General features: G+C 41.7%; 59 protein-coding genes and 2 tRNA genes (2 of these 61 running past the window's edge). 27 read left to right on the forward strand and 34 right to left on the reverse strand.

What is annotated here, in order from left to right:
• Nucleotides 1-143: the 5' portion of a TIGR00296 family protein gene (locus tag EYM_RS07015; RefSeq protein WP_075050411.1), read on the reverse strand. 499 nt of this gene lie to the left of the window's left edge; only the first 143 of its 642 coding nucleotides appear in the window; its start codon is at nt 141-143; its stop codon lies off the left edge, out of view.
• A 112-nt stretch (nt 144-255) separates the two neighbouring features.
• On the opposite strand from EYM_RS07015, the gene EYM_RS07020 reads away from it, so the two are divergent.
• On the forward strand, nt 256-879 hold the full coding sequence (locus EYM_RS07020; protein WP_075050412.1) for a hypothetical protein: 624 nt from the start codon (nt 256-258) through the stop codon (nt 877-879).
• Between the two features lie 51 nt (nt 880-930).
• On the opposite strand, the gene hemC is transcribed toward EYM_RS07020, so the two are convergent.
• The 4 genes from hemC to xerA are packed head-to-tail and all read right to left on the reverse strand — an operon-like array spanning nt 931 to nt 4,460.
• On the reverse strand, nt 931-1,827 hold the full coding sequence (hemC, locus tag EYM_RS07025) for a hydroxymethylbilane synthase (RefSeq protein ID WP_075050413.1): 897 nt from the start codon (nt 1,825-1,827) through the stop codon (nt 931-933).
• Nucleotides 1,824-3,095, reverse strand: a complete 1,272-nt coding sequence (gene hemL, locus EYM_RS07030) for a glutamate-1-semialdehyde 2,1-aminomutase (RefSeq protein ID WP_075050414.1) — start codon at nt 3,093-3,095, stop codon at nt 1,824-1,826. The genes hemC and hemL overlap by 4 nt, the downstream gene beginning before the upstream one ends.
• 58 nt (nt 3,096-3,153) lie before the next feature.
• Nucleotides 3,154-3,288, reverse strand: coding sequence for a hypothetical protein (locus EYM_RS07955; protein WP_257720659.1), 135 nt, complete (start codon nt 3,286-3,288; stop codon nt 3,154-3,156).
• Nucleotides 3,285-4,460 carry a site-specific tyrosine recombinase/integron integrase gene (xerA, locus tag EYM_RS07035; RefSeq protein ID WP_083495115.1) on the reverse strand — a complete coding sequence of 392 codons (1,176 nt, stop codon included), beginning with the start codon at nt 4,458-4,460 and terminating at the stop codon, nt 3,285-3,287. The genes EYM_RS07955 and xerA overlap by 4 nt, the downstream gene beginning before the upstream one ends.
• A gap of 63 nt (nt 4,461-4,523) precedes the next feature.
• Between xerA and EYM_RS07040 the strand changes: the two genes are divergently transcribed.
• From EYM_RS07040 to EYM_RS07055, 4 genes are all read left to right on the forward strand, one after another.
• Complete coding sequence (locus tag EYM_RS07040) at nt 4,524-4,853, forward strand: DUF5658 family protein (RefSeq protein ID WP_075050416.1); 330 nt, start codon at nt 4,524-4,526, stop codon at nt 4,851-4,853.
• A complete protein-coding gene (locus EYM_RS07045) occupies nt 4,843-5,499 on the forward strand; it encodes an ATP-binding cassette domain-containing protein (protein WP_075050417.1) in 657 nt (218 codons plus the stop codon). The genes EYM_RS07040 and EYM_RS07045 overlap by 11 nt, the downstream gene beginning before the upstream one ends.
• A gap of 106 nt (nt 5,500-5,605) precedes the next feature.
• Nucleotides 5,606-6,466 carry a CBS domain-containing protein gene (locus EYM_RS07050; protein WP_075050418.1) on the forward strand — a complete coding sequence of 287 codons (861 nt, stop codon included), beginning with the start codon at nt 5,606-5,608 and terminating at the stop codon, nt 6,464-6,466.
• Nucleotides 6,467-6,553: 87 nt separating this feature from the next.
• On the forward strand, nt 6,554-7,084 hold the full coding sequence (locus EYM_RS07055; RefSeq protein WP_075050419.1) for a hypothetical protein: 531 nt from the start codon (nt 6,554-6,556) through the stop codon (nt 7,082-7,084).
• Here the strand turns inward: EYM_RS07055 and EYM_RS07060 are convergent.
• From EYM_RS07060 to EYM_RS07070, 3 genes are all read right to left on the reverse strand, one after another.
• Nucleotides 7,081-9,747 (reverse strand): AAA family ATPase, encoded by a 2,667-nt coding sequence (locus EYM_RS07060; protein WP_075050420.1) that lies wholly within the window; start codon nt 9,745-9,747, stop codon nt 7,081-7,083. The genes EYM_RS07055 and EYM_RS07060 overlap by 4 nt on opposite strands.
• Nucleotides 9,748-9,795: 48 nt before the next feature.
• Nucleotides 9,796-9,883, reverse strand: a tRNA-Ser gene (locus EYM_RS07065).
• Nucleotides 9,884-9,921: 38 nt separating this feature from the next.
• Entirely contained in the window at nt 9,922-10,251 is a 330-nt protein-coding gene (locus EYM_RS07070) for a hypothetical protein (protein ID WP_075050421.1), read from the reverse strand.
• Between the two features lie 121 nt (nt 10,252-10,372).
• Between EYM_RS07070 and EYM_RS07075 the strand changes: the two genes are divergently transcribed.
• On the forward strand, nt 10,373-11,536 hold the full coding sequence (locus EYM_RS07075) for a trans-sulfuration enzyme family protein (RefSeq protein ID WP_083495116.1): 1,164 nt from the start codon (nt 10,373-10,375) through the stop codon (nt 11,534-11,536).
• Nucleotides 11,537-11,545: 9 nt separating this feature from the next.
• On the opposite strand, the gene EYM_RS07080 is transcribed toward EYM_RS07075, so the two are convergent.
• The 4 genes from EYM_RS07080 to EYM_RS07095 form a co-directional block, all read right to left on the reverse strand.
• The gene (locus tag EYM_RS07080; RefSeq protein ID WP_075050422.1) at nt 11,546-13,273 is read right to left on the reverse strand and encodes a molybdopterin oxidoreductase family protein; all 1,728 of its coding nucleotides are present in this window, start codon (nt 13,271-13,273) and stop codon (nt 11,546-11,548) included.
• A gap of 193 nt (nt 13,274-13,466) precedes the next feature.
• On the reverse strand, nt 13,467-13,769 hold the full coding sequence (locus EYM_RS07085) for an ACT domain-containing protein (RefSeq protein ID WP_075050423.1): 303 nt from the start codon (nt 13,767-13,769) through the stop codon (nt 13,467-13,469).
• 10 nt (nt 13,770-13,779) lie between these two features.
• On the reverse strand, nt 13,780-15,513 hold the full coding sequence (ilvB, locus tag EYM_RS07090; RefSeq protein ID WP_075050424.1) for a biosynthetic-type acetolactate synthase large subunit: 1,734 nt from the start codon (nt 15,511-15,513) through the stop codon (nt 13,780-13,782).
• Nucleotides 15,514-15,693: 180 nt separating this feature from the next.
• Nucleotides 15,694-16,275 carry an alpha/beta hydrolase family protein gene (locus tag EYM_RS07095; protein WP_083495117.1) on the reverse strand — a complete coding sequence of 194 codons (582 nt, stop codon included), beginning with the start codon at nt 16,273-16,275 and terminating at the stop codon, nt 15,694-15,696.
• A 111-nt stretch (nt 16,276-16,386) separates the two neighbouring features.
• On the opposite strand from EYM_RS07095, the gene EYM_RS07100 reads away from it, so the two are divergent.
• Genes EYM_RS07100 through EYM_RS07110 form a run of 3 tightly spaced genes read left to right on the forward strand, consistent with a single transcriptional unit; the run spans nt 16,387 to nt 19,978 of the window.
• Complete coding sequence (locus EYM_RS07100) at nt 16,387-17,061, forward strand: 30S ribosomal protein S6e (RefSeq protein ID WP_075050426.1); 675 nt, start codon at nt 16,387-16,389, stop codon at nt 17,059-17,061.
• Nucleotides 17,062-17,115: 54 nt separating this feature from the next.
• On the forward strand, nt 17,116-19,071 hold the full coding sequence (locus tag EYM_RS07105) for a GNAT family N-acetyltransferase (RefSeq protein WP_168050250.1): 1,956 nt from the start codon (nt 17,116-17,118) through the stop codon (nt 19,069-19,071).
• Nucleotides 19,034-19,978 (forward strand): class I SAM-dependent methyltransferase, encoded by a 945-nt coding sequence (locus EYM_RS07110; RefSeq protein WP_168050252.1) that lies wholly within the window; start codon nt 19,034-19,036, stop codon nt 19,976-19,978. The genes EYM_RS07105 and EYM_RS07110 overlap by 38 nt, the downstream gene beginning before the upstream one ends.
• Here the strand turns inward: EYM_RS07110 and EYM_RS07115 are convergent.
• A complete protein-coding gene (locus tag EYM_RS07115) occupies nt 19,975-21,057 on the reverse strand; it encodes an RNA ligase (protein ID WP_083495119.1) in 1,083 nt (360 codons plus the stop codon). The genes EYM_RS07110 and EYM_RS07115 overlap by 4 nt on opposite strands.
• A 114-nt stretch (nt 21,058-21,171) precedes the next feature.
• On the opposite strand from EYM_RS07115, the gene EYM_RS07120 reads away from it, so the two are divergent.
• A tRNA-Thr gene (locus EYM_RS07120) sits at nt 21,172-21,274 on the forward strand.
• Between the two features lie 182 nt (nt 21,275-21,456).
• Entirely contained in the window at nt 21,457-22,494 is a 1,038-nt protein-coding gene (locus tag EYM_RS07125; protein WP_075050430.1) for a phospholipase D-like domain-containing protein, read from the forward strand.
• 193 nt (nt 22,495-22,687) lie between these two features.
• Here the strand turns inward: EYM_RS07125 and EYM_RS07130 are convergent, their stop codons facing one another.
• Entirely contained in the window at nt 22,688-23,257 is a 570-nt protein-coding gene (locus EYM_RS07130; protein ID WP_075050431.1) for an archaemetzincin family Zn-dependent metalloprotease, read from the reverse strand.
• A gap of 48 nt (nt 23,258-23,305) precedes the next feature.
• Between EYM_RS07130 and speB the strand changes: the two genes are divergently transcribed.
• Complete coding sequence (gene speB / locus EYM_RS07135) at nt 23,306-24,151, forward strand: agmatinase (RefSeq protein ID WP_168050254.1); 846 nt, start codon at nt 23,306-23,308, stop codon at nt 24,149-24,151.
• A gap of 20 nt (nt 24,152-24,171) precedes the next feature.
• Here the strand turns inward: speB and EYM_RS07140 are convergent, their stop codons facing one another.
• Nucleotides 24,172-25,122 (reverse strand): transcription initiation factor IIB, encoded by a 951-nt coding sequence (locus tag EYM_RS07140; RefSeq protein ID WP_075050433.1) that lies wholly within the window; start codon nt 25,120-25,122, stop codon nt 24,172-24,174.
• A gap of 137 nt (nt 25,123-25,259) precedes the next feature.
• Here EYM_RS07140 and EYM_RS07145 point away from each other — a divergent pair, with 137 nt between their 5' ends.
• Nucleotides 25,260-26,129 (forward strand): UbiA-like polyprenyltransferase, encoded by an 870-nt coding sequence (locus tag EYM_RS07145; protein ID WP_075050434.1) that lies wholly within the window; start codon nt 25,260-25,262, stop codon nt 26,127-26,129.
• Between the two features lie 35 nt (nt 26,130-26,164).
• On the opposite strand, the gene EYM_RS07150 is transcribed toward EYM_RS07145, so the two are convergent.
• Nucleotides 26,165-26,785 carry an NYN domain-containing protein gene (locus EYM_RS07150; protein WP_075050435.1) on the reverse strand — a complete coding sequence of 207 codons (621 nt, stop codon included), beginning with the start codon at nt 26,783-26,785 and terminating at the stop codon, nt 26,165-26,167.
• Nucleotides 26,786-26,862: 77 nt separating this feature from the next.
• On the opposite strand from EYM_RS07150, the gene hisG reads away from it, so the two are divergent.
• Nucleotides 26,863-27,714 carry an ATP phosphoribosyltransferase gene (hisG, locus tag EYM_RS07155; RefSeq protein WP_075050436.1) on the forward strand — a complete coding sequence of 284 codons (852 nt, stop codon included), beginning with the start codon at nt 26,863-26,865 and terminating at the stop codon, nt 27,712-27,714.
• Between the two features lie 2 nt (nt 27,715-27,716).
• Here the strand turns inward: hisG and EYM_RS07160 are convergent, their stop codons facing one another.
• Nucleotides 27,717-28,565, reverse strand: coding sequence for a hypothetical protein (locus EYM_RS07160; protein ID WP_075050437.1), 849 nt, complete (start codon nt 28,563-28,565; stop codon nt 27,717-27,719).
• A 19-nt stretch (nt 28,566-28,584) separates the two neighbouring features.
• Between EYM_RS07160 and cmk the strand changes: the two genes are divergently transcribed.
• A complete protein-coding gene (gene cmk / locus EYM_RS07165) occupies nt 28,585-29,097 on the forward strand; it encodes a (d)CMP kinase (protein WP_075050438.1) in 513 nt (170 codons plus the stop codon).
• Here cmk and EYM_RS07170 read toward each other — a convergent pair.
• The gene (locus tag EYM_RS07170; protein ID WP_157058803.1) at nt 29,084-29,959 is read right to left on the reverse strand and encodes an Mrp/NBP35 family ATP-binding protein; all 876 of its coding nucleotides are present in this window, start codon (nt 29,957-29,959) and stop codon (nt 29,084-29,086) included. The two genes, cmk and EYM_RS07170, sit on opposite strands and share 14 nt — an antisense overlap.
• Nucleotides 29,960-30,085: 126 nt before the next feature.
• On the opposite strand from EYM_RS07170, the gene mvk reads away from it, so the two are divergent.
• Complete coding sequence (mvk, locus tag EYM_RS07175) at nt 30,086-31,048, forward strand: mevalonate kinase (RefSeq protein ID WP_083495121.1); 963 nt, start codon at nt 30,086-30,088, stop codon at nt 31,046-31,048.
• Nucleotides 31,049-31,125: 77 nt separating this feature from the next.
• Nucleotides 31,126-31,272, forward strand: a complete 147-nt coding sequence (locus EYM_RS07180) for a 30S ribosomal protein S30e (RefSeq protein ID WP_075050440.1) — start codon at nt 31,126-31,128, stop codon at nt 31,270-31,272.
• On the opposite strand, the gene thrC is transcribed toward EYM_RS07180, so the two are convergent.
• Entirely contained in the window at nt 31,247-32,518 is a 1,272-nt protein-coding gene (thrC, locus tag EYM_RS07185) for a threonine synthase (protein WP_075050660.1), read from the reverse strand. The genes EYM_RS07180 and thrC overlap by 26 nt on opposite strands.
• Nucleotides 32,519-32,643: 125 nt before the next feature.
• Between thrC and EYM_RS07190 the strand changes: the two genes are divergently transcribed.
• From EYM_RS07190 to EYM_RS07200, 3 genes are all read left to right on the forward strand, one after another.
• Nucleotides 32,644-34,431: an ATP-dependent DNA ligase gene (locus EYM_RS07190; protein ID WP_075050441.1), complete on the forward strand. Its 1,788-nt coding sequence runs from the start codon at nt 32,644-32,646 to the stop codon at nt 34,429-34,431.
• 83 nt (nt 34,432-34,514) lie between these two features.
• Nucleotides 34,515-35,294, forward strand: coding sequence for a DUF2268 domain-containing putative Zn-dependent protease (locus EYM_RS07195; RefSeq protein WP_075050442.1), 780 nt, complete (start codon nt 34,515-34,517; stop codon nt 35,292-35,294).
• A 22-nt stretch (nt 35,295-35,316) separates the two neighbouring features.
• Nucleotides 35,317-36,927 (forward strand): hypothetical protein, encoded by a 1,611-nt coding sequence (locus EYM_RS07200; RefSeq protein WP_075050443.1) that lies wholly within the window; start codon nt 35,317-35,319, stop codon nt 36,925-36,927.
• 188 nt (nt 36,928-37,115) lie between these two features.
• Here EYM_RS07200 and EYM_RS07205 read toward each other — a convergent pair whose 3' ends face one another.
• A complete protein-coding gene (locus EYM_RS07205) occupies nt 37,116-38,078 on the reverse strand; it encodes a phosphoribosylformylglycinamidine cyclo-ligase (protein WP_075050444.1) in 963 nt (320 codons plus the stop codon).
• Between the two features lie 79 nt (nt 38,079-38,157).
• Here EYM_RS07205 and EYM_RS07210 point away from each other — a divergent pair, with 79 nt between their 5' ends.
• Entirely contained in the window at nt 38,158-38,694 is a 537-nt protein-coding gene (locus tag EYM_RS07210) for a hypothetical protein (RefSeq protein ID WP_075050445.1), read from the forward strand.
• Here the strand turns inward: EYM_RS07210 and EYM_RS07215 are convergent.
• Both EYM_RS07215 and EYM_RS07220 read right to left on the reverse strand, forming a co-directional pair.
• Nucleotides 38,678-39,910 (reverse strand): TiaS agmantine-binding domain-containing protein, encoded by a 1,233-nt coding sequence (locus EYM_RS07215; protein WP_075050446.1) that lies wholly within the window; start codon nt 39,908-39,910, stop codon nt 38,678-38,680. The genes EYM_RS07210 and EYM_RS07215 overlap by 17 nt on opposite strands.
• An 8-nt stretch (nt 39,911-39,918) precedes the next feature.
• Nucleotides 39,919-40,167 carry an Lrp/AsnC ligand binding domain-containing protein gene (locus EYM_RS07220; protein WP_075050447.1) on the reverse strand — a complete coding sequence of 83 codons (249 nt, stop codon included), beginning with the start codon at nt 40,165-40,167 and terminating at the stop codon, nt 39,919-39,921.
• Between the two features lie 75 nt (nt 40,168-40,242).
• Here EYM_RS07220 and EYM_RS07225 point away from each other — a divergent pair, with 75 nt between their 5' ends.
• From EYM_RS07225 to speD, 3 genes are all read left to right on the forward strand, one after another.
• Nucleotides 40,243-41,184, forward strand: coding sequence for a prephenate dehydratase (locus EYM_RS07225; RefSeq protein ID WP_168050256.1), 942 nt, complete (start codon nt 40,243-40,245; stop codon nt 41,182-41,184).
• A 204-nt stretch (nt 41,185-41,388) separates the two neighbouring features.
• Entirely contained in the window at nt 41,389-41,976 is a 588-nt protein-coding gene (locus tag EYM_RS07230; RefSeq protein ID WP_075050448.1) for an ASCH domain-containing protein, read from the forward strand.
• Nucleotides 41,977-42,049: 73 nt separating this feature from the next.
• Entirely contained in the window at nt 42,050-42,481 is a 432-nt protein-coding gene (speD, locus tag EYM_RS07235; protein WP_075050449.1) for an adenosylmethionine decarboxylase, read from the forward strand.
• On the opposite strand, the gene EYM_RS08010 is transcribed toward speD, so the two are convergent.
• Entirely contained in the window at nt 42,418-43,104 is a 687-nt protein-coding gene (locus EYM_RS08010) for an MqnA/MqnD/SBP family protein (RefSeq protein ID WP_075050450.1), read from the reverse strand. The genes speD and EYM_RS08010 overlap by 64 nt on opposite strands.
• Before the next feature lie 82 nt (nt 43,105-43,186).
• Between EYM_RS08010 and EYM_RS07245 the strand changes: the two genes are divergently transcribed.
• Nucleotides 43,187-44,332: a hypothetical protein gene (locus EYM_RS07245; protein ID WP_075050451.1), complete on the forward strand. Its 1,146-nt coding sequence runs from the start codon at nt 43,187-43,189 to the stop codon at nt 44,330-44,332.
• 93 nt (nt 44,333-44,425) lie between these two features.
• Complete coding sequence (locus EYM_RS07250) at nt 44,426-45,193, forward strand: creatininase family protein (RefSeq protein WP_075050452.1); 768 nt, start codon at nt 44,426-44,428, stop codon at nt 45,191-45,193.
• Here EYM_RS07250 and EYM_RS07255 read toward each other — a convergent pair whose 3' ends face one another.
• The 10 genes from EYM_RS07255 to EYM_RS07305 form a co-directional block, all read right to left on the reverse strand.
• Entirely contained in the window at nt 45,194-48,010 is a 2,817-nt protein-coding gene (locus EYM_RS07255) for a DNA-directed DNA polymerase I (protein WP_075050453.1), read from the reverse strand.
• Between the two features lie 44 nt (nt 48,011-48,054).
• Complete coding sequence (fen, locus tag EYM_RS07260) at nt 48,055-49,110, reverse strand: flap endonuclease-1 (RefSeq protein WP_075050454.1); 1,056 nt, start codon at nt 49,108-49,110, stop codon at nt 48,055-48,057.
• A 320-nt stretch (nt 49,111-49,430) separates the two neighbouring features.
• On the reverse strand, nt 49,431-51,635 hold the full coding sequence (locus EYM_RS07270; RefSeq protein WP_075050456.1) for a CDC48 family AAA ATPase: 2,205 nt from the start codon (nt 51,633-51,635) through the stop codon (nt 49,431-49,433).
• A gap of 60 nt (nt 51,636-51,695) precedes the next feature.
• On the reverse strand, nt 51,696-52,079 hold the full coding sequence (locus tag EYM_RS07275) for an aconitase X swivel domain-containing protein (RefSeq protein ID WP_075050457.1): 384 nt from the start codon (nt 52,077-52,079) through the stop codon (nt 51,696-51,698).
• A gap of 13 nt (nt 52,080-52,092) precedes the next feature.
• A complete protein-coding gene (locus tag EYM_RS07280; protein WP_075050458.1) occupies nt 52,093-53,250 on the reverse strand; it encodes an aconitase X catalytic domain-containing protein in 1,158 nt (385 codons plus the stop codon).
• Nucleotides 53,250-53,921 (reverse strand): triose-phosphate isomerase, encoded by a 672-nt coding sequence (gene tpiA, locus EYM_RS07285; RefSeq protein ID WP_075050459.1) that lies wholly within the window; start codon nt 53,919-53,921, stop codon nt 53,250-53,252. The genes EYM_RS07280 and tpiA overlap by 1 nt, the downstream gene beginning before the upstream one ends.
• A gap of 27 nt (nt 53,922-53,948) precedes the next feature.
• Complete coding sequence (locus EYM_RS07290; RefSeq protein ID WP_075050460.1) at nt 53,949-54,644, reverse strand: ribosome assembly factor SBDS; 696 nt, start codon at nt 54,642-54,644, stop codon at nt 53,949-53,951.
• Between the two features lie 36 nt (nt 54,645-54,680).
• Complete coding sequence (moaA, locus tag EYM_RS07295) at nt 54,681-55,814, reverse strand: GTP 3',8-cyclase MoaA (RefSeq protein ID WP_083495124.1); 1,134 nt, start codon at nt 55,812-55,814, stop codon at nt 54,681-54,683.
• 27 nt (nt 55,815-55,841) lie between these two features.
• Nucleotides 55,842-56,318 carry a hypothetical protein gene (locus tag EYM_RS07300; protein ID WP_075050462.1) on the reverse strand — a complete coding sequence of 159 codons (477 nt, stop codon included), beginning with the start codon at nt 56,316-56,318 and terminating at the stop codon, nt 55,842-55,844.
• A gap of 3 nt (nt 56,319-56,321) precedes the next feature.
• Nucleotides 56,322-56,744, reverse strand: a complete 423-nt coding sequence (locus EYM_RS07305) for a hypothetical protein (RefSeq protein WP_157058804.1) — start codon at nt 56,742-56,744, stop codon at nt 56,322-56,324.
• 48 nt (nt 56,745-56,792) lie between these two features.
• Between EYM_RS07305 and EYM_RS07310 the strand changes: the two genes are divergently transcribed.
• The gene (locus EYM_RS07310; protein ID WP_083495125.1) at nt 56,793-57,647 is read left to right on the forward strand and encodes a V4R domain-containing protein; all 855 of its coding nucleotides are present in this window, start codon (nt 56,793-56,795) and stop codon (nt 57,645-57,647) included.
• Here EYM_RS07310 and EYM_RS07315 read toward each other — a convergent pair.
• Nucleotides 57,637-57,671 carry the 3' end of a metal-dependent transcriptional regulator gene (locus EYM_RS07315; RefSeq protein WP_075050465.1) on the reverse strand. It continues 364 nt past the right edge of the window, so only the last 35 of its 399 coding nucleotides appear in the window; its start codon lies off the right edge, out of view; it ends in the stop codon at nt 57,637-57,639. The two genes, EYM_RS07310 and EYM_RS07315, sit on opposite strands and share 11 nt — an antisense overlap.

Here is a 57,671-nt window from a genome sequence, read left to right on the forward strand (position 1 = left end):
GCGCCTTCTTCCAGTAATCTAGGAGGTACGTCTTCGGGCATTATTCTCCTTCCGGTCCTTAGGTACTCCTCAATAGCTCTCCTAGCTAACTTGACCAGATATTTACCATCTTCTAAAGTAAGTGAATCTAGAGATATTACCATACTACTGCTCCGAAGCGTAGAAGTCGTTTCGAGCTTAGTAAGCTTACGACTTGTAGAACGCTTACAATACTTTACTTCAACTTAACAAAGGCCTTTCCGAGGGTAGACTTGAATGAAAATCGCTCCGGGATCACTAGTATTAGATGGAAGTTTGTTCGAGGAACTTAAACATAGATTCTACCGCGTAGTCGCTAATAGGAGTGCCTTCATATTGGATGAACCGTTTATTGCAAAGGTCGTTTGTTACGGTGAAAAGTTATTCGTAAGCTTTCGCCAAGGGAGCTTAATAGTGAATACTGAAGACGACGAGGTAGTAGATGAATTATTGGATCTTGGAGCTTGTATAGTAATGGAATACGCCTGGGCTAATCTACGAGAATTAAATTGGGTTCTAAGGGAAGTGCCTAACTGGTTGGTAGAAGACGCGAAAAAGGCAGGATTTTCCATAAATAATAGAACAGGCTTAGGAACATTGAAAAGCTTCAACGAGACTGACTGTGAAGGCGAGTTACGCCTAGTTAAACCGTGGCACCCAACGGTAATAGGAATGGAAAACGGTGACGTTTGTTTTACTAAGTGTAAAACTAATCAGCCGGAACATGGTGACGTAATCGCTAGTTGCAATGGCTTTCCTGCTTTAGAAATAATAGGAGAAAACGAAGCGTTCGTGACCCCGCTGAGCGAACCATGGAAAGCGTTACCCATAGTTGCATATGTAGGTTCAAGACCCACGTAATGGGGATGAGAAATGCACGTCAGGCTGAGCTCGCGTGATGATGATTGGCCTTTATGACCCACTTAATTCGATAATACCTCTCTTTAGGAACTCTCCGGCTCGGAGACCTATTTCAGGTCCGCTTCCGATTAATTCTACATCCAAACGGGTCTTTATCTTCAAATCGAAGGCAACCGCCTTTAGCATTATCCCATTATCATTAACAAAAGATATTGCTCCCAGGGGAATATGACATCCACCACCAAAGGAAAGTAGAACGTTTCTTTCAGTTCTAGCCATTAGCTCGGAGCGATTGTCGCTCACCTTCCTTAACATCTCGTATAGTTCTGAGTCCTTGCGTGTAACGGCCACTACTATCCCTTGAGCAGGAGATGGAGTGAACGTTTTCCAATCCAAACGCTGGTATTCGACGTCAATTCCTAACCTGCGTAAACCTGCCTCAGCGAGAATTATGGCGTCGTATTCCCCTTCTCTTAACTTTCTTAGCCGGGTATCTACGTTACCTCTAAGGTCGCGTACTTCTAGATCGGGGCGTAAGTTCTTTATTAGGGCTTTCCTCCTTGCAGAGGAAGTTCCTACGACCGCTCCACTTGGAAGTTCTTCCAGTCTCTCACCATTTCTACTAATTAAGACGTCATAGGGAGGGTCGCGAGGTAAGTATAAAGCTATTACTAATTCGTCACTCAATTTAGTACTTAAGTCCTTTAGCGAATGAACCGCCACGTCAGCCTTTCCATCTATTACGGCCTTATTCACTTCCTTTTCGAAGAGCCCAACGTGACCTTTCTTAGCTAGTTCTTCAAAAGGCAACTGAAACTTGTCTCCCGTAGTTTTTACTTTAATCACTTCGAACTCGATTCCATCGTAATGTTTCGTTAAATATTCTTGGAACGTTTCGACTTGTTTTAAGCTAAGCTTACTTCCTCGAGCGGCAATGCGTACTCTCAAGCTTGAAGCACCTTAGCTACTTCCGATATCACATCGATCGTTCTCTCAACTATATCACTAGCATGCGCTGCCGAAGTGAACCAAGCTTCGAACATGCTTGGTGCAATGAAGACGCCCCTCTTAAGGAGTTCCGTATGCAATCTTTCAATTAACGCTCTATCAGCTTTTTGAGCGTCACTATAGTTTTCAACTTTCTCAACCTTAGGGAACCACTGGAACATGCTAGCTATATGATTAACAACGCCTCCAAACTTACTTACGAGTTCTTGTTCTATAGCCTTTACCACAGCGTGCGCCGCTGAGTTAGCGGTTTCGTAAACGTAATCGCGCTCTAGTTCGGAAATCGTTGCTAATCCCGCAATCATTGTTACGGGATGGGCATTGAAAGTACCAGCATTAAACACCGGGCCAGAAGGCGCCAAGTATTCCATTATCTCTTTCTTACCTCCAACAGCACCAACGGGGAATCCTCCACCTATTATCTTTCCGAGGGTCGTAATGTCAGGTATGACGTTATATCTAGCTTGGGCCCCTCCAAGACCTAGCCTATAGCCGGTAATTACTTCATCGAAAATAAGTAAAGCGCCGACGTCATCTGCTATTCTCCTCAACTCCTTTAGGAAATTATCTTTTGGGAGAATTACACCTGCATTACCCATTACTGGCTCCACTATAATAGCTGCTAGATCGTCTTGATTCTCTTTAGCTACCTTTTCTGTTGTTTCTACGTCGTTAAACGGAACGACTAGAGTGAGTCTACTTAGCTCCTCGGGTATACCGGCTGAGCCGGGAACACCGTAATGCGAAACCGCACTTCCGGCCTTTACTAGGAGACTGTCGTTAGAGCCGTGATAGCATCCATCGAACTTGATTATTTTCTTCCTCTTGGTGTACCCGCGTGCGAGACGTATCGCAGTAACTGTTGCTTCAGTTCCCGAATTGACGAACCTTACCATGTCTATTGAAGGGAAATGAGAAATTATTTTTTCGGCAAGCTTTATCTCAGCTTCGTAAGGAGTGCCGTATAACCATCCAAGCTCCAATTGTTCCTCTACTGCTTCCTTAACGCGTGGGTGTTGGTGACCTAGGATTAAAGGCCCGTACGCTAGTACGTAGTCAATCAATTCGTCTCCATCTACAGTAGTGAGGATAGCTCCTTCAGCCTTCTTAACATAGAAGGGATACGGCTTTACAGCTGCCCTTATGGGGCTATTAACGCCACCTGGAAATAGTTCCTTTGCTTTTTCGAATAACTCCTTAGAATTCATACCTAAACGTCCCTATGAATCGTGCGGAGGTACGATATATCTACTTTGAGTGAAGTCTCTACTTGTTTCTCCAGAAATGCGATTGATATATTAACACCGGGATTGGTGTAGGTAAGGGGATCAATACTATGCTATCAGTGGACATGCCTATAGCAGCCGCAGTATTGGCATTCTTGCTGACGCTCTGGCTCATCTATTTCTCTCCCGTCTCATGGATTGTGAAATCGACGATGGATATACTCTCCGATCCCATTGTCTCGCTTGTGTCCTCGGTGGTTGCAATAGCTGCTGCGATGTATGTTCTTCAAATGATATAAATTGGGGTGAATCGTCATGATTAGCTTGGATCCCGTAACTATATTCGTGTTCCTCGTGGTATACGTCGTAACCTATGCTATCACTAAGAGGCTCTTGCAAGACTTCGTTATACCATTGCTGATGGCCCTTGGCGTCGCCTACTACGCCTACTACGCCGTAGCCGCCATACTGGGTACGTGAGAAAGCTCTGTGATACTGCTCACTAACGTCATCGAGAAGTAGGTGTAAGTAAATTTGAGTTGTTTTTATATCGCTGTGACCAAGTAACTTTTGAAGGGCTGGTAGACTCATTCCCCTCCTTAACGCCTCGGTTGCAAAGGTGTGTCGAAGAACGTGAGGATGTACTCTTTCAGGAGAGAGCCCGGCCTTTCGTGCCAACTTCTTTAGTCTCTTATAAAGCCCTTGATAACTAAGCGGTATTAGTTTCCTTGTTTTAGAAATAAGCGGCCACGCTTGACGCAATGCCTCTTCAGTAAGAGGTCCGAATAAGACTATTCTTTCTTTTCCATACTTACCTCTCACCCTTATAGCTCTTCTCCTGAAATCGATGTCTCTAATTTCGATATTAAGAGCTTCCGAAGCTCTTAGACCTGTCTCTAGGAGTAGGGATACTATCAATCTATCTATAGGATCTACTGCCACCGATATGAGTGCATTAACTTCCTCAGGGGTTAAGGCATCAACTACATCACGTCTCGGCTTAGGAACTACGGGTAATCCATCTAGACCTATCCACTTAAGGAAGTTCCGCACAAAAAGGCTGTAGTAATGGAGTGTGGTTTGGAGCGCTTTTTTGTCGTTCTTATATTTTTTCGAAAATCCTGTCCTCATTCGGTACTTTATCCAGTTTAAGTAATCGGTATAGCCTATCTCCTTAAGCGGTTTGTCTCCAAGATATCTAGCGAAATCCATTATCGCGACCCGGTAGCTCTTTATGGTCTTCGGATTAGCTCCGGAAGCCTCCATAAAATCGAGAAATACTTGCATGGCTTCACTAATTCTCCATTCCAAATTTGGTTTCATTGGTGGATACTTCAATCTCCCCATCGCAATTATTAGACCTCTAAATGTTTTCGATGAGGCGGTTCCATACTACTGGGGTATTCCAAAATGATATCAGTTGTTAACTTAAACAGAGCCCTACTGTTATCATTAATATATTTCTTACTAGCCATTTCAGACTATTATACAACTAGGGCCGTTCTAGAATCTCAAAAAGGTCACGAAGCTAATCCTATTATGAATATAGTAATAGAAAACTATGGATTCAATACAGTCTTATTATTGCAGATTTTTTCATGGTTACTGTTTACAGTAGTCTTTATAATATACTATGAACAGATCCCTATGGAAGTATTCTTTATATTGCTCTTGATGAAGGCACTTGTGGTAGCAAATAACTCAATCAACACATGGGTGATCGCTGGAAATGGAAATTAAGGTAGAGGGAATAAGGTACGGCAACAAAGTAATACTTCGACCCCAAGTGTTAAAAATCGAAAGTGGAATGAATTGCCTAATAGGGCCATCGGGTAGCGGCAAAACGACGCTATTAAAATCTATACTCCGAAACATAAGAACCGATGTATCCTACTTACCTCAAGAATTGGCCGTGCCTCCCTACGTGACACCGAAAAAAATGGCCCTTTATATAGCCATGAGAAACAGATGTTCCTCTAGAACGACTTACTTGGCTAGGTTCGAGGCATACGTTTCAATTCTCAATTTGAAAAGTTTATTGGAGAAGCCTTTCGGAACCTTAAGTGCAGGTGAGAAGGAAAGGGTAATGATTGCCGTAACCTTGGCAAGGGGCTGCCATCTATATTTAGCAGATGAGCCGGAAAAGTTTCTTGATCCAAAAAACTTGGACTTGGTCATGGCACTAATAAAGAGGGAAGCCGATACATCAATTGTTGCCGTTCACAATCCTCTTGCCTTTAGCTTCTGTGACAAATTCTACGGTATATTTAATGGGGTTATAAGAGAGACTACGCCACTCGAAACCTTGGGGATAGCTTTTAAAGAAGTTAGGGGATGCAAAGTCATTTGCCCACCTAACTTTGAAACCAAGAAGAACCAATCGTAAAACTATCTTCTTTGAAGAGCACGGTTCTGAGAGCGCCTTTCAGAAGATCCTTGCGACATGCTTTCTATTTAACCACACTCAATACTGGATTTACGGGAGAACTGATATGCCACAGAAGGTTAGAATAAAGCTTGAAAAACTAACTGTCCCGAAGATAGAACTAAAAGTTCCAATAGAGGAAACCATTGGATCTAAGATAAAGGCTTTAGATATAGCGAGGGCGCCCTCAGTAAGTGTCTATAATGTCCACGAACTATTGGTGAACTTAAAACCTTTAGTGAGAAGGACAGAGGAAGAAGTAATTCCCGTGTTCAAATCGAAGTTCTCGAGAAAGGTTATTGGATTCCTAAATCAATTCGATTTAATAGTTCCTACTAGTCACAGGAGCCCTTTCACTGTGCTCGATTTCCTCAGAGAATATCCTATCTTTAACCCTGAGGACGATCTTAACAAAATTCTAGAAGAACTCGAAGACAAGCGAGCAAGAGGTGCTCCGGTAGTAGACGAGAATGGTAACCTCGTAGGCGTTATAGATTATTTTGACATAGTAAGAACGCTCAGACGAAACGGTGCTAGTAGCGAATTGAAAGTTAAAGATATTGCCAGGGAAGGTTATACTATAAATCAAAACGAGAAGGTGAACAAGGCGTGGCATAAACTGATAAATAAGTTCATACCCGGTCTAGTTGTTCTGAACGATGAAGGTAAACCAGTTGGAATAATAACTTATAAGGAATTCGTTAAAACAAACAGGTGGTTCTTCCACAGAGAAGATGAAGCCAGACCTTCTACTAAAGTAAAGACCATAATGCTACGGGGAGTTCCCGTATTAGAACCTGAAGATCCAATCACTATTGCTGCAGACAAAATGGTAAGCATGAGGGTACCAGTACTTCCAGTATCCGATGGCAGAGCTGTTTTCATAGAAGATGTTGCTAAAGCACTATCGGTTAGTACTAAGAAGTGAAGAAAGTTTCAGTCTCACTCTCACGGTACATTTTGTACTATTCCGTTTAAATTTCAAAAATGAAATTATTTTCATGGTGAAATTAGGATGTATATCTGGAGGTATGAAGCAGGCTACGTCGTGGATCCCGAAACGGGTGAAGTTATAGATCTAATTTACGATTACGGACCTTATGAAGGAAATAACGAACCTTCACTTATAATAGGAACAAGTAGTTACGAAGATAAAATAGCAGAGAAAGCATCCAGAATACAAAGAACGTTAAACGCGAGGGGTTTGAGAGACGCTCACGGAACGTACGTAAACTATTTACTCGGACTAACTAACAAATCTGTAAAGAGCCTTAAGAGAATAGAAACAAAAGAGAGATTACCTCTTACCGACAAAGAGTATGAAAAAGAGGTAAGAAGGTGGCTAGTGAAAATAGAAAAGAATCTAAGAACAATGGTCTTGACATCTAAGACAAAGAAGGCTATCGCTTGTATACTAGCAGCGAGAAGTCTCGATAGAGAACTATCAGTTTCAGAAGTAGCTAGGTTCTATGAGATCGATGAGAAGTACCTAAGAAAGGTTCTTAGTAGGGTGACTAAGCGATTGCTGCCTTATATGTTGCGTTAAACTTTTGCTACTTCAACTTCAGATAAAGCGCCCTTCTTAGAGACTTCTATTACTTTGTTTGCAACGTCCACTATCTCTCGGTCGTGAGTTACAACTATTAATTGTTCTATAGACTTCCTACTCGCATCCATTATTATCTCCTTAAGCGCTTTTTTCCTTTCACTATCAAGATATATTGTAGGTTCGTCCAAGATCATGAATTGGATTGGCGTCTCTGTGAACAGCCTTAACAGTGCTAATTTTAGGGCTAATGCCACGCTAACTTTCTCACCACCCGATAGCATACCGACATCTATTTCTCCTAATGGAGAATATGCTATTACGTTCCAGTTTTCATCAATATAAACATTCGATATAGATGTCTCGAAGCTTCTCAATATATTACTTGCTTCAATGTTCCAATTCTCTCTTAAATAATTCATTAATTTAGATGGTATTTTATCTGAAAGGTCTTTCCTAAGGGTTCTGAGGAATTGTACGAAACTTTCAACCTTAATAATTTCAAGGTCAATAACTTTCATTTCATTTCTTAAACTCTCAATTTCATCTAATCTCTTTTTATACTCTTGGAGTAGTCTGTTTGTTGCAGATACTTCTTTCTCTAATTGCGTGATCTCATCCGTTAGTTTTTCGTACAGTTCTTTTAACTTGTTGTATTCATCTTCATTGAAACCCAATTGGTTTATTTCTTCCCGAAGACTTTCTTCTTCTCTCAACAACGGCTTGAGTCTCTCCTCTATCTCTTCAATCCTGCTTCTTATATTAGAAGCCTTCTGAACTTTGTCTTCAAGTTCAACAAGTTTACGTTTCACTTCAGCATACTTACTATAAGAGTCAATGATTTCTTGGGGGTCTGATGGTAAAATCGATTCTATCTTCCTTATTTCCTCGAGTATTTTATTTCTCTTTACAACACGTCCTAGCAGATTCTCTTTTTGCCTTTGAATCTCCCTAATCTCTCTATCTAGGGCTTTAATCTTTTCGTTGAGTTCGTCTCTTCGTCGAACCAATTTCGATCGGACTCTCCGCGCCTCTTCGATTGTTGTAACGTTATTCTCAGCGATGCTGGAAATTATGAAGTACAACTGGAAGATGTTTTGATTAAGCTCATCTAGATTTTCTACAGAAAAGGAGTTCAATATGGCTTGAATTGAATCGTATTTACTCTTCAGTCTCTCACGTAGACTCCAAAGCTCTTCTAACCTCACCTTCAACTTCTTATATTCGCTGTAGTACGTTGAGAGTCTAGATTGAAGAACATTTAGTTCATTTGAATATTCTTTGATCTTTCTATCTCGTTCTTCTGGACTAAGTGGTCTACCGCAGACCGGACATATACTCGATCCTTTTAATTTGTCTATCTTTTCCTTCAGCTCACTAATTAGTGCTTGCATATACGCTATTTCCTCTTCTCGTTGCTTCAGTTTCCTTTCAATTTCTTCAATTTCCATAGAAGTCTTCTCCACTTGCCCTTTTAGTTCATCAATAGATGGATACGATTCTAAAAGCATTAGAATACGTTTCCGTGCATTCTCAAGTATTTCTAGCTCCTTTATAGTCGGATCCAAGTTGCCTAGGTCTTGCGTAATGTTTTCTAGATCCTCGCGTAACTTCCTTAGGAGTTCCTCCTTCCCCGAAATTTCTCTTTCTAACTCCCGCAGCTTTTCTTCGCTTCCCTCAAGTTCCTTTAGCTCTAACTTTAGCTTAATAAGGTTCTGTGCCGATTCAAAATATCGGACAAGCGATTCGAGTCTCTCGTATTCATCCCTAAGCTGATCCCGGAGATTTTTCATTTGAAGTAAGTCTTTTCCATGAAGTAGTTCGCGTAGTTCCTTATCTAGCTCTTCTTTCCTTCTCCTTAATTCGTCTATCTTATTTAGTATGTCTCGGTGTTTAGCATTCATCAGATTGTACTTTTCCCTAAGCCTCTCAAGCTCTTCAAGAGAAGTTTTTACTTCAATCAATCGCGTCTTATTAAGATTGAGTTTATTACTAAGTTCACTAAACTTCTCGCTTAAGCTAGAATATTCTTTTCGAAGCCTCTCCAGTTCGTTTATCTTCTCCAAGATAGTCTTCTTCCTAACCTTTAACTCAGATAGATGATCGAGGTATTTATTAGTAATTACGTCGCCCAGCTTCTCCTTTACCACTTTCAGTTCACGTAACCTCAAAAGTTTTTCAACGAACTCCCTTCTATTGGATGATGTCATATCAACCAGTTCCGTGAGCTTTCCTTGAGGCACGAAGAGGAGCTCCTTTAATACGTTCTGCGATCCTTCTTCGAGACCGAATAATTTAACTACTTCTTCCGTTACTTTCGAGTTACCTTTCGCGAGGATACGGCACCCTTCTCTATTACAGATCTTTAAATAGGCGTAACCTTGCGAAGTAGCGCTTAGACTTCTCTCTATCTGTATTTCCTCTCTTCCTTTTGAGAACTTAACTGTGACCTTAGCTTCTCTAGCGCCTCTTTGGATTAAATCAACCTTTCTTCGAACACTTCGACTGACGGGTACACCGAAAATAGCGAAAGAGATTGCATCGATAATGCTACTTTTCCCTGCTCCATTAGGTCCCACAATAGCTATTACACCACTTTCTAAATTTAGGGATGTCCTTCTATGAGATAAGAATCTTTCTATTTCGATTTCCTTAAGTATCAAACCCTATCTCCCCAATGGATCGCAGAGATATTGGAGGACTTAGTCACGTGGCGCCGGGGGCGGGATTCGAACCCGCGCGGGGAGATCCCCCAGTGGGTCTCGAGCCCACCCCCTTAGGCCGCTCGGGCACCCCGGCACCGTCAAGAGGAGTATGGTAAATTAAATATTAAAAGCTTAAAGTTCATTCTCATCATAGAACATAAGCACGCAAATGTACGCTTCGTAATCTATTTGGGTACAAGTAGCTACGTATCCACCATTACCCTTCGAGAGGCCAACCAGTTTTCTAGCTTCCCGTTCGCCACATACTTCAACGTTTAATGGCTTAACGTCACGAAGGACCTTGGATATATTCTTAACATAGTATTTAACAACGGAACAAACGTTTTCGAAATCATCAGTAATTAGATCTTCGTGAAATACTTTAACGTAAAGTGTGCCAGGTTCTGTCTCTACGTAATCATCCGTTATATAGAATATAGTCTTATCGAGTTCTATTGGCATCTCACGAAACGGTGGGGGTTACAGGATATAAACGAAGCGCTTAGACCGGGAGCCTTTTGGGAGTAGGTAGTTGGGGTCGAATATTTTCGCTTTTCGGGTGGAATGAGCTCGGGTATTCAAGATGGTATTCGTAGAACCAGAGGAGGGATGGAACGAAGAAACTGAAGTTATCCATGGAGGGGAATATAGGGACGAGGAAACAGGCTCTATAGTGACACCTATATTCGTCTCAGTAATTTACAAGTATCCCGAAGGGAACCCTTACGGCTACAAATACGCCAGAAATTCAAGTCCGACTATCGAAGTTCTCGAGAGGAAAATGGCCTACGTTGAAAAAGGGAGCGATGCCGTTGCGTTCTCAAGTGGTATGGCAGCAATAAGCACAACGTTGCTAACCCTCTTAAAACCGGGAGATAAAATAGTGACATCTAAGGACATATATGGCACTTCATACGAGTTCATTACTAGATTCCTGGGCTCGTTAAACGTTCGCGTTAACGAAAACGGGATCGCCGATTCCGTTCTTGAACAGATCGATGAAGATACAAAGGTGGTTTTCATAGAAACGATAAGTAATCCGTTGCTCTTAGTACCACCAGTTGACGAAGTAATTAAGAGATCTAGAGAAGTTGGGGCCAAGGTTATTGTTGATAACACCTTTGCAACGCCAGTTAATTTCATGCCACTGAAATACGGTGCCGATATTGTAGTCCATAGTGCAAGTAAATACTTAGGGGGTCATAATGACGTCTTGGGAGGTGTAGCTGTAACTAAAGATAGGAAAATTGGAATGAGTATCAGGAACAGTAGAAGGTTGCTGGGGGGCGTCCCCGATCCACATCAAGTATACTTCGTAATCAGAGGACTGAAGACGTTATTCGTAAGAGTAAAACACCACAACGAAGCGGCCTTGGAAGTAGCGAAGTTCTTGAAAGATCATCCAAAGGTTGAAAGAGTTTATTATCCTTGCCTACCGGATCACCCGAGCTATAAAAACGCTAAGAGGTTGCTAAGGGGATGTGGCGGAGTAGTTAGCTTCGAAGTAAAGGGAAATGGAATGGATGCTATAAAGGTCATGAAGGCAGTTAAGGTAATTCAAAGAACTGCGTCGCTAGGGGGAGTTGAAAGCATTATAACGCATCCAGCAACCATGACCCACCATACTCTACCAGACGAAGTGAGGAGAGAGCTAGGCATAAATGATAATCTCCTGAGATTGAGCATAGGCTTAGAGAACGTAGATGATATCATAAACGATCTGGATCAAGCCTTGTCTAAAATATGAGTATGTAATCTATGAAACACAGAAAGCCTTAACCTTAGCTGATTTATATATCGGTGTACCAGAACGTACATCCCTGGGTTCGAACGGTATCAAAGAATTCACTTTCAAACCTACGTGGTTGAAAAAAGCCACGATAACGTTCCTCGGAACCCTCTTGGTATGTAAAACATCTCCCGAAACACATACGCCAGTATAAGGAGAGCAGACTTTTATTTTCGAACAACCGCTGAATTCCTCTGGATTAACGTAAAACGCTTTCTTCATTGAGTTCCTCTCCAGTATTTCATCGGCCCCCTTGGTAGTCCACAAGGCGGGATCACGCGTTGTATAAAACCAATAACCCTCATCCCTATGAATATGGAATATTTCAACTCTAGGCGGCGTGACTTCCTTCCAAGTTCTCGGTTTTTCTATGTATTGATCATATCCATTATATAATTTATAGACGTCAATATTTCTATAATACGGAACTATCTCAAATGCAGTATAGGTGACCTCACGCAAGTCATGAAAGTGCACGTCGAAGTATTCCAAGACCTCTCTATATATTCTAAACGCTACGTTCTCACCTATTTCGAAAGCAGTAACTCTTCCATCCCCACTTGTAACAGTTCCTTGGGAGTTTACGAGAGGGGTAGTTGGTATGATGAGATCGGCAAATATACTGCTTTCCGTAAACTTTGGGGTTAGTTGTATTACTTTCGATCGAAGAAGCTTTAACGCGACTTCCTCAGAGTTTGGTAGAGATGCAATGACGTTCTGACATTGAATTAAATAAACTGGATAATCCACCTTGAAGGCAGTTACTAGGTCAGAACCTGCCCTCGAAGGTATTTCAGACTTGATTATACCTTCTATAGTCTTAAAATATCTTCTCAAATGTGGTACCAAACCCATATCGCCAGCGCCTTGCACGTTTACCTTTCCACGCAAGGTAGCGATTTTTCCTCCTCTCTTTAGAAAGGCTTGGAGTAATCGAATCAGAATAGAATAACCGTAGCCTGAATGAGTTACCCCCATACCATGAACTAAGACTGGTGCGCGAGCGTCTTCCCAAAAATGGATGGTTTTCTCAATTGTGTCCGCATCTAACCATTCTTGAACCCAAAGTGGAACTTCTCTTCTATACGTGTAGTTGTATAATAACTCGGAGAGCGCTAGGTAACCGGGACCCGGCGGGATTATTATTCCCTCATCAGCTTGCACCATAGTAAAACTCGTCCAACTATCTATAACGATGATTTTCCTCGCTTCCCTCTTTATCTTTGACCAGAAGACCGGATACGTTACTGCTACGTCACTTCCAATGATGAAAACTTCACTATCGTTAAGCTCGTCATCTAGGCTAAAGTTAGTAGTTGGAAGTCCAAATATATCCCAATAAGCATCTATTGAAGGGGCATGACAGACCCTTCCGCAATGATCTACGTCGTTCGTCCCCAAGGCCCGTGCTAGTAAGTTCAATAAGAAGGCGCTTTCGTTAGTGTCTTCAGCAGATCCAATATAGTAAGTTCTATTTTTAGAAATCCATTCCACTATTATCTCAATTGCTTCTTCGAGTTTAATTGGATTATATAAACCGTCTTCGTAAAGCAATACTTCTGGTACAGGGTTGCGTGAGAAGTAGTTAATGACACCGTAAGCTCGGGCGCAAGCTTCCTTCAAGGGCTTCTTACTAGATGCATCTAGTTTACATCCGACTCCGCAAAAAGGACATGGTACGCTCGCTTTCTTCATGTACTCCCTCTTTTCGGTCTTCCTCTTGCTAATTATTTCAACTGCTAGAAGAGCTACGTTAGGTGATGATGGCGATTTAAGCTACTTGAAACTGATTTTAGCGAGTTAAGGTTCAAGTGAATACAATACTTGATGTCTTTTAGGATTGGTTTCCTCCGGATTCGCGACAATATATAAAATAATCGAAGATGATCTAACCTCGTATTCTCTCTTTGTGAGCTATTAACTCAACCATCTCAGTGGGTAGAGGTTGGACGTTGACCTCTAATACTTCTACTACTTTCTCTAGTTTCTTCGCTAACCACTCAATATCCTTTTTCTTACCAGAGACTCTTAGACTGACTTCCTTTGTCTTACCCACGTCTACCACTGCCATGTCGTGGAAGCGTATTGGGGCTTTCCTTACCACATGTATGGCTCTTGCAAGGCCGTCCAGACCTCCATCAATGGCAGCGTATAACGAGAACTTTATGACGTATGCCTCGTGCTCTGACATTGTTATCACCTCACACTACTATACCTTGGGCTTGTTCGGGGGTTAAGATTATGTTTTCAGGAGCAATTACCTTACCAGGAGCTATCATCGGAAGCACCATTATATCTGGATCTACTATATAGTCTATAACCAAGGCTTCGCCTTGAGCTACGCGCCTTATCGCTTTCCTCATTTCATCATAGCTTTCCGGCCTCACCCCATCTATTCCGAAGCTATTTGCTAGTTTGACGAAGTCAGGCAAGTAGGCTAAGTTTTCACCAACACGTCTCTTACCGAAGAATAGATCTTGCCATTGCCTTATTAGTTGTAACGATCCATTATCGAATATGAGAACACCTACGTTGAGGTTATATTGTCTAACCGTAGCGAGGTTCTGTGAAGTCATTAAGAAGCTGCCATCACCGTCGATATCTAGAACAGGCTTATCTGGGGCTGCTGCTTTCGCACCAATAGCTGCTGGGAAGCCATATCCCATGGTACCTAATCCACCGCTGGTTAGGTAAGTACCGGGAACGTAGACGGGGTAGTGGAGCGCTGCCCACATTTGATGTCCTCCAACGCCTGTCGTGACGATTGCATCTTTGGGTAGTTCCTCTCTTACTATCTTAAGCACTTTCCAAGGCATCATTCCCTTTCCTCTTTCTTTTAATAGTATTTCCCATGCGTAGTCACCAAATTCCTTTGCCTTCTTGATTATAGGCACTTCCTCATCACGCCTGAAGTTCAGTATTTCTGTAATGTACCTTATTAGCTTCGTTAGTATCTCTTTGGCATCACCAACTATACCCACGTCGGGATCGATGTTCTTGCCTATCTCACTTTTGTCTATATCGATATGGATTATTTTCTTACCTTTCTTAAACTCGGTAAAATTACCAACGGTTCTGTCGGAGAACCTTGTGCCTATAGCAATTACTACATCGGCGTTGTAAAGAGCGTAGTTTGCTTCTGGACGACCATGCATTCCCGCGTTACCAAGGAATAGGGGGTGTTCGGCCGGAATCGCTGTTTTACCCATCAACGTGGTAACTATGGGTGCCATTAATATTTCGGCCAGCTTCAATACTTCTTGCGTTGCTCCGGACCACCAAACGCCTCCACCAACTAATATTACGGGATTCTCTGAATTGACAATGATTTTCGCTGCCTTCCCGATTAGGTCTACTGGCGCCGGTGGTGGTGATAGTTCGTATCCTGGGATCCATTCCTTTAATACTTCCTCTTCGCTCGGCCAATAGAAATCGATGTCTACCTTCCAGAAGTCTCGCGGAACGTCAACTAGCACGGGACCTGGTCTATTGGTTACAGATATTATCTTAGCCGCTCTTATTGCCCAAGTTACTTGGGAGGGATCTCTAACCAGTAGACTATGTTTAGTTATAGGCATGGTCACTCCAACAACGTCAGTTTCTTGGAAAGCGTCTCTACCCATAACGCTCATTGGAACCTGACCGGTAATCGCGATCATGGGAGCGCTATCCATATACGCTGTAGCTAGGCCCGTGACCAGATTGGTTGCACCTGGACCTGAAGTTGCAAAGGCTACGCCGGGGATCTTCCTCTTGACCCTGCCGTAAGCATCGGCAGCGTGAGCAGCTCCTTGCTCGTGACGCATAAGTATCACGTTTACGTCGTGATCCGGTATTTTCTCGTAAAGACCAAGGTTAGCGCTTCCTGGTATTCCGAAGACCGTTTTAAGTCCTTCTCTTTCTAGAGCCTCTAGGAGCGCATCAGCTACATGCATCTTCTCCACCTCCTTGGATACTAAAGGTAGTTGTTTCAGACCTCTTTCCGAAGTTGCGTTTTGACATCTGTAACATTCCTCTTCTAGTGATTATCTCAATTCCAAGGGCATCAACCCTCCTCGTCGATGGGGTTAGGCTACCATGTGGTTTAAATGTGTTAACAATTTCGACAACACATGCTAACTCTCTTTTAAGAATTCGACGAATTCTCGAATAGACTTTTTGAGGATAGTTATTTCCTCCTCTTTACGAGGGGTATGGGACATTCCGTTTATTTCGACTAGCTTGCACTTCGGAATCTTTTTGCAGAACTGGATGCTTTGTTCTATTGGAACAACCTTATCGTCTGTTCCATGAATTATTAATACCGGTTTTTCATACCGGAAATTCATAGGACTCAATCTAACCATTTCCTCTATTTTAACCAAACTCGCTATTTCATCGTATATTTTCTTTAAGGAAGGCGTTCTTCTCATGTACTCCAGTTGAAATGAGAGATCTGTAGGAGGTGCAACGGCTATTGCCGGTTTAGATCTTTGAGCCGCTAGTATAAGGGATAACGCACCTCCCATACTATGACCTGAAAACGCATCTGCATCTAGGCCGAGCGTTTTGACGTATTCATAGGCTTTGACCAGAGGTTGGGGGAGTTTCGGTGCCGTTACGTCGATCTCGAGTTCTTCGAAGGCTTCAATTAACCACTTAATCCTCGAAGGCGATGAACCGTAGCCATGAAACGTCAATACCTTTTCAATGCGCATCCGCAGAACGCCTCAGTCTCGCAAGAATTTCGAAAGATATTAATAGTTACTATACGCGCTAAAAGATACGTTTTAATAAAATCCCGTTAGTAGCCGCTTCGGTGGAACTTCGTGGCATTAGAATTTAAAATAGTTGTAAATGATCCGAAAGCTGAGCCCCACCCCAGGGGACATAAGGTTCACGTAAAGGGCGTAGACGAAATTCCCTTCTCGAAAGAGGAAGAAATTGATCAAGGTACGCGCCTCCCGGTAGCTAAGGCAAATCCCAAGCTACTGGAGGCGCTTAATGCCGAATACTCGATAGTAACGGTTAGGCTCCTAAAGAAGGAAGGTGACGAAAAGAAGAAAATTACAGCTCACTTCGTAGTCGAAGCCGACGAAAACGTACCCGAGAACGAGATTTGGGCCAACACCGAGTTCCTATCCACAAGGTTCGGCGAAAACGAGTTCGATGGTGAGGCATTCAGAACGAAAGCGTTCCAAATTACGTTAAAGGGCGAACAAGCTAGGCAATTCGTTGGAAAGAAATACAAAGACTTAGTACCAGCATCCGTCCTTGGAATAAAGACTCTGAAGGGGAAGTTCTTGGAAATCAGGGGTGGAAGTGACGAAAGCGGATTTCCAATGAGACCCGACATACCTGGACCAGTAAAGAAGAGAGTCCTATTATCCGGACCTCCGGGATTCCATCCAAGAGAACACGGTGAAAGGAGGAGGAAAACTGTAAGGGGTAATACAATAACTGAGGACTACGTCCAAATAAACACCAAAATAGTTGAAGGTTAATTACATTAGATAATCATTTTTATGCGCTCGAGCACCGTTCCTTGGTACTACATTGTGCAAAGAAAATGCTATTGGAGGCGATTAGTGCTTATTAGGGAGGAAAATCCTGACGAGATTAACAGTACGCTTGCGAGACTTAAAGGTAAGGTACTTTTGGTCTCTGAACGTTCACTAGGTTATCCTTGGAGAAGGCTTAGGCCAGGGAATTACAGAAAAATATTGGGGACCGAATGGGATCACGTAGTAATTGATCTAAATTACCCAATCCCAGCAAATGCTTTCCCTGCAACACTAGAGACTGTAAAGGCTGGTGGAAAGGGGATACTAATACTTCCTCAAGAGAGACTTGAAAACATCTATCGAAAGAGAGGTGGAACGGGACTGTTTGGAAGGTATTTAGAGAAGACCTTTGAGCTTTACGACGAATCTGGTCAATGTCCTCCGTGGAAACCTCCCAATGGTCTCACTAAAGAGCAAAGAATAGCCTTACGGAGACTAGATGGCTTCATTATAGGCAGAGGGAAGGTTTTCGCAATAATCGGAGACAGAGGAAGGGGTAAGAGTGCGCTACTTGGTGCTATGGCGGCGAAACTGGTTACTATACATGGAATCAAGCGAATAGAGGTAACGTCCGTAACTCCTCAAATGAGCAGTTTCTTGAAAATGCTCAATACTATCTTGAGCGAACAAAAAGTGCCCTTTAGGCTAGAAAGGGATGGTGATAAATGGAAAGTTATTGGGAAGGAATGGAGAATAGAATGGATTGAACCTTCTAAAGCAGGAGGGAAAACAGGGTTAGTTATAGTTGACGAAGCCGCAGCGGTAGGAGTTGCTAGATTAAAGAGAATAATAGAAAGGAGCTGGAAAACTATCTTGGCTACAACAATTCACGGATATGAAGGTTCTGGTAGGTACTTGGTTAATAAGTTATTGAACTCAATAGACGCATCGAATGTAATAGAGCTCAAGGACCCCGTTAGGTATCCCCCCAATGACCCAATAGAAAGGTGGTTGTACAAAGCGTTCCACTTAAGGATCGAATTAAACGAAGACGTAACACCCATAGCTCCAAAGAAGGTCGATAAGGTGTCTTTAAGTGATCCAACAGCGTTTGGGAGGATTGCTGGTTTACTTGCTATTTCCCATTATAGATGGGAACCCTCTGACATAGAAACGATATTGGAGCATCCTAAGTCTAGTATCTTCGTCTATGATGGAGACACGTTTCCTATAGGCGTCGCAATCACAATAGATGAGGAGGTGGTAGAAGATCCTTGGAGTGAGAGCAAAGGTAACGTACTAACTCGAATCTTGAATAGAGTTAGGAGGGTTGAGGCTAGAAGGATAATGAGGATAGCAGTCCTACCCCCCTTACAGCGAAGGGGGTATGGCTCGAAGCTCCTTCAATTCATTGAAGATGACACAAAGGATAAGGTTATAGGAGCCGTATTTTCTAACCACGAGGTTCTCGATTTTTGGCTGAAAAATGGTTACAAGGTAGTGTATATTTCACCAAAGTATAACAAGATAACCGGTGAAAAGAATATAGCTGTTGCGAAAGGTAACGGCGTTGAGGAAATTGCGAACGATTTCGCTAGAACTATACTTACAATCGCTCACATATCCTATAGGGACGTAGATACTATTACGCTAACCAAGGCTCTCGAAAGCTGTGTTGGTAGAGGATTAAACGTTGAAATAGATCGCAATTACTTAGAGTTGTTCCTGGAAAATAAAATAGAGCCAGAACTAGCCTCTAGAGCCCTCTACCCTTGCCTCTTGAAGTATCCAAAATTAATTAGAGAGCTGGCTCTCCCTTCTCTTTGCGTTGGGTTTCTCCTTCAGGGAAGGAGTCTTTGGGACTTAGCAGTTACTCATTTCCTCGATATAGATGAGGTCAGATCGAAGTTGAACGAAAACCTAAGAGCCTTGGCATCGTTATGCCTAATGAAGGAACTTGAAGGCGCTGGCAGTGAAAGTGAGCAAGAGCTTAGCCAACGAGGTTCTTAAGAACTTACGGAAGATAGGTATTGTTGACAACTCATTAAAACCTAAAGTCGAAGGAGATTACGTCCTAATACCAATAAAGAAGTCAATAGATGCGTATGAATTGGTCTACGAGGATTTCGAACCAAGAAAGAGAAACTTGAGTTTGAAGGAATGCATATCAAGGAAGTTAGGGGAAGGTAATTGGCCTAGATCCTTCAATCAAATCGGCGATATCGCTGTAATCTCATTGAAAGATAACATTAACGATCAACTGAAGGAGGTAATAGTTGAATGTTTGATGTCAAATAGTAAGGTAAAAGCCGTCTGGGGTAAGGTAGAAACTTCTGGAGAGGAACGCGTAGCCAAGTTAGTTCACCTAGGCGGCGAAAGAATAACGGAAACAATATACAAGGAGAACGGTCTATCATTCAAGGTCGATATTTCAAAAGTATACGTAAACCCTTCGCTTGCTACCGAGCATTACTTAGTAAGCGAATTGGTGAGAGATGGCGAAAGGGTCTTGGACTTATTCGCAGGGATAGGCTTCTTTTCGTTCAATATAGCGAAGAGAAAGGAATGTAAATGTCTTGCCGTGGACATGAACCCATATGCAATCAAATACGCAATTGAGAGTTTGTTTATGAACAAATTGAAAGGTAACGTGAGTTTTCTGCTCAGTAAGGCCGAAGACTTACTGGAAGTTACAGCGCGAAAACAATTCGATGTAACTATAATGAACTTACCGCATAAATCTCACGAATACGTTGATCGAGTGGTAGAGGTTACCCGGCGACTTGTAATAGCTTACTCGGTAGGGTCTCGGGAAGAAGTAATCGGAAGGTTTAGAAGACACGAAATCATTAACCTCAGGAAAGTTCTGGATTACGCACCATATAAGTATATTTGGAGAGTGGAATTGAAGCCTTAATCTAGCGGCGTCTGCCCCGTCTCTAGCATGCTCCTTATAACATTGGTGCTGTCCTTAAACTTCTTGGCCCGTACAACGATAAGCCCGTCCTCAATCCATTCGTCCTCTATCTTTACGTTTATTCCTAATTCGCGAGTGTATTCCAAGTACCACTCGAGGTCAGAGCGTTCCGGGAATCGCAATACGAACCTCTCATACAACGCTTCGCCATTAGCTACCTTCCGTATGCTCTCTACGGACGGACCAAGTATTGCCTTACCTAACCATTCATACCTGCTCTTTAAAGACTCGTTATCGAGTTCCTCTTCAAATACTTTGAACATTTCACGTACTATTCGAGGAAATAGATAGTCTCTACCTTCATCGAATGGATATCGCATTCCAAGTTCAATGTCACCTATGTTAGTATAGCTGCCAGTATACTTCGCGGGAGGTCTCTTATATTGAGGGTCTTTCAGGACTACGCCTTCTCTTCCTTCTTCATCGAACTTATCGATGATTTCCTTTACTTTGTATGGAGCCTCTTCAGCATTGAAAACTCCCATTAGACGTACTGATTTGAGAGAGTATCTCTCAAGGAACTCATATTTATCCTTCGTCCCCATTCTCTTATACTTCCCGTCCTCCTTTACAAAGACGTCGAAGATGAAGTAATCGAAATAGGGGGCCTCTGGGTACTTGACCCTAACATATGGATTCTCGGTTCCAACTACTTCTCCTGCAATGAAGCTTCCCTTAGGTAGTTCCGATAGCGCTTCCTTTATACTATCTCCATAGAGCAACTTGAGACGGGAATTAGTATAGGGACACAAGTACCCGCCACGCGTAACGAAGACCACGTCATTACCTACTTTTACGGCTCTTACGTTGTAACCATTCATTTTCTCTTCAACTGATACTCCTTCGGGAAAATGTTTCCTTATCTTGCTTAGTAAGACCAGCCTCTTAATTGATGGATAACCGGGTAAGATAACGCTCTCCTTGTCCAACTTATTGTATATAATAACGCCTCCCTTACCCACTTCACCTGATCTCTTCAATGGTAAATAGACGAAGTGTTTGTATTTCACGCTAGCGATACCCGTACGTAATGCACTAGGATATTGTTTATACGATTAAATCGCTTCAATTAGCATCCTTCGGTGCGTGTATTCAATACTTAAAAACACATACTCAAGCTATCAATCAACGGGGCCGCCGTAGCTCAGCAGGCAGAGCGCCGGCCTCGTAACTTTTCGGATCTATCTTGCGCGGGAGAGCCGGTGGTCGCGGGTTCAAGTCCCGCCGGCGGCTCCACTTTCACCTCCAAGACATTTCTCTAGGACCCAAAAACCACTCATAAGATCAAATAGGTAGAGTGACGATCTACTCTTTGTTTACTTTATAGAGATATATGAGTTAGCCTTATAATTAACCCAAAGAGAGGTTAGACCGAAACTATTTAACTTTCATTATGTCACGCATAATGGTTCAGCAGTTTGGCGGACGAACTCTCAGAGAGGGAGCTGAGAGCGCTAGAAAACATGATACTTGCATTAAAAGTGAAAGACTATGAAACGTTCAAGGAGATCCTTAATACAGAGTTTGAAAGCGAATCCAAGAAGCTCGAGGTAATATCCTACCTTAGAGAACTCGGTTTCGAAATCCCTCAACTTACTGAACCCAAAAGGATCCGCGAAAGAACTAAGAAGATCAACTCATTCAACTATAGAGATATGAAGGGAATTAGAGTTTCGAGAATATCCACTCCATTGAATCTATCGAAACCGGATAACTTAGGTAAGCTAGATCTACGGAGCTTCTCATCGGAATCGATAATAGGAGATGAAGGGAGGGAAGTACTTAAGAAAGACTACGATCTGATATTCGGTAACATTACTAAGTACGTATACGAGAGCATTAGGAACGCTGAGAGAGAAATTTTGATTGCTTCTCCTACGCTCCATCCTAAATTGATCGATGTTATTAAGAAGAAGGGAAGAGATGGTGTTGAAGTAAAAGTAGTTCTAGAAAGTAGTAGCTGTAAGGCTCAAGAGAACCTAGGTAAACTTAGGGGAACGTGTAAGATTAAGAAAATCGCCTCAATGGCTCTCAAATTACTTTTGCTACTCTATAATATGAAGGGAGCCAGTTACTCTTCTATTATACCGTTTCTTCTTGGAACATTAATAGGATTGTCCGGTGAGGCTACGGCGCTATTAGTACTTACGTCACTCATGTCAATGAACTATTCCTCAATATATTACGCAGGACTCGGTAGTGCGACTCTCGCCGCGCTCTCCCTTTCATTACTTCAAGATGCAACTAAAGTGCTTCCTCAAAGGAAGGGCTCGGTGAAGGTTAAAGTTCATGAAAGAATACCTGTTTCTATGGCCATAATAGATCATTCTAAGGCTTTCGTTTCCGACGTGCCTTTCGCTCACGGGAGAGACGCTTTCGCGAAGTTCTACCGCTACTCCGTGGGCGAACCCTTGAGGGAGTTCTACTTGATTTGGGAACTTGCTTCTGAGTTATGACGTAACCCTTTACAATGCCGGGTCTAACCTCATATGATAAGATATATAGCTTTCCTCTAAGCTTCCATAGAACGTTCCTCCAACACCTTTCCACTTCCAAGGGTTCCCCGGAAATCTCGAACTCCTCGCCTCGTATGCTAGCTGGCAAGTCCTCACAAGAAATTTCTATACCATTTAACTTCAGGATATTCGATCACCTCTCGAACCCTTCTATAAAGGATTCTAATAGTCTTCTACACCTCTCACAGTACTCCTCTCCCTTTGCGTCAACTTCATTAATGCTGTTTGAAAAGGCCATAACACAGCGTGGGTTGGGACAGTGCTCTAGTCCGTAAAGGTGACCTAATTCGTGCAATACTTCTTTTCTTAATCTAGAAATAAGTGCGTTATAATCCGGAGGTAACCCATAGGTCTCGTTTCTTAAACGTGGTAAGAACACAGCTCCAGATCCAATTGATGGCAAAGCTATTCCGAACACGAAATTTAGTGGTGGTTCGTAGGCATCGGCGTTTACAACGAAAATAGCTTTCTCGTAGGGTTTCAATTTAATTCCTAGTTTGGAAACTAACCCGAATACGAGGGCCGAGGCCACGTACTGCATTCTCTCCCAATCGAACGTACTTATGGGTGGTTGAAGCTTTTGCGGATAGATTAATACTTCTACATCGAAGGGTAAGTTTTCCTTTATTGCCAAAGCAGCGTTATCTAATAAGTCGCTCGAAACGTCGCCTACCCTAAAAATGTACACTCTCTGTTTCGTCATTCTATTTACTACCTCCGCGTGTTCTAACACCGCTCGGTGGAAATTAACGTGACATTGTACTTCGGCGACGAAAGAAACGAGTCTTCGCCTTTCGTCGTATTAGGTTTCCCCGCAGACTTCACGGCTTCCTTCCGGTGTGGTTCGAGGGAAGCCCCTATAAGGGTTAGAGAAGCGTCTAAATTTATAGAATTTCGATCGATTCTAACGAATTTGAACATGGATGACGTTCTGTATGATGACGTAGGTGACGTACCTGTCGTTTACGGCGATATAGTTAGTTCGCTCAGAAATTTGGAAACTATGTTACTGGGATTAGAAGAATCTAAGGTACCAATAATTATCGGAGGTGAACATACGCTCACCTATTCATCCAGGGTTCTAAAGTACGATTGCCTATTAGTATTTGATGCGCATTTAGACCTAAGGGAAGAGTACTTAGGATACAAATGGAGCCATGCATCGTGGTTACTTAGGCTTTTAGAAACGGAAAACAATCTCACTGTTGGTATATACGGATTTAGAGTATATGACGACCAAGAGATACTCAACGGAAAAAGAAATGGAGTTGACTTCTTGTTTACGCGTTCCCACCTAAATAAATGGCTAAGTAAATGTAAGAACGGTATCTACGTAAGCATAGATATGGACGTTTTAGATCCATCCATAGCCCCGGGCGTTAGTAATCCCGAACCGGGTGGACTAACTCTTCACGAGCTTCTCGCAGCGCTAAGAGATGCCCTTTCAAAGGTGCCTCTGAGGGGCATGGACGTGGTTGAAGTTTGTCCTCCTTGCGACAAGGGCAACGTCACGTCCATCTTAGCTGCCAAATTGATAGTCGAAGTTACGAGCCTTCATTACGCGTTCTGGATTAAAAATAAAAAGAAGCTCTGGTAACGAGAAACATCCAATGAGATTTATTGGGTATTCTTATTCTCCTTTTCTAGAATTTTTATTAGTTCCTTATACCTATTCCTAACGGTAACCTCCGTCACGCCCGCTACTTGGGCTATCTCCTTCTGAGTTCTCCTTTCACCTTTTTGCATTACCGCAATATATATTGCTGCAGCAGCTATACCGGCTGGGTCTTTTCCGGCAGTAATTGCGTGACCCTTAACTTTCTTCATAATATTTATCGCCTCGGCTATGATATCGCCTCTGAGACCTAGTTGTTGACCTATTCTAGGTATGTGATCTATGGGATCAGTAATCGGGATGTCTAACTTGAGTTCCTTAAGCATGAGCCTGTAACATCTAGCCATATCTTTTCTATTAACACCTAACGCCTTCGAAATTTCATCGAGAGTTCTAGGTTGATGGTGTATCCTACAAGCCGCGTAAATTACTGCCGCTACGACGGATTCTATGCTTCTACCCCTTACAAGTCCTTTCTCGACGGCTTTCCTATATATTACTGCTGCCTCTTCTTTTATCTGCTTTGGTAGACCAAGTATGTTTGCAAACTTATCTAATTCGTTCATAGCTATTGTTAGGTTTCTATCCATACCAGTCTGCATTCTAGTTCTCATTTGCCATTTACGCCACCGAAGAACCTCCATTCTTCTCCTAGCGTCAAGTCTCCTACCAAGAGCGTCTCTATCCCTATGATCAATTATAGTCGAAATACCTTGATCGTGAAGGGTTGGTGAAAGGGGGGCACCAGTTCTACCTCTCCTCTCCCTTTCCTCAGGGGTGAAGGCCCTCCATTCGGGCCCTTGATCGATGTACTTATCCATTATTACGGTACCGCACCTAGCACAGACGTACTCACCGGTATCTTCTTTAAATATTATGTCAGTACTACCACACACGGGGCACCGCAAGGGTTGCTTCTCTTCCGAGTGTTGGGCGCCGACATCGGGTGACACAACTCAACACCCCATTAAGATGGTCCATAATTGAAACACCAGTATTGCTTAAAAGTTTATCCCTAAAGCTTTAATCCCCTCCAAATTAACTAATATGTATTACCCGTACCCGTTACGGGTGTAGAGGCTTCGGAGGTATCAAGGACAAGCTAGCATGTTACGCGAGATTAATTAGGATAGAACATACTCTTTTCAGTTTACCGTTCGCGTATTCTGGAGCGATACTCGTTAGACCACCCAACTTGAAAGAGTTCATATTAATCCTAACAGCGCTGTTTGGAATAAGAGCTTATTCATTGATAATAAACAATCTTCTCGATATTAACATAGATAGAGCTAACCCTAGGACGGCGAATAGACCTTTACCAAGCGGTTGCGTAAGCGTCATCGAAGCCATTACCTTAGGCATTCTATCACTTATCCTATACTTCATCTCTGCCGCGCTTCTCAACTATTACGCTCTATTACTTTCTCCTATCTTTCCTATACTATCTACCATATACCCTCTACTCAAGAGATGTTGTCCTATAGCCCATTTCTGGTTAGGAGCTATACTAGGAAGCTCGGTAATAGGAGGTTCTATCGCAGTTAGCGGTGATGCACCGACCCTAATAGATGCGTTGGGGAGGGTTCCCTGGATATACGTGATAAGCGTTTGGTTATGGGTGGCGTCGTTTGATTCGATATATGCTATTGAAGATATTGAATTTGATAGGAAATATGGTCTTCATAGCGTTCCAGCCGACTATGGAATAGAAAAGACTAAAGCCATCGTTGAGTTCTCTTCACTCATTTTCTCCGCACTAATGATATGGAGCATGAAAGTGTACTCGTTAAACGTATTTTCCTCGCTATTAATGGCATACGGTTTAGGAACGTACTGGAAGTTAATTGGAATGTTGGAACTTGATCCCTATGAGGCCGCAAGCAAAAGCTTGAATGTTAACGTAAAGGTTGGCGTTGCTTTAGGAGTGGCCCCTCTTTTGAAGCTATTGCCACTAATGTAGTTTTCAAATAATTGTAGGTAACGTAGTTCTCATCTTCACATAACGTAATTTTTCCAATACCCTTCTTGAACTTCTTCAAGATCTATGCATATTTCTCGGGTTCTTACAGTTCTATCCTTCCACTTCTTCTTAGGTCTAACATCTGGGTATAGATACATTCGTCCATCGATTATCAAATATCTTATAACTCTTCTCTTATCCTTTACCCAAGGGAACCTCTCTCTCCATTCCTTAAACGAATCGTTACTGATTACTATTCCATATTCGTTCTCGGCGGTTGCAAGAATGAAGTAGTCAGCTGGAGTATTAGGTGGTGCTTGTATTACCCTTCCAAGTTCTATCAACTTATCGAGCTTATCAGGCTTATCTATTTTATGACGTAGAGAGGCATCCGCGATCGCTATTACTTTAAACCCCCTTTCTTCGAGCGTCTTAATGGCTATCAAAGCCCTCTCAATACTTCCTTTCTTAGACTTTTTCTCACCATATAAAGCTATGTTAGATATATCTAAAACAGCGACGTTCTGCGGTACCTTAATCTTGATGTTTTGGTTTTCCCTCTTCCTTTCGATTAATCTTTTCAAATACGGAAATGCGGTAATATACAATATACTGGTTAAGCTCGCAATAAGCGCCGCAATGACTATTTCGATCATCAATTGTTATCCGAAGGTGAAACATCAATGAAGATTAAAGTAGAGTGCTGAGATATTCTTAAAAGGGTTATTTGGGTTTGAAAATTGCCGTACCAAGCAAAGGGAGACTTAGAGACAAGACGCTGGAACTTCTCGAAGCTGCTGGTTTCGGAACGATATACGCTGATCCTAGGGCCTTGATCATTCCAACTAAGTATAATGGGATTGACTTGGTATTTGTGCGTCCGGAAGACATTCCTTGGATCGTAGAAAGCGGTGCTGCCCAAATGGGTATTACTGGCCACGATTACGTTGTAGAGGCGGGGGTTGAGGTAGAAGAAGTTCTGGATCTAGGTTACGGAAATTCGCGACTCGTTCTCGCAGTTCCCAATAATCTTGGTATTGAAAAAGCAGAAGAATTACCCGAAGGTACAAGGGTTGCTACTAAGTTCGTAAATATTTCCAAGAAGTTTATAAACGAAAGAAACCTTAAGTGGAAAATAATTAAGATCAGTGGATCCGCCGAAATAATGCCTGGACTAGGGGCTGCAGATGCGATAATTGACATTTCCTCTACCGGCACCACGCTCCGGCTTCACGGATTAAAGGCTATAGAAGTACTATTGGAGAGTAGTGCGAGATTAATAGTTAATAAAGAGTTCGTTAACGACGATAAGGTCGAGCTAGTGAAAACAATGATAGAAGGTGTCTTAAAGGCTCGGAAGAAGAAGTTACTAATGATGAACGTTCCTGAGAGAAGTCTAAAGGAGGTCTTGTCTGTACTACCATCCATGTCCGGACCCACCATAAGTAAAGTTGAAAGTACCGAACCAATGTGGGAAGTTATAGTAGCTATTGATGAAAGCGAACTTAATGACGTAATAATGAAGGTTAAGTCCTCTGGTGCAAGAGACATACTCGTTGTAAATATAGAGAGACTTATTCCTTAGGTTCATATTCTATGATATGAAATGAATCGAAAGATCGAAATACTTAAGCTGAATATAGATAGAATCAATAGAATTACTACTACTATACCTCTTCTCAGCTCAACTATTTCGTAAAGATAGATGCCATGTGTAGTGAGTACTGCGAGCACGTTATCACGTATCTTCAATTCTATTATCTCGCCATTTACCTTAGCTCTAGCCAACATGTTTAATCTATGGTCGTATATCTCTATGCTAGATCCCTCATAAGATACAATAAATTTTCCTGATATATCTATACCGGAACAGCTTCTTCCCTTAACTATGATTTCATCATTTCTTAGTAACATAATGTTTTCGTCCGTACAAATAGCTATTTCGTTGTTGTAGCAATTAATAGACTTTGGAATGCCTAACAAGTTACGCGTCTTCGTTCCAGTACCTACATGAACTTCCAGTTGCTCGTTTCTATAGATTACAAAGCCGTCGGAACAACTAGCACCCATAATGGCATCCGGAAAAGAATATCTAACGCCTTTCTCCATGTCTTCCACTACTATGCCAGACGGAATTGAAACAACCAGAAATGGGGGTTTATAATTGCAGTTACTAACTAGTCCTTCTACATCAAAGCCTACTGGTCGTACACCTCCATCTATTATTGAGTAGAAATACGTCCTTTCACCATCGAAGATTCCCAGAATGCCATTTGAGAGGCAAACTACATCGAAAGGCAATGTTAAGGTGAGATTAGCTATATTCAGTACGTTTTGATAAGCGTATACTAGATCGCGTCCGAGTAATTCGATGCAACACGCGTTCACGTTAATGTAAATTAAAAGCATTAATCCTATTTCTGCGATCTCTTGCACACCCTTCGGGGATTAAATTTTGGTTGTAATAGTAATAAGCGGACCTCCCGGCAGCGGCAAAAGTACAGTAGCAAGATCATTGTCCTCTAAGCTCAGCTTACCAGTTCTTTCGGCAGGTTCAATATTTAGAAAGTTAGCAGAAGAACTGGGAGTTAGCGTTATAGAATTAAACAAACTGGCAATGGAAAAAATAGAAATTGACCTAAAGATTGATAAATTAATAATCGATGAGTCGAGGAAAGGAAACCTAATAGTTGAAAGTCATTTAGCGGCATGGATTTTGGAAAACGCTGATTTGAAGGTTTATCTAAATGCGCCATTAAATGAGAGAATAAAGCGAATAGCGAAGAGAGATAACATCAGTTTAGAGAGAGCAAGAGTTGAAGTAATAAGTAGAGAAGAACTTCAATGGAGAAGATTTAAGGTATTATATGGTGTAGACGTTACAGACCTATCTGTTTTCGATCTCTCCTTTAATACATCGAAAACCCCGTTAGAGGTTATAGTGAATACTATTATCAACTCCCTTTAGAGGTTTCCTCGCGACTCTTGCTTTGATCAATTTTTTTTATTTCTTCAACTATCTTCTCAGCTATTGAAAGGAACGCTTTCGCTGCTGGAGTTTCTGGATATTCCACGAAGAACGGTACGCCTTTATCGTTGCACTCGGAGATTCTTGGATCTAGAGGTACAGATCCTAGGAATGGAACCCCGGCTTCTTCGGCTATTTTCTTGCCCCCACCGGAACCAAATATTGGGTAAGTCTTACCATCGCAAGGACACGTAAACCCTGCCATGTTCTCAATTATTCCTAAAATCGGCAGCTTCAGTTTCTTCGCGAAGTTTATTGACTTCATCACTACTTTTTGAGAGACTTCTGAAGGTATCGTGACAATGACTGCACCCGTAATGTCAGGTATCATTTGAGCCACCGTTAGGGGTGCGTCCCCTGTACCTGGAGGTAGATCTATTAATAGGTAATCTAGTTCTCCCCAATCGACGTTTTCTAGGAGTTCTAACATTGCGTTTGATAACATTGGACCTCTCCATATCACGGGGGTCGTATCGTCCGGTAGCATGAAGTCAACGCTAACTATCTTAACACCTAGTGGGCCCACGACGGGTATAATTCCCCTATCCGTCGCGAAAACTCGGTGTCCCTCGGTACCAGTCATCTTCGGTATACTTGGACCGTAGAAATCAGCGTCTAGTATACCAACCTTATAGCCCTTGAAGGCTAATGCAAACGCTAGATTGGCAGTCACGAAAGATTTTCCTACGCCTCCCTTTCCGCTCATAACTGCAACTTTGTGTTTAACTCCACTCAACCTCTTCCTAATGCTTTCTTCTATTTCCTTGATCGGTCTAAATGGAAGTTTCTTTTGCGTAGCCAATTTACCTACTACCCGAAGTTTAATGGGGTCAACATGAATAATAACTATATAACCTTGACTTACTTTAAGTCCCCTAAGGCTCCATGTTCATTAATTTAAATTAACCAATCTGGGTTTGGACCGAAAATGATAGTGAGTGCACGTGCTCCGACCAAGGTAACGCTATTCGGTGAACACGCAGTCGTTTACGGTTATCCAGCAATAGTTCTTTCAATACCAGAATACGTAGTAGTTGAAGGAGTTAGATCCGATAAATTCTTATTAAGAAGTGGTCCAGTTTACTTGAACAAGCTTTCTATAATAATAGGGGAAAATGCAATTCACGTAGCTCGAGATACAGAAAGCGATTTAGTTCGTTATTTCTCATACGTTCTTGAGGCCGTTAGATCACTAGGCTTAAACGGATTGGAAATTTCTATAAAATCGAGATTACCAGTAGGGGCTGGCCTCGGAACCAGTGCTGCTGTAACCGTTGGAACAGTAGCTGTTGCATCTAAAATTGCTGAAATGAACCTAACGAAGAAAGAGATAGCTAAGATTGCTTGGGAAGTTGAAAAGAAGGTCCAAGGGAAAGCGAGTCCTATGGATACTTTCGCTAGTGCGTTAGGTGGAGCCCTGTACATTTCTAAAGCAGGAAGCGATTGGAACATAAGAAGGTTGTCAGTTGAAAATCTGCCCCTAGTGATAGGAGTGTTTCGTAAAAGAAAGACTACTGGAGAGCTTGTTAAAATGGTTAACGAGAAGTTAAAAGAGATAAAAGTAATCGAGAGAGTGCTTGAAACAATAGGTGAAATAACGAATGAAGCCTTAAAGGCATTGGAAAACAAAGATCTAGCTCTATTAGGGGAATTAATGAACATCAACCATGGTCTTTTGGAGGCTTTAGGGCTGACCAATAAGGAGGTCGCGTGCGCGATTCATTCACTTAAGCAAGCAGGAGCATTAGGTGCCAAAATGTCAGGAGCTGGTTACGGTGGCGCCGTTATAGCCTTAGGAGATGACTTGGATTCGCTGGTAAGTGTAATGAGGTCATGTGGTGCCGAGAAAGTTCTCAAGATTACTTCGCTATCGAATGGCGTAGAATACTAAGGTTTCAATGTTAACGTGACTTCGATTGCGTTAACTTTTAAGTGGTCTCGCAGAACATGAGGAATGAGTGACGAACTATGGGTAGCCACGGTTCATTGACTAAGGCTGGAAAGGTTAGGAGCCAGACTCCAAAGATGCCTGCTAAAAACAGGAAGAATTTGCCCCCTAGAGTAAGAAACAGGAAAGAGTTCCTACGCCTCAAGAAGCAACTTGCTGCCGCTTGATTTCAATCTCTCTATTTTTATTACTTCTTTCCATTAAGCTCTTAATTACTTTCTCAATAGCATCATCTACACTCATCGCCCTTAATCTAGTAGTCGGATGGAATTTGACGCTATCGGGATCCTTTAAGCCATGACCTGTAACAACACATACTACCGTTTCATCTCCATTGAAGTAACCATTCTGTGCAAGCTTTATTGCACCCGCGATGCTCGCTGCCCCTGCAGGTTCAGCTGCTATTCCTTCTTCTCTTGCAAGGAGTCTTTGTGCCCTTATTATATCGCTATCGCTAACTACTTCGAAAGTACCGCTAGATTCGGTTACCGCTTTCCATGCTTTGAACCAGTTTACGGGCTTGCCAATACGTATGGCAGTGGCCAGCGTTTCGGGATTCTCTGTAAATAATGGTGCATCTAGACCTAACTTAAATGCACTTGCAATGGGTGAAGAACCTTCAGCTTGTATTCCTGCCATTCTAGGCAGCGTGTCGCTATATCCCCAGTTCTTTAACTCTTTAAATCCTTTCCATATAGCTGAGATGTTTCCAGCGTTACCTACGGGAACTACTACGTGATCCGGAACACCTATTTCTTCGAAGACCTCATATGCCAACGTTTTCTGTCCTTCAAGTCGCCAAGGATTAAACGAGTTTAATGGATAGAATTCTTCCCTTTGGGCAAGTCGTCGCGCAGTTTCTAGCGCATCATCGAAATTGCCTTCTATCTCAACTATAATTGCTCCATGGAGAATACTCTGAGCCATTTTCCCGAGAGCCACTTTCCCTCGAGGCAAGAGAAGGAAGGTTAAGAGCGATGCTCGGGAAGCATATGCTGCTGCTGAAGCTGCAGTGTTACCAGTCGATGCTGCAACCACCGCCTTAGAGCCCGACTCGCGCGCGAGAGTTATAGCTAAGCTCATTCCTCTATCTTTAAAGGAACCTGTTGGATTCGCTCCTTCAAACTTCACGTAAACCCTCCTGACTCCTATAAGTTTCTCTAATTTCTCAACTCTAACTAGTGGCGTAGATCCCTCTCCCATAGTAATCGGATTCGATGTCTTGATAGGTAGGAATTCCTTGAAACGCCATATTCCGTATATCCTGCTCCTTCGTCTGATTTCGTCAAAAGACGGTTTTTCATCGGGTTCGTAAATTACCTCTAGAGGTTGATTACAATAAGGACATATGAAGAGTTTCTCTGAAGGTTCAAAAGTTCTATGACATTTGGGGCATCTTAGCTTAACGTCCACTGAGAGGTTACCCCTACCTTTGGGTTCTAGATGGGGATTTATTTCCACCTCCTACGAAATAGATACGAAACGTGAAATCTAACGTATATGAGGTTATGTTCTCCTAGCTGTATCAGGTAAGTGAAATGAAATTTAAGTACATTGTAGAGACATTCGAAAAGATAGAAGTGACCTCATCGAGAATCCAAATAGTTGCCACGCTGAGCGCATTATTCAAGAAGGTAATAGAGGAAAATAAGGAAATAATAGATAAGGTAGTATACTTCGTACAAGGACGTTTATGGCCAGATTGGTATGGATATCCTGAGATTGGTATTGGAGAGAAAGGAATAATAAAAGCAATAGCACTAGCTGCTAACGTTAGAGAAAGAGAAGTAGAGGAGCTTCTAAAGAGTCTAGGTGATCTTGGATTAGTTGCCGAGAGGCTTATCGCCAAGAAATCGTCTAGACCATCCGGCTTACTAAGTTTCACTCAAACCCAGAGCAAGGATCTAACCTTCGAAGAAGTTTACGAAACGTTAAAGAGAATAGCATTCTTACAAGGTGAAGGGAGTAGAGATTTAAAGATAAAGAAGCTAGCCGGCTTATTGAAAAGGGCTTCACCGAAGGAAGCTAAGTATATTGTGAGATTCGTTGAAGGTAAACTAAGATTGGGGGTTGGTGATGCATCGATTATTGAGGCAATAGCATCTATCTTAGGTGTTCCAAAGGAGATTGTGGAAAGAGCCTACAATCTCCGAGCTGACTTAGGTAACATAGCCAAAATAGCCTTCACTCAAGGTCCCGAGGCACTTAAGGCGATAAGACCTCAACCTGGCATTCCAGTTAGACCCATGCTTGCAGAACGCCTTCACGATCCGGTAGAGATATTAAAGAAGGTGGGTGGAAAAGGTCTTGCTGAATATAAATATGATGGTGAAAGGGCTCAGATCCACTTAACTAAAGAAGGAAAAGTAATAATATATTCTAGAAGATTAGAAAATATAACTCATTCGTATCCAGACGTTGTCAAGTACGCTAAAGAAAATCTAAAAGCGGAAGAAGCAATTGTAGAAGGAGAAATAGTTGCAGTTGATCCAAATACGGGTGAATTAAGGCCGTTTCAAGAGCTAATGCATAGGAGAAGGAAACACGATGTTCACATAGCGATGAAGGAATATCCCGTTCACGTTAGGCTTTTCGATGCAATATTAGTGAATGGTGAAGACTTGACGAACAAACCCCTCCTTGAAAGGAGGGAGAGGCTTATTTCAATATTGAACCAAACTGATGAGTTCAGGTTAGCTACAGGGGAAATCGTTGATACCGTTGAAGAGCTTGAAAGGTTATTCCATCAAGCAATTGCAGACGGTTGTGAGGGATTAGTAGTTAAAGCGATACACAAAGGGAGCATCTACCAAGCTGGAGCTCGGGGATGGCTCTGGATAAAGTACAAGAGGGATTACAAGAGCGAAATGATAGAGCCAGTAGACTTAGTAGTAGTAGGTGCATTTTACGGAAGAGGTAGGAGAGGTGGAACCTTTGGTGCTCTACTAATGGCGGGTTACGATGAGGATAAGGATGCATTCATGACTGTGTGTAAAGTTGGGAGTGGATTTACCGACGAGGACTTAGCGGAATTGCCAGATCTATTAAAAGAGTATATAATACCTAATAAGCATCCCCGCGTGGTCTCGGAAATAAAACCCGATGTATGGATTCAACCTGCACTAGTTGCGGAAATAATAGGCGCTGAAATAACTCTAAGTCCTATTCATACGTGCGCAATCGATAAGGTCGAGAAGGGAACGGGGTTAGCGATAAGGTTTCCCAGGTTCATTAAGTGGAGACCCGATAAAGGTCCTCAAGATGCAACTACTTGTAAGGAGCTTCTAGAGATGTATAAAAGACAATTACGGAGAACTGTTGAGTAGACACTACACATACCATTAACTTTCGCTGCCCTCCGTACTGTAGAAATAAATATGAAAAGTACTACTCTATAGTAATGGGTCTAGTGAGGTATCTGAAAGTTTTCCTCTTGTTGACATTACTTTCGGCTACAATTTTTTCAATTAAATGCGTAAGTAATTACGAACCTCTCCAAGAGAGGTGCACCAGGGTAGCAATAGAGGTAGAAGAGCTCTGGGGTTACTCGGATGCCATAGTATATCTAGTTAATGATACTGTCTCATTCGTTTCCGGAGTACCCGAAAGCGGCGTATATGAGCTGCACATTGATATTAATATGGAAGAGATATTAGATTGCATTCTGGCACACGAATTAACCCATGTTCTTCAATTAGAGCGTGGACTGAGGTCTCAAAAGTGGTTCTTAGAGGGTCAAGCCGATTTAAGCTGTTACTTGCTTTATCCGAATGAGTATAAATTCAAGGGATATATTGAGTGGGTAACTACTGGATACGGTAATTTCGATCCATACTTCTTTGGAATTACCACACTCTATTTCATTCTTAAATCTAAAGGTATCGTGACGACCGAACTTTGGAAATATTCAAGTTTATCGTTTAACGAAGCTTTGGGATATTTCGTTAAAGCACTATCCACATGTGAAGTTCCATTTGGTGTATGTCCGAAGGCTCCAATGGGTGCAATCTATATTAAAGGAAGCGGTTGGGCAAAGGGAACTTATTATATAGGTGAAGGAGCTAGATATGGTTCTATAATAATATTAAGAAACGGGGGAATGGTAATCAACTTACCGCAACCGAGCGTGCTTTCAATATTTATAATCCATCGAATACGAAATAAAAAGCGAAAATCGATAAGTAGGTAGAGATTACACCCATTGAAGAGAGGTGGAAGCTTTACTAAGATCGAAATGTAGAGCACTATACAAGGAAGGCAACTATGTTTACGTAGCTTGTAGCTTCATTAACTTAATGCCTTGGAGAAACTCAATTGAGATTGCCGGAGAAGTTGTAAACGGACCTTTGAGTAGAGTTAATGGAAATATCTGGAGGATCCATGGTATAAGAGGTTCTATTCTACTAAAGGGTAAAGAGGGAAGTATAGGAAAAATTGGTTCGAAGAATTTCATCTTTCACGTACCGGATGTAAACGTATTAGGTCTAAAGAACGGTATAGTTATAGTACACATCATTGGACACGGGAAATATAGAGGGTACATCTACGGATCGTACGTTGAAGGGGAAATAGGAAGTTCGAACGACATTGTAATAGGAATTCCCCCGATCAGAGGGAACAAGGCTAAGCTAGAAGTAGGCGGCCTTATTCTCGAAAAACAGCTTCCGTCATTTACATCATTAAATGAACTCGATATAATGCTCCCATATGTAGTATTAAACATTGAGAACGATTGTAAGGAGATATACTCATGGGAGAACGTTGAAGTAATGTACAGCGATTTTTCGATTGAAAAAGTCTACGGGCACCAGAGAATTTGTGGGAAAAGCTTCATATATTACCGAGGCTTCATAGAAGAACCAATAAATGTCTTACTGAGACCCTCAAAGGACGTACTTAGAAAGAGGGTTGTCTCGGTAGACCCTAAACGAGATTACGTTGTTTTACGAACTTCTTCTGAGACTGTTGTTATCTCGAAAGACGATCTAAAAGTCTTTCCTGGAAGAGTTATCTATTGTCGGGAAAACGATACAGAGGTATTAATGGATGAGAAAGGAATAGTTAACGTACTCAAGGGTGGAAAACCGTTCGCAAGCGTTAGATTTAATGAAAAAGTTAGTTCGTGTGAAGTACTCAATGACAAAATATACTTAACTGTTCCTTCTAGAAAACCCGAAAGCTTCGCTAGTCTAGTTAATATAGGTAACGGATTCACGTTTATTCCATTCATAGCCGAGGTATCTGATGTACCATGGATAGAAGAATGGGGGTACAAAGATACTTCCTTTGTAACTAGGCTCGGTTCGAATGAGATTACGTTCTTGGAGGAGGGTATCTCCAAACTAGTGAAGCTTGAAGAAGGATTGCTGCTCGCGTACAACCTTTATGGAGGTGTATTCCTTATAGATGAGAATTTAAAGCTACTGTGGAAAAGAGAGACTAGGGGCGTGAGATCAGTTGCTGCAAGTAAAGATATGCTGGCGATTTGGTCTCAAAGACCTCCTCGTTTAAGACTGTTCTCATTCATGAAAGACAAAAGATTGAAAGAGGTAAGGAGACTGAGGTTAGGCCTGAATCACGTATCCTTGTGTTTCGATGGTAAACTGAGTTTGTTCGTTGCAATAGATGATAATGGAAATGTTCTATACATTAACGAACATGGAGAAATAGTGCTGAAAGGGAAAGCAGAGCCGTCATGGGCATGCATTAGTTTCGACCCGTATCTAGTTACAATAAATGAGAACGGTGTAAAGCTATGGAAAAGATTAACCTCTATGGAGGACTGGGATGAGATCTATCTCCTCATCCCCTCTGAGTTTTGAGTCCTCTAGTACGCTTAATTCTCTGGAATTCACAAAAACGAGTAGGAGCGGTGACGGATCACCGGATGGTCTTATTAAATCTTGTAGTTCTGGATAGCACTTGCGTAGGCACTTTAATAAATCTCGTATATTAGAGGCCTCGATTTCTATAACTTTTCCTTTCCAATGGACCTTTACCATATAATATTTCACCCTATGATTACTTCGCCCCATGGAGTCTGTATTTTCGATGGTCCCTCTATAACCCTCCCTATCGGTCTGGCTTCTATTGCGTATTTCTTAGAGAGTTCCAAGACTTTATCTGGATGTTTAGTAATTATTACCATTCCTATTCCCATATTGAACGTTCTATAAGCCTCGGTTGGATCCATCCTTGCTGCCTCAACTATTTTCTTAAATATTGCAGGGGGCTCAAAGTATTCGTACTGTATGCCTAAACCTGTCGGTAATCTCTCGTGAACTTTCTTAAAAGCACCGCCAGTAACGTGTGCTGCCCACTTGATTACACCTGTTTTCATACCCTCTAATACGATGTTATGGTAGTTGGTAACTGGTGCAATTACTTCTGGCATTAAGTCCTCTAATTTTAGCAATCCCTCTCGTATAAGCCTCCTTATGAGCGTGTACCCGTTGGCATGCGGTCCACTCGAAGCCAATCCTACCACATAGTCTCCCGGTTCAGGTACCGAAGGCTTAGCTTCTCTAATACCCAATACTGTGCACGATATGTCGAATCCTCTTACCACGTCTGGCATTATCGCAGTTTCTCCGCCTGCTAGATAGGCTCCTACTTCCCTCAATGCTTTATCTAGTCCTTGACCTATCCTCCTAGCCAATTCCTCATCGGATTTTTCTACTGCAAGATAGTCGACTACAGCGAGAACTTTGAATCCTTCACATGCTACGTCATTAGCGTTCACAAATACGCAATCCCACCCAGCAATGTCCTCCCTACCAACCATTGATAGTAAGATAGTTTTGGTTCCAACGCCATCAACGTGAAGGGTTACTTCTTTACCATTGATTTCGAAGACCGAGGTATATGAACCTATGCCTTTGGTCTTGGAACCAACTAGTTTAAGTATATTCTCCTCCATCTTTCTTTGTTTATCTATATCTACGCCCGCTTTAGAGTATGTCCATTTGGACATTCAATCAGACCTCCGTAAACACACACAGCCGCGCCAGACATTAAGTAATACTACATAGATACTTTCGGGGCACTGTCTCTTGATACAGCTATCTGAGCAGAGACCTAGACAAGTGAATTTAAAGATAGTGTACTACGGTCCCAAGGACTTCGAATTCGATAAAGTCGTTACTGCTATAGAATTCACTAGAAACGAGTTGATGGTACTATACGGTATACAAACCTCCTATGAGGTGGTAGACGTCGTCTCCCCACACTACACCTTCTTTAACGATATACATGGTCTAGAGAATACTTCGTTCTCCTACTCTAGGTATCCTAGAGTTATAGTTAACAATAACAACGTAATTTATATCGATACTACTCTCGCGCTGGATGAGCTAGTAAAGAAATTGGTTACGGAAATAACGAGGCGTGTCTTCAAAGGTAAACTAAACGAGGCAACTGAAGGAGGTTCAAATGAACAATTATTCGCCCTCAATTCATATTTCCTTATAATTACCAACGTCAACGATTCCAGTGAAGAAGTAAATGGGTTTAACGAGATGAGCATGGTCGGCGAAACTGATATGATGATGAACGAATCCGCGGGTGATCTCTTTAGTAAAAGGATATAGCGCATCCAACCTCAAGCCTTTTACATATCCCCTTGAAGTCCTCCTCAGGTACGCCACTATACTCTCCAATCAAATGGAGTTTTCTTCCCTCAATAGGCACTATTAATTGATGATCCAAATCCATTTCCACTTGCAATTTTCGTGGTTCCATAGCTTCATATCCACATTTCTTACACTTCCTAAGTAAACTTCTTGAACCTTTACTAACCATAGCCCCTCCGCATTTAGGACAACGAGGTGACTTGTAATTTATCGCGACAGCCTTCTCTATTTCTAATGCAGCTAATGAGATGCTATGTGGTTTATATATTATAGAAAGTCTGCCTTTGATTTTTGCTCGAGATTTTGATAAATATAGAAGGAACTTCCTAAGCCCGCTTTCTTCATATATCATTACGTTCTTTCCATTAAGTTTTACAATAAAGTCCCTTCCTACTTCAATTATTTCGGAGCTATCTATTTCAATATCTAAAGTCTTGAAATCATAAGGATAGACGTCCTTAGCAACAGAAGGTTTGAATGAATGTTGATTTGTTCTAAAAGCCGTATAGAAATGGACGTCCTCAGCGTCTATTATTCGAGCTAAAGAGATTAAGAGTGGGAGGTTCCTGCCTCTTAGACCATAAAGAACCGGATCATCTCCTCTGGGACATATAACTGAGCTAGAGCTTTCATGGACGTATGGATAAAATGCTAGAACGAGATGATCATAGAAAGGAGCGAAGCTACACTTCCTCGGCTTTCGCGAACTCTTTCTATAGGCTATTAATTCGAAATTCGGTAAGTCTCTTACAGTTGCAGCAGCAGCTGCCGCGCCTATTAAGGAACCTTCGTTTCCATAGAATAACATGTCGTCGTTAAGTTCCTCTTTAATAACATCGGGATGAACTACGGTCTCGATAGCCATTCGGTAGATCTTACTAGAAGGTCTTTTGCTTGAGACCAGGATAGCGCCCTTCTTGTTATATTCTCTAATATAATCTTTAAGGAAGGAAACGGTTTCTTCATATATCAGAGAAGGGTCTCCAGAAATTTCAAACGATATGGCTGCGTTGCCTCTGGTCTTCCAAGGAACTGATGGATTTAATCTAACTAAGTACGGGTAATCGAGTAGATGGAATCCTCGGGATTCGAGGTATAGAATTAATAAGGAAGCTACGTGCGTAGTGCAGCCGGCTCTAGGCATATCGAAACCATCTATTGCGACAATGGTCATTATCTACTTTACCTTTGGAAGTGCTTACCTTCAACACCTATTAATGTCAATGTTGATCTGACACCGGGCATGTTCCTAATGTTCCTAGTAATCGCTTCGTTTAGCTTCGCCAACGTTGGAGCTTCCAGTTTGGCAACTATGTCAAACGTACCGTAAGTTATATATACTTCCTTTACTTCGGGTATTTGCTTCAGTCTTTCGAATACATCTACTTCCTTTCCTATATCGGTGTTTATTAATACTATAGCTATAGCCACGTCGAGATGCCACCCTACTATTTCGTTCACCGTTTACTTTTAAAGGATAACCTCCACCACTCTCTTGAGCTAAAGATGGATAAGAGAGTTGAAAATTTACTAGAGTTGCTTCTAAGCTTATTAAGAGAGCCCCCTGAAGATGTTGAGATAAAAGGTTCGTATCCAGAAGACTTGACACCGATACTCTCATGGTTGAAGAGGACCTTTGGAGTCCCTACCAAGGTGGCGTACTTAGGTCCCGAGGGGAGTTATACGCATGAAGCTGCAGTTACTGCCTTTCCTGGAGCACAGCTACTGCCTAGTAAAACCATTTCTGAAGTTTTCGAAAAAGTATCGAAGAACGAGGCAAAGTATGGAATAGTACCAATAGCTAATAGACTAGAAGGCCCGGTTAATGAGACCATAGACAACTTATTCTTTCATAACTTATACATAAAAAGTGCGCTTGAGATACCGATAAAGATAGTGTTAGCCTCGAATGAAGAGACGGACCTAAACACTATTCAAAAGATATATGGTCATCCGATGATCTTCGGACAAGCCAGGAAAATATTAGATAAGTTAAAGGTACCAACAATACCTACGAGGAGTACATCTGAGGCCGCACTGTTAGCTAAGAGCGAGAAAGGCGCTGCCGCTCTATGCAGCCCCCTCGCTGCATCAATATATAATCTCAAGATTCTTCAAGACTCTGTTGAAGATAACCCTAACAATAGCACAAAATTCTTTGTTTTGAGTAAATACTATAGGGAGGAAGGTGATTATACCGTTCTATTAGCCTCAGTGAAGCATCAACCGGGTGGATTGTACGAATTCTTAAAACCTTTCGCAGAATCGGGTGTAAACTTAACCATGATATATTCGAGACCGATGAAAGACATTCCTTGGCATTACGTATTCTATATAGAGTTAGAAGGAAGTATAAAAGATTTGAAGAGCGTAATCGAAGAAGCCAGGAAAAGCTCTGTATTCATAAAACTCTTAGGAAGTTACGACCTTCTCGAAATCACCCGATAAGGGGGTCATACCGCAGGGAATGTCCTCATCTATTTGGCCTAGGTGTTGCCTATCATCCCCCGCTCCCTCTTTACTATATAACCATTCCTAGAGATAGTTGGGGACTCAGAGGCTCCTCGCTTTGGCCCCTCTTCACCTTTTCAGGTTAAAACGCAAACGATGAATTCTATTGTTTCATTTCCAGTCATAGCCGGGAAGGTAGGGATGGGTGGGAAGCTAAAATACATTGGCCGTCACCTCATGGTGAAAGGCGAGTTCGTTGACGAAATTTTATCTGGAAGAAAGAGGGCAACTATTAGGTTAGGTATATGGAAGCCGAAGTTCAACGAACTAATACTCCACGGTGGTGGGAGACCTTTCGCTATTGTAAGAATAACTGATGTTGAGTATAAGAGAGTTAAAGACCTCACAGAAGAAGACGCGAGAGCTGATGGGTTTAATAGTATGGAAGAGCTAATGAGGAGCTTGCGGAGAGTTTACCCTCATTTAAATGAGGAGGACTACGTAACAATATTGAAGTTCCAACTAATCAAGAAGTTAACTGAACTCGACATAAGAGATCCGTATATGGGCTTAAAGCCTTCGGAAATAGCTAGATTAGCTTTAAGGTATTTAACAGATCTCTCTGATGAGGACAAAAGAATATTTAAAACGCTCACCGAAACTGAGAGCTTGAGAGAAACAGCAATTCGACTTTTCGGTTCCATATCCAAGCGCTGGATAATAAGAAAGAAATTAAAGAAGGCACTAAATGAGCTCATAGAAAAAGGTTTAATAGGCCCCAAGAGATAGCTTGATCGTTCGAAAAATTACTCGAGCGAAAACTTAATCTTCCCTTTCAACCCGCACCGTGTCGGTAAGTGAAATGGTGAATGAAGCACTAAGAACAAAGGAAACACCGCAAGATCGCATAATTGGGAGACATGTATACGGAAATCTGTATGGCATCGACCCAAACTTACTGTGGAACGAAGAATTTCTGAGAGACTTAGTAAAGAGGGCAGCCGAGGTAGCTAACATGAAGTTGGTAGAAGTGAAGTCATGGAAGTTCGAGGGTTATCACGGCGGAGTTTCAGTAATGGCGTTAGTATTGGAAAGCCATATAACTATACACACGTGGCCGGACTACGAATACGCTACAGTTGATGTATATACATGCGGCGAGAAAGGTGATCCTTGGCGCGCTTTCAATTTCATTGTTGAAGAGTTAAAACCTGAGGACTATACCGTCCACTACGCAGATCGTAGTAGTAGACCTAGAATACCGTCAGGTAATAAGGAGATTTTGTACCAGTAATTGCGAAGGATCTCGAGCTGATTTTCTAGAATCTCGTAAATTCGGTCATTTAGTGAAGTAACTATTATCTCTTTCCACATGTACCCTCTGAAGGGAAGCCTTAGTAACTTCCATCCTACGGTAATAGCATAAATGAAAGGCGATTTGGTTAATTGGAACCACTCTCTACCTAAATCAATGCTACCCTCAACGAGATAGCTTAATTCTCGTGCGTAATCACCGATATATAGACATAAATCCGCGTCTTCTTTATTACTCAACAACTTTATTTTCTTGAATCCTATGTAAGAAAGGTACCAAAGAGCTAACGTAAGTCCGCTTCGTGATTGCGGTGTACTCCACAATCTTACTGTATCTTTAACAGTACGTTCTTTTTTACACGGAATTAATAGGACGTTTCTTACAGGGCCATTAGACATTACTACTGGCATTTGAGGTAACAGAATTGATTGTGGTAAATAGAGAACCATAGAAGTGACCATGGCTATATCAACCTTCTTTGTAAGATATCTGTATAGCGAAATCAGAGGTTCATCCAAGATTACCTTAACGCCTAAGTTTCTCCATTGTTCGACTAACTTAGAAGAGTATTTATACTTAATTAGAGATATTGACACCGTCATTAGTACTTTCCAACGAAGATGATCTGGCGTTTACTTTATTTTTATTAAGCATGTCAAGGGGTTCTCTTTCGGGACTGCTATTATGCTAATTAATAGAAAGATTGCTCTATTCTTATCGATTTTAGTGGCTACCGCATTCGCTGTCAACAAACCAGCAATAACAATTCACGCAAGTGTAGGTGATCATGTAATCGTAATTAATGGAATTGATATTTCTTCAAAAATAGAAAATGTTCAAGGTATAGAAAATATTATATATTCAAAAGGCTCCTTAGAAAGCGAACTAAAAGATGCATCGTGTTGTATTAGGGAGAACATAACTGCGTCTTCTCATATCGAATCAACTTCCCTATTAATAAAAAGGGGTAAGCTTCACGTAGACATATCCTTTAAGTCAAATAGGACAGAAATTGATGGTGCAATACGAGTCAAAGGCAGCGTTGTTGCTTCACTTATATTTATAAGAGATAGTGATATAAAAGTAAACGTCCATGTAGATAAGACTAACAAGAACGCGTACGCACATATCGATGGATTTATAGCGTTAACCTCACCTCCTCAAATCACGAAAAATATTCTCAAGGTACAAGTACCAAAGATTAAGAAATACTTATCCGACCATGGCATCGATGTTATCAAGTTCGAGTACGAAGTAGTTAGTAATAAGGTTCCACCATCTTCAATAGTGAAACTGAACATAGAACTACATACGTCAAAATCTAAGCTAGAGAGTGTCTTAAATGAGTTAAACATAGGTGATATTATAAGCAAAGTAACTCTACCGGACGATAAAGCAAGGAGAACACTGACTGGTACTGCCGACCTCAAAGCGCAATTAAAGATGTCCAGAGAACCGAACAGCTCAGTTAAATATTACGTGATTATGGAAAGTTCTGCAAAAGTTTACGGAAAGTATTACAATACAACGCTTGCTGACGAGTTAAATAACAGAGTGTCCCTAGTAATGGAGGCTCTAAACATAAGCACGCTAACTAAATACATCATAAGTGATGTTAAAGAAGTTAAGGTATACACGAACTTTGAATACAAGGATAAGAGAAGTTCAACAACTATAAGGTTTGAAAATTTGAAACTAATAGACAATAACGAAGTTTGGAAAGAGCTCTATAATATATCGAAGGAACATAGTAATGTGGTAATAGAAGTTCAGTGTCACGACAAGATAGTCACACTAAACGCTCCTTCTAACCCATGTATTACTAAGTGAAAGAGCATTTGAAATTACTATTGTATGAAAAACGAATATTCACGCTTCATAATTTATTTTTATAAAACGATTATCGTGTAGAGGGGCTAAAGCTTGGATAGGGAGCTTAGCTTCGCTCATTCGAATGTAAACAACCTTCCTAACTCGGACTTACTAATACTGCCAATAGGATCCATCGAACGCCATGGCGATCATTTACCTCTTGGCACGGACACAATAATAGCTGAATACGTATCCCAGAGAGTTGCATTAAAACTAAGGAATGAAGGTTACAAAGTATTCGTATTACCACCAATATGGTATGGCTACACTTGGAGCTTACTTCACCTCGATGGTACTATCACCATCGAACCCTCAGTATTGAAGTCCTTCATTGAAGACATCTTGGTGAGCTTGGCTAATCCGCGTTTCACGAGAATATTGATAATAAATGGTCATGGCGGCAATAAGGAACCCATTGAGCTGGCAGTAAAGGAGGCGTTACTTCGTCTGGGCCCTGGAATCAAGATAGGATATATCTCATGGTGGGACGTATTAGATGAAGAGACGCTGGATCGCGCGCTTCCGGGCTCAAAGCCCCTTCACGCGTGTGAAATTGAGACTAGCATAATGCTTTACATATGCCCTAGTTGCGTTGATAAAGAAGCTCTTAACAGAGTTGAACCAGTACGACCACCTAGGAGGTCAATTTTAAGATCATTGGAGGATACTCGAAAAGCTTTCTCTAAGGGATATTTAGGTGATCCGAAGAAGGCTAACGAAGAAGCGGGAAAGGTCATTATAGAGAGCGTCATCGATAAGCTCGTTGATTTAATTAAAAGAGAACTCACTAAAGAAAAGGTAGAGTTAGAGTATGAGTAATTACTTTACCAAAAACGCAGCTAATTTACTGGTTCCACTCAATTGACTATTGTCGATGCTAAACGCTTTTAGTATCTGACTTAGGGTCGAGTCTATTGCTTCGTAGTATTTTTCTAAATCCAGTTCCGTAAGTTTCGCTAACTGCACCGGTTTCACTCCTTCTGCGCCCTTGACTTTCACGAAAGATATTACATCTCCTGGAGCAACGTTGACACCAAACTTCAGCAACATTCTAGCTGCTTTGACGTGTTGAGGAACGTTCTTATTATATTCGTTTAATCCTTTGGTTAATTGCATATGAAACGCCACTTCGTCCAAGTTGTAATATTGTTTCCTTAAGTTCACGTACAACTGTTGAACCAAGTCCTTTATCCTTTCCCTGGTTTCTACAAGGTCTTCCGGCGTTTCGATTCGTTTAATCATTTCTATAACATTACTAAAGGCCTCTTTGAGAAACTGTGGCGTGTGCCTCTTCTTACCTAAGAGACCTTTGACGTCAATACTTCCATCCGGGTACACGCCTATATAGTTCTTCTTCAATCCAGTAAACGCAACGAATCTGTAAACTTTATCTACCTCTATTTCTAAACCGAACTCCTTCTGTACCCAATTTATGATGTCCTTCAAGATCTCCTCAGAAGGTGACCACAAGAACATCGAGTCGGTATCTCCGTATAGTATTGGAATTCCTTTCTCCATGGTATATCTCATAGTACTCCTGATAGCATACCTTCCGAATGCAGTGATGCTTTCCGCAGCTGGAGGACAATATAACTCGAAGCTTTCTGCACCCAGGACTCCATAGGATGCATTTATGTATACCTTCATTGCTGCTTGTACGGTATTATACCATTCTCTCATTTGATCTGAGAGGCTTTTATCTTTAGCTTTTCTCTTATAGATCTTAACCCTATAATCTCTTAATAATCCAACTATTAGAGCGGTAATGCCTTCTCTTTCTTGACATATTTTGTGACCGACCTCTGGTGCTTCAACATACTTAGTACATCCTTCTTCGTTAACCGTTTCGTAGCTTATGTTATACTTCTTTATTATGGTCGGATACAGCGAAGCGAAGTCTAATACTAAGACATTGAAGAAAACGCCAACTACAGGTTCGAATACGAATGCTCCTTGATATCTTTTTCCTTTTATTGTTGCTGAGCTACGTACCTCTCCTTTCAGCTTTATAATGTCTTCTCTATTAGGTATCAAATACCTCCTTCTCCTATGTTCCCAGAAGAACAAGTTCTTTATCCATGCAGAAATTTGCTTTCGGGTAACTTCTTCGACGCCCAGTTTAGATATTCGGGAAATTAGTACTATTAACTTCCAAGGTAGATAGGAATTGAAGCTGAAAAGCTGTAACGTAAGTTTAGCGTCTCTAAAGTTATAAATAACTAATTCGTCGTATTCTAGTTCGCTAATAGGCTTAGTGATGCTTACCTTATGTTCGCCTAACAAAGCGGAGGCGACGGCATCTAGGTTGACCTCTTTATACTTGTTTCCAAACGCGTACGTCTTTATTGCGTTTATGTCGTAGAACTTGTACAAGTCGATATGTATTCCATGGTTAATGGTAAAGTAGTCAGATGTTTTCTTTATAGGTATCATGTTTTCGGGTATTCCTAGAAGCAGGGCTCTATTGTATATGTATTGAAGGTCGAAGTTATCACCGTTATAAGTTAGAAGAATTGGATACTTCCTAATTACCCTAAGAAGTTCGATTACTAATGCTCTTTCCGAATCGAAGAATTCTATTTCAATATCTTGTTCAGATAACTTCCTTATTTGTTCTTCGGTAAGCTTCATGTTGTTACGAATAAGAACTAACACTTTCTTCATTCCGTCATTGGATGCTAATGCGACTGAGGTAATCGGATAGGGAGCTTTGGTTGCGTCTGGAACCCTACCCAAGGACGGTGTAAAGACCTCTATGTCTATTGCTAAAACCCTTACATTAGGGGGAGGTACTTCGAAGATAGGTATCCAAGCTATAGCGAGTTTCTTGAACTCATCGCTCTCGCCTTTGAACGCTTCGTTTATCTTCTCTATTTCCTCCGGACTTACTTTGTGTGGAACGGGTAAAATTCCGTTCTTAGTAACCATATATGGTAACAGTGGAATGAGGCCTAAATCGTATGTATAGTTATCGTGATATTTTATTTTAGCTTCCCATGCTCTCGGCACCTTATCTCTTAACTCTCTTACAGCTAATGGATCGGTAGTGTAAATTTTGGTTAGTCTGAGGATCTTTTTATTCAGTAAGTCATACCTTTCTATTACATCCATCCCAGCGAAGCTGGAATTTTTCGTGATACCTAGTCTCCTAACTTCTTGAGGTTCCAAGTCAGTCAAGAAATACGGTTTATGGCCATAAGTATCTACCCATTTCCTTATCTCATGCCGTTTCTCATCGTACATTAACAAGACGGCTTTGCCTAAGTTACCATCATAAGTGACTTGCAACAAATAGTAACTCTCACCTGGAATAACGTCCGGCATCTCTCTCGTCAATATAGAGTAATTTCTTCCACTCGATTCGTCATTATTATTTAGGAGCATTGTTAGTGTGACGTTCTTATTTAGACGTGCCTTCTCTTGATGTTTCGTTTCAACGTTCCTCTTTAATCCGATCAATAATCCACTAACTTCATTGTGTCCTATGGAAAACTTATCTCCATTACCATCGCTATCTTTCTTAACGTCACTTCCTTTTGATAATCCTTTTTTAGAGTTTTTATCACGGCAGTTCTCTTGATTGTTGGACTTGATGAAATCGAAGAGTGTGGGTCCCCTGTGTTTCCTCTTCTTCACAAAATGTTCCCATAAATTTCCTAGTCTTTCGACGGGATAATATATCAAGATTTCTTGGAGAAAAACGCGTCTAATCCTAGCTGTCTACTCCTTATTTTCTCACGCCATGCTTTCTTTAGGCGTTCTGCCGCTCTCCTAACCCTCTCCTCATTGAAGTCATGTTCTCGAACCAGAAATTCGATTAGACCTTCAATATCGGGCTCGCGCCATTCTAGGACGTAGTCGTCGGTTACTGGGGGGTTTAAGAAGAACTCTTTAACCTTCAAGTAGTATTCTACGTCCTCAACGTTATAGGATCTTAATATCTTTTCTAGATCCTTGTACGTTTTAACTAATCGAAGAGCTGTTTTTGGACCAATTCCTTTTATGCCTTCAGTGTAATCGGTGCCTACCAGTAAGGCTATATCTATTAATTGCTCGCGAGAGATGTCGAGGTCTTTAAGTATGCAATCTAGCTTTATTTCCTCTGGCTCTACGTTCACATAGACGTTCTTTCCAGGTAGCTTTCTCTTACCGCTTACAACTAAGTTTCTAATCAACCTAGGGCTTCCGAAAAGTAGGGAATCGTAATCTTGGCTTCCACTTGCCCATACCGATCCCTTTTGAGCCATGTAAGCTGCTTGTGCTTCGCCTTCACTAGGGGCTTGGACCCATGGAACCCCCATAAGTTCAAGTAACTTCTTGGCATCTGCGACCATTGCAGGCGTTAAACGCGTACTCATCTGCGCGTACTTTTTGGCTTCTTCAATTATACCCTTAGATATGGCTTCCTTATACATTTTCTCGGCTTTTTCCTTTATGCTTAATCGTCTTTCTATCTCTTTCTTCTTAAAGTCCGGAGGTTTTCCATCAAATACGTAAGCGACTCTTATACCGTTTTCTAACAGATTAACCGTTCTGTAGAAGAGACCTGCTAAATGACTAGTCACGTTGCCTCTCGAATCCATTAATGGTTTACCATCCGGTCCACGAATAGCAGTCAGAAATTGATAAAGTGAATTGAAACCATCTAATGCGATTTTCCTCCCCTCTAGGGCCTTAAGAGTGTAGTTCGTTACGCATTTCTGAGGTATTATTTCACGCAGTTGAGCTATACCCATGAAATTATACCCCATTAAATATTAGGAAGTATTCCCCATTCAGTTTTAACTTTGGGAGGGAGCTTTTTCGAGAAGAGTTATAATGTAATCGGACCTATCCCTTCTTACATGAACTAAACCATTAAGTTCGAGGTACATTAGAGCTTTAAGTAGCTCTGTTTTCGAAATACCGGCATCCTTGAATGGAGGAACGTAACTAAGAGATTCTTGAAGCTCACTGAGTTTCACTGAGCCTTTAGCAGTGATGAGATTATATATCATAAAGGCTAGGGGTCGGCTTCTCCAAGTTCTCGTTTTGTCGGTGCCCATTGTCCTTCACCTCACGTGTATATCGAAGGTCCAGTTCTCTTTAAGACATCTATTCTCTGTTTCGCTTTCTCTAACCAATTCTCGTAGAATTTAACCATCTCTGGAGTTATACTGGGTCGAACCTTTGAAAGAGCTCTCTCAAAGTGCCTCATACTGACCTTGTTAGCATTGAGGTCTTCTCTTAAGGCTTCCATAGCGGCTTCTCTACATAGTGCTTCTAGGTCCGCTCCGCTGTAACCTTCAGTTCTCTCTGCTATAGCTTCCAGATCTACATCGAGATCTAAAGGCATGTTCCTAGTATGAATGAGCAATATCTTGAATCGAACCTTCTTATCTGGTGGTGGTACGTATATGAGCTTATCGAAGCGTCCCGGTCGCAACAGCGCCGGATCGATGATGTCTGGTCTATTCGTTGATGCTATTACCATTATATTACCCATCCTCTCAATGCCGTCCATCTCGGTTAGTAGCTGACTCACAATCCTTTCCGTCACGTTGGTATCGCTTCCCAGTCCCCTCATTGGAGCGATGCTATCTATCTCATCGAAGAAGATTATCGTTGGCGCAGCTTGCCTCGCTTTCCTGAATATCTCCCTTATCGCCTTCTCGCTCTCGCCTACCCATTTGCTCAGTATCTCTGGACCTCTAACTGCGATGAAGTTGGCTTGGCTCTCAGTTGCTGCTGCCTTGGCCAACATGGTCTTGCCGGTTCCTGGGGGACCGAAGAGCAGTATGCCCTTGGGAGGTTCAATTCCGAGACGCTTGAAGGAATCGGGATATTTCAATGGCCACTCTACTGCTTCCCTTAGCTGTTGCTTCACTTCCTCGAGACCGCCTATGTCCTCCCATCTAACTTCGGGAACCTCTATGTATACTTCTCTCAGACCCGATGGAACTATGTCCTTATATGCATTCATGAAGTCTTCCATAGTTACTTTTATTTTCTCTAGTAGTCCAGGTGGCAATTCGCCTTTATCTAAGTCAATTTCCGGTAGGTACCTCCTTAACGCATATAAGGCTGCACTCCTCGCTAGCGCTGCTAGATCAGCACCAGTATATCCATGAGTCATTTCAGCAAGTCTATCGAGATCGACATCCTCGGATAGAGGCATGTTCCTCGTATGTATCTGTAATATTTCTAACCTACCTTTCTTATCTGGCAACGGAATCTCGATCTCAACTTCGAGTCTGCCAGGTCTTCTGAGGGCAGGATCGACTGCGTTGGGTCTGTTAGTAGCAGCAATAACTACAACGTCCTCTCTAGCCTCAAGTCCATCCAAGAGCGTTAACAGTTGTGCTACTACTCTCTTCTCCACTTCTCCGGTCACTTCCTCCCTCTTGGGCGCAATTGCGTCTATTTCGTCAATGAATATTATTGATGGAGCGTTCTTCCTCGCTTCCTCGAAGATCTCCCTTAGCCTTTGCTCGCTTTCACCGTAGTATTTGCTCATTATTTCTGGACCGTTGATTGCGATGAAATACGAATCTGTTTCGTTAGCCAAAGCCTTCGCTAACAATGTCTTACCCGTTCCTGGGGGACCATACAGGAGAACGCCCTTAGGCGGTTCTATACCAAGTTTCTTGAATATCTCTGGATATCTAAGGGGCAGTTCTATTAGTTCTCTTAACCTTTGAATAACGGGTCCTAAGCCACCGATATCTTCCCAGCTTACCTTAGGTAGTTTACTTTGTTCGACGTGACGTTCAAGGATTATTATGTTTGTGCTATGAGTTATCCTTACGACCCCGCTTGGCCGAGTATGAACCACAACGAACGGTATCGTCTGCCCAAGTATCGGTATTAAGACTGTATCGCCTTCAACGAGGGGGTATTCCATTAGCTTCTTCTTCGCGTATGGGACGAATCCTTCGTCAATGGTTATGTGGTATGCAGTAGGTGCTAACTTAACCATAATGGCGTTTCTAACTTTGGCCTTTCTAACTATTACCTTATCGCCTACATTAACTCCAGCGTTTTGTCGGATCAGACCATCCATTCTAATAATGTCTAGTCCTTGATCTTCAGGATAAGCTGGCCACGCTGTTGCTGCCGTAACCCTCTTCCCTTCGATCTCAACCACGTCACCGCTCTTAATACCTAAGAGATTCATCACGGATTTATCTATTCTCACGCGCCCTTTTCCGACATCTCTGTGTTTGGCCTCAACTACCTTCAGTTCGACGCCATCTGGAGCAACCCTCTCTGAGAAAGACAATCTTTTGGTACCCTTTCACCCTCGTTTAATTTGGTTTTAAAGGTATGAGCCCCTTCAATTTTAACATCTTAGACAGAGCTTCCCATGATCGACTATCACTTCACATAGCTCACCATCACTCACGTCGATTCTACCAAACTTGTCACCGTGAGTAATTCCGGCGACGACGCTACCGCTAACAACAATTGGATCGCTCTCCTCTTCAAAGATTATCGCTAATGGTGCATTTGAGTAGTACTTGAGCGCGTAAATTACGTAAGCGCCAACGGTGGAGCCTTTTGGACCTTTAGCAATTAATATCCTGTTCGCTATAGAGCGTCCATCGTATAGCTTCCCTTCTTTAGGATTGACCTCACCCAGAAAGCTTATCCTTCCTTTCACTTTAACGACTTCCGCTTTTCCGAGATTCTCAACTAGCAATGCGCGACCACACACTTCCTTCATTTCAAACACCTGCCTAGAGAACGCCTTTAATGTCATTGACTCTTACTAACCATACGTCCAGACCCTTTCTCTTTAAATAGAAGTAAGTTTTCGCACTAGTCGTTGCAACTTTTCTTATACCTAATTTTTCGATCGGTGTAACGACACTACAAGTACCCTTTACGAGTTTGATTCCTTTTCTTTCAATATCTTTAGTCAAGCCCATCGAACTTGCGATGTTATATACGTGCGGTGATACAGCTATCCAGACCTCTTTCCCGCTCCTCACCCCCTTAATTCTATCGTTAAGTAACTTCAATTCGTCTACGCTAACGTGTGGGCATCCGTGAAATAGTAGCTCGGCGTCGGAAACGTCACCGAAGTACTTCGTAACCGATTTTTCATCTACTTCTATCTTTTCTTCAGTACCTTCTCTATAAGTATCTCTTGGTGTAACCCCCTCAATTACCGACAAAGCAATGCTTCCAGAAGCAGCCGATGCTGCCAAGAGGAGTTTAAGCGAGGTTTCTGATATTGGTGGATTGACGTACCGTGGTGTCCCATTACCTACTATTTCCCCTATCTCCAATCCCACAGCGCTCCATTCGGCTGGATCGGAAATCCCGGTCACTTTTACGCGGTGCGTTGTTATTCTATTCTCTTCGAGATGAAGACCAGCGTAATACGTCCTGCCAGTAATCGCTGCCGCAATCGCTAGCATTCCTCCTTCTCTATTAGTATAAGCTCCGAGAACGCTGTTTGCATAGGCAACCGCGCTACTCTCACCCCATGCCAAGTGCTCTTTCTTTGAAGGAGTGCGAATATAGTAAGGAGTGCAAGTAACGGTTACGTTAAAACCCATTGAAGAAAGCGCTTTGAGAACTTCGATTTGCTTCTTGTAGAATTCAATACCAACTGGGATCTTGTTTGGATCGTCGATGTCCATACCAATTGGATTGATTGTAGAAAATACTCTGACCTTTGCCCCACGAGCACTTAGTGTCTTTAACCAATGTAGTCCCGGCTCGCCTATGGTTCCATAAGATATACCTGAAGCGTGTGCATGCGTTATCGGTATTAACCGATCGGCACCTAAGACTTCACCGACTTTCACGACGATTTTCATTGCTTCGGAAACAGCTTCTCCGTACTCACCATTAATCATCCTTTCCTCTTCTCTATTTAAAAACATTATTTTATAGCACCCGCGAATTCTCGTAGTTTCTCATAGGGATCTTTAGCTTTAACTACTGCTGATGCAACCAATACTCCTTGTGCACCCAGTTCTAAGGCTTTCCTCACGTCTTCACCGGAACTTATTCCGGCGCCTACAAGTATAGGTCCAGTGAAACCGGTTTTCCTAACTTGTTCAATGGTTTCAGTGATTAGCTCGGGTTTCGCTTTGGACACAGAAATACCTGTACCTATTAGTTCTGGTGGTTCCATAGCTACCATGGAAGGATTTAGAAGCGAGACTGCGGCCGCAGTTTCTGGTCTGGGTGTGCATACCAATGAGTCAAGACCGTAATTCTTCAACTTGGCTATTACTTGATGTATTGCTGAAAGCGTAAGCTGACGCTCGCTATGATTAACAATGCTACCGTGGACTATGTCCTTTATACCTTCTACAGGAATTCTCCCGGTCACAGCACCGGGATCAACTTCGTCAACGTGTTGGGCATATATCTTAGTTCTCTCGGATGCAAGTCTTGCTTCCTTCAGTTCTGTAAAGGGTGGTGCGAGAATAGTTTCTACATTATATTCAATAGCTATCTTATCTAGTGCTCTCAATATCTTAAGCAAACTCGATCCAAAGGAATGAGGATAATAGGCTTTAGCATTAACCGCTATTATTGGTTTCATGTGTACTAACACCTCCGTAACGTCTAATTATTTAGTATAAAGGACCTTTACCTCTGCCTCGCCTTTCGTAACTTTGTTTAACTTATCAATGACGTCTTGTTGCATCCCCGCCGGTATTTCTATTTCCGCAACTAACGTTCCGTCAGTTTTCCAATCGGCTGATTTAAGTTCACCTAATTTTTGGATTACTGGATAAGCCCTACCGGCGTATTGCGGTGGTACTCGGATTTGCAGTAACGAACGGGCAATCTTTATTGGTATTACTCTAGAAATAGCTTTGACAACTTTCATTGCTTCTTCTTCTACGCTTTTATAAGGATCTATAGAGACCTTTGCTTCTGCCATAGCGGCTTCTATTCTAGATGGTGGAATTGGTAGTTTAGTTTGGGGATCAATAGCGTTTCTTGCAATGAAATTTATGACTTGTTTTCTCTTAGCTTCTAGAAGTTTTCGCCTCTGTTCTGTTGTAAGTTGAAGTTCGCCTTTCTTTAGTATTGTTTCGGCAATTGTAAATATATCGGTTGTACCAAACGCCTTCTTTAACACTTCTGGTGAGACTCTGTCTCCACTTCGAACGTCCTTATAAACTTCTTCACTAATCAGTATCTCTTGAATTGGAATCTTCTCACCATTGATATATCTGAAGGCTTTCTCGGGGTCAACTAAGATCTCGAACTTGTGTCCCTTGAATTCAAGTCTGGCCACAACGTAAGATTTACTCATAGCGTACCACCGTTTGTAACTAATCCCTTGAGGGATTTAGGAGTTTGGAAGACCCATCTTAGTTTTGCTGCGAGAATTTCTTGATACCTTGGTTGACATTCTCTTAGGAATGTAAAGCCTTGAAATTCTTTTCCTTAACCTCTTTACCTCGTCTGTATAGTTTGAATAGAAGTTCTTTTCGTAATCTAAGTTCCATAAATTGTAGGGTTTCCTCATTTCATTAACTTTAAGAAAGGCGTCTTCAATCAATTGAACCTTCTCGTTTTCAGATAGATAAGGATTCCGTAGTATCTCCTTTGTATCAACGTATTCTGAGAACGAGTTTAAACATGGATAGAGTTTACCATCGGGCGAAACTCTAATTCTCATACATCCGGCGCAAAAAAGGGGATTTGACACGGGCTGAACTATCTCGATGACGCTACCCGAAACGATGTACCTAAGCCTGTAATGAAGTGGACGGACTTCTACTCTAGATGCTTGCGTTTCAAGGAACTTTAGTACTTCTTGTGGAAACGTATGGTATATATTGAAGTTACTTTTAGCTTTACCTACTGGATGTAGTTCTATTAAATGGATATTGAAATCATTATTTATGGCAAACTTAATTATATCAAATATCTCTTTATCGTTTATTCCTTTTAACACAGTAAAATTAATGAAGACTGGTATATCGTATTCCTTTACTTCCATTAGACCTTCTAAAACTCGGTTAAGAGCGTCTACGCCTGTGATTAGCTTAAATCTTTCTCTATTTAATGAATGTAGACTTACGTTAATTCTCTTCAATCCAGCTTGAACTAGCTCTTTCGCTTGATCTCTTAATAGATATCCATTCGTGCTTACACCAATATTTTCGTAACCGTAATTATTTAGTTCGCTAATTAGTTCCACGAGACCTTTCTTTAGTAACGGTTCGCCTCCAGTAATTTTTACGTCCTCTGCACCTAACTTGCGTGCTATTCGTGCTATAATTGAGAATTCATACCATTCCAGTTCATCTTTTATAAGACCATCTATCCCTTCTCTATGACAGAAGAAACAATTGAAGTTGCAAGCGTAAGTTATAGATATTCTCAATGATTTAAAGGGTCGTCCATATGAATCGTAAAGTACGTTTATGTTATCATTTAGTTCAATTGCTAGGACCCCATCGTAATTCGATGAGATATTTAGAAGTTTTTAGTAACATTGCTACTACTTTACACTTATAAAGTACGTCTCAATGAAAGCTGCGATCAATAAATATAATATGCCTTTCAGAAAGGATCTCTTACTTCCTTTGAGAGCTAAGGCGTATGCGTAAAGTTCCAAAATTGTATGGGCACCTAATATGACCGATAAAGGGTAACTTTTCGAAATATGCCTAGCCACTAATGCAGTAATGGTTATTACGTATCCTAAATAGAGCTCCTTAAGTAAGGCAGTTAAGGTTAATACAAGGAAATTGTTTGTGAAAATCTTCACATAGATCTCAAGAGCACTACCAACGATTAAATTCTCGATGCGTTCGTACGCCATCCTCGAAAGGAATGTTTCACATCTCCCTATTGATGCTACTGCTGCTATCGTAACCCATTCAACCAAAGTTATCTTCAAAGGATCCAACTTCCTTAATCGAAGACCGTAGTATATGAGAGATACCGTGATGGGCACTAGTTCACAGAGTATCAACTATCATCCACCATATGGAACTAATAAGAGGATTCCCTCTCGAATTGCCTTGTTTAAAGATGAGGTTTCAATGTAAACGGATATTGGAAGCCATGGTTCTGGTGTAAAACCAGATAAGGAATATGATAAGGTAATCCATCCGTTCGTATACTTCACTTCTTTGATACTTCGATTAGTACTAACTAACTTCAACATAGTAGGGCATTCATATAGAATTGAGTATGCTCTCGTCCCCCATACGTGATATCCCCAGCCTTTGCAATTTCCATATACTCTGATAGAAGGATCGTGTTCTACTATAATACATTTCTTCTCATCATTTTCCAATAGGATGGAAACTATCTCAACGTCTTCTTTACCTTCTAACATCTTCTCTATTTTGATATGACGACAGTTTCCCTTACTCTTTCCCTTTAACATAATCAATGGACACCAACCAAAATCAATAAGTTCATAATATTAAGGCAATAACGCATGTCCTTTAAGGGTACAACTGATTTGCCATGGCTTAGCATCAGAGATAAAGACGACGAGGATATACCGGTTCCGTATCCGTTTATAACCAAAATGGGTGTCAGTGATCTCTATATAATAGTACTTAAAATAGATCTAAACGTCTATACGCAACTAATAAGATCGTTACTAGACTACTTGTACAACAAAGGTGTTGATGTAATTCATATAGTTAGAGGTAACATCGATGCTAAGAGTAAGTCGATTACGTATATATTATTGGTAAATATGAAAAACGCCACAACGAACATCGAGGCACTGAAAGAGGATCTACGAAAGATAGATGGAGTAAAGAAGGTTATAGTCGGTAGCGAAAGATTGTCCGACATACTGTTATTTCCAAACGCATTCCCTATCTTTACTTTCGAAAGAAGCATAATAATTCCATTGACAATGATTAAAGCGTTCTTTAACGCAATAGCTGCCTACTTCAAACAACCGGCATTAGCCGCGAGCACATTATATCAACTTGGATTTAGAATAGGGTTTTCGCTCACTGAATTCTTAAGCGAAACGAGTGGTCATACAGGCGAAGTGCTATTGAGGGACGTTTTGGATTTCCTAAAAGCACAAGGCATAGGGTCCTTCGAATACAAGGCGAGAAATCTGGGGACACCTAAAGGTGAAATCATTATAAAAATGACGCATGGCATAGAAACTGCTGCTTCAAACTTGCCAGCGCCTAGATGTCATCTAACTAGAGGCATATTGAGTGGGGTTTCTAGCTACATTTTGAAGAGCTATGTTCCAATGCAAGAAATTAAATGCGTTGCAAAAGGCGATAAGTATTGTCTATTCGCAACAGTTAGGAAGTAACTTGTTCGCGGAACCTTCCTTTGA

This window comes from Ignicoccus islandicus DSM 13165 (assembly GCF_001481685.1).
Lineage (GTDB): Archaea > Thermoproteota > Thermoprotei_A > Sulfolobales > Ignicoccaceae > Ignicoccus > Ignicoccus islandicus.

What these genes read in the sequence shown, in the direction of transcription:
- tpiA (WP_075050459.1), bottom strand. Translation starts at nt 53,921, where the DNA reads ATGAAACCAATAATAGCGGTTAATGCTAAAGCCTATTATCCTCATTCC.
- EYM_RS07245 (WP_075050451.1), top strand. Translation starts at nt 43,187, where the DNA reads ATGCTAATTAATAGAAAGATTGCTCTATTCTTATCGATTTTAGTGGCT.
- EYM_RS07290 (WP_075050460.1), bottom strand. Translation starts at nt 54,644, where the DNA reads ATGAGTAAATCTTACGTTGTGGCCAGACTTGAATTCAAGGGACACAAG.
- EYM_RS07085 (WP_075050423.1), bottom strand. Translation starts at nt 13,769, where the DNA reads ATGTCAGAGCACGAGGCATACGTCATAAAGTTCTCGTTATACGCTGCC.
- EYM_RS07205 (WP_075050444.1), bottom strand. Translation starts at nt 38,078, where the DNA reads ATGTCCAAATGGACATACTCTAAAGCGGGCGTAGATATAGATAAACAA.
- xerA (WP_083495115.1), bottom strand. Translation starts at nt 4,460, where the DNA reads ATGGGGAGATTGAAGTATCCACCAATGAAACCAAATTTGGAATGGAGA.
- EYM_RS07150 (WP_075050435.1), bottom strand. Translation starts at nt 26,785, where the DNA reads ATGATCGAAATAGTCATTGCGGCGCTTATTGCGAGCTTAACCAGTATA.
- hemL (WP_075050414.1), bottom strand. Translation starts at nt 3,095, where the DNA reads ATGAATTCTAAGGAGTTATTCGAAAAAGCAAAGGAACTATTTCCAGGT.
- speD (WP_075050449.1), top strand. Translation starts at nt 42,050, where the DNA reads ATGGTGAATGAAGCACTAAGAACAAAGGAAACACCGCAAGATCGCATA.
- EYM_RS07050 (WP_075050418.1), top strand. Translation starts at nt 5,606, where the DNA reads ATGCCACAGAAGGTTAGAATAAAGCTTGAAAAACTAACTGTCCCGAAG.
- EYM_RS07020 (WP_075050412.1), top strand. Translation starts at nt 256, where the DNA reads ATGAAAATCGCTCCGGGATCACTAGTATTAGATGGAAGTTTGTTCGAG.
- EYM_RS07040 (WP_075050416.1), top strand. Translation starts at nt 4,524, where the DNA reads ATGATATCAGTTGTTAACTTAAACAGAGCCCTACTGTTATCATTAATA.
- EYM_RS07095 (WP_083495117.1), bottom strand. Translation starts at nt 16,275, where the DNA reads ATGCGCATTGAAAAGGTATTGACGTTTCATGGCTACGGTTCATCGCCT.
- EYM_RS07130 (WP_075050431.1), bottom strand. Translation starts at nt 23,257, where the DNA reads ATGACGAAACAGAGAGTGTACATTTTTAGGGTAGGCGACGTTTCGAGC.
- EYM_RS07180 (WP_075050440.1), top strand. Translation starts at nt 31,126, where the DNA reads ATGGGTAGCCACGGTTCATTGACTAAGGCTGGAAAGGTTAGGAGCCAG.
- EYM_RS07055 (WP_075050419.1), top strand. Translation starts at nt 6,554, where the DNA reads ATGTATATCTGGAGGTATGAAGCAGGCTACGTCGTGGATCCCGAAACG.
- ilvB (WP_075050424.1), bottom strand. Translation starts at nt 15,513, where the DNA reads ATGCATGTAGCTGATGCGCTCCTAGAGGCTCTAGAAAGAGAAGGACTT.
- EYM_RS07280 (WP_075050458.1), bottom strand. Translation starts at nt 53,250, where the DNA reads ATGTTTTTAAATAGAGAAGAGGAAAGGATGATTAATGGTGAGTACGGA.
- EYM_RS07070 (WP_075050421.1), bottom strand. Translation starts at nt 10,251, where the DNA reads ATGCCAATAGAACTCGATAAGACTATATTCTATATAACGGATGATTAC.
- mvk (WP_083495121.1), top strand. Translation starts at nt 30,086, where the DNA reads ATGATAGTGAGTGCACGTGCTCCGACCAAGGTAACGCTATTCGGTGAA.
- EYM_RS07225 (WP_168050256.1), top strand. Translation starts at nt 40,243, where the DNA reads ATGGATAAGAGAGTTGAAAATTTACTAGAGTTGCTTCTAAGCTTATTA.
- EYM_RS07045 (WP_075050417.1), top strand. Translation starts at nt 4,843, where the DNA reads ATGGAAATTAAGGTAGAGGGAATAAGGTACGGCAACAAAGTAATACTT.
- EYM_RS07230 (WP_075050448.1), top strand. Translation starts at nt 41,389, where the DNA reads ATGGGTGGGAAGCTAAAATACATTGGCCGTCACCTCATGGTGAAAGGC.
- EYM_RS07190 (WP_075050441.1), top strand. Translation starts at nt 32,644, where the DNA reads ATGAAATTTAAGTACATTGTAGAGACATTCGAAAAGATAGAAGTGACC.
- EYM_RS07275 (WP_075050457.1), bottom strand. Translation starts at nt 52,079, where the DNA reads ATGAAGGAAGTGTGTGGTCGCGCATTGCTAGTTGAGAATCTCGGAAAA.
- EYM_RS07310 (WP_083495125.1), top strand. Translation starts at nt 56,793, where the DNA reads ATGTCCTTTAAGGGTACAACTGATTTGCCATGGCTTAGCATCAGAGAT.
- EYM_RS07080 (WP_075050422.1), bottom strand. Translation starts at nt 13,273, where the DNA reads ATGAAGAAAGCGAGCGTACCATGTCCTTTTTGCGGAGTCGGATGTAAA.
- EYM_RS07955 (WP_257720659.1), bottom strand. Translation starts at nt 3,288, where the DNA reads ATGAGCCAGAGCGTCAGCAAGAATGCCAATACTGCGGCTGCTATAGGC.
- fen (WP_075050454.1), bottom strand. Translation starts at nt 49,110, where the DNA reads ATGGGTATAGCTCAACTGCGTGAAATAATACCTCAGAAATGCGTAACG.
- EYM_RS07215 (WP_075050446.1), bottom strand. Translation starts at nt 39,910, where the DNA reads ATGACCATTGTCGCAATAGATGGTTTCGATATGCCTAGAGCCGGCTGC.
- EYM_RS08010 (WP_075050450.1), bottom strand. Translation starts at nt 43,104, where the DNA reads ATGACGGTGTCAATATCTCTAATTAAGTATAAATACTCTTCTAAGTTA.
- EYM_RS07075 (WP_083495116.1), top strand. Translation starts at nt 10,373, where the DNA reads ATGGTATTCGTAGAACCAGAGGAGGGATGGAACGAAGAAACTGAAGTT.